Raw genomic sequence first — 55,522 nt, 5'->3', positions numbered from 1 at the left:
CCGCTTAGCGTCGGAGCCACACACACCTCGACAAGAGCCGTCACGGAACGCCCGCTATCCCCGAACCGCGTCGTCTCGAGCAAAGGAGCCGGGCACAATGGAACTCACGAAAGACAACCAGCCGCAGGCGGCGGCAGCACCGCCCACCGAAGCCCTCCGCCGCAACGCCCTCGGCACCGGAGGGATCGTCTTCATGGTGATCTCGGCCGCCGCCCCGCTCACCATCGTCGCCGGGGTCGCCCCGCTGGCGATCCTGATCGGCGGCGTGGGGGCGCCGCTGGTCTACACGTTCGCCGGCGTGATCCTCGGCATCTTCGCGATCGCCTTCATGGCGATGACGCGGCACGTCCGGGCGCTCGGCGGCTTCTACACCTACATCACGGAGGCGCTCGGCAAGCGGGTGGGCCTCGGCTCGTCGTTCGTCGCCCTGTTCTCGTACAACGCCCTCCAGATCGGGCTCTACGGGCTGATGGGTGCGCAAGGGCACGACCTGCTGAAGACCGAGTTCGGCATCGACGTGCCGTGGTGGGCGATCGCCCTCGTCGGCATCCTCGCCGTGTTCGCCGTCGCCTACCGCGGTGTCGACGTCGGCGCGAAGGTCCTCGGTGTCCTGCTGAGCCTGGAGGCCCTGATCCTCGTCGTCTTCGCCGTCGCGGTGCTCCTGCACGGCGGGGCGGAAGGCGTCACGTTCGGCACCTTCTCGCCGAACGCCTTCCTGGCGCCGGGCATGTTCGGCATCCTCGGCTTCGGGTTCGCGGCCTTCATGGGCTTCGAGTCGACGGCGCTCTATCGCGAGGAGGCCCGCGAGCCGCACCGCACCATCCCGCGCGCGACCTACATCTCTGTGGCGTTCATGGCGGTGTTCTACGGGTTCGTGGTCTGGGCGATCGTCATCGCGGTCGGCGAGAGCCACGTGCAGGCGGCCGCGGGCAAGGACACCGCCGGGCTCGTCTTCCAGCAGGCCGGCCGCTACCTCGGCCCGTGGGCCGAGCTGACGATGTACATCCTCATCCTCAGCAGCGTGTACGCCTCGCAGCTGGCGTTCCACAACGCGATCAACCGCTACACGTTCGCGCTCGCCCGCGACGGGGCCCTCCCGCACGCGTTGCACCGCACCAACCGCTTCGGCTCGCCGGCGGCTGCGGGCGCCTTCCAGACCGTGCTGGCGCTGGTGGTCGTGATCTTCTTCGCGATCGTGAACGGCGACCCCTATCTGCAGCTGCTCCTCTGGGTGAACAGCCCCGGAGTGATCGGGATCATCGTCCTCCAGGCGCTGACCTGCGCCGCGGTCATCGTCTACTTCGTCCGGCACCGCGAGGTCGCACGCAAGTGGTATGTCATGCCGTCCGCGATCGTCGCTCTCGTCGCGATGACCGTCGTGCTGTACCTGCTGTGCGCCGACCTCGACCTGCTGACCGCGGGCGGCCCGGTCGTCGACGGGATCGTGCTCGCCACCATCCCGATCGTGTTCCTCGTCGGAGTCGTGCTCGCCACGGTGTGGAAGCGCACGCGACCGGACGTCTTCGCCCGGATCGGAGGAGCGGAGGTCGTTCCTGCGAGCCTGGACACAGCGGGCGACGCCGTCTCGGGCGACGGGGTCGCCGAAGGAGGGCAGCGATGACCGACACGATCGACTTGCTCCTGATCGCCGACACGGTGCTCACGCCCGAGGTCATCGCCTCCGCATCGGGGAGGTCCCCGGAGCGCACCGCGATCGCCGTCCGCGACGGGATCATCGTCGGCATCGCCTCCGAGGCCGGTGCGCATGCCGCGGGCTGGCCCGCCGCCGCTGCCGAGGTCCTCGACGTCGGCGACGCCACGGTGAGCGCCGGCTTCGTCGACGCCCACATCCACCCGATCATGGGGCTGCAGCTCACGCGCGGCCTCGACCTCTCGGGGATCACCGAGCGGGAGGCCGTGCGAAGCACCATCGCCGCCTACGTCCCCGAGCGCCCGGCTGACGAGGACTGGATCCTCGCCTGGGGTCTCGACCCAGCGGCGTTCGGCGGCCGCGAGTTCGGCAACGATCTGCTGACCGGCATCGACGGAGGCCGCAAGCTGTTCATCACCCTGTTCGACGGCCACTCGGCGCTCGCCTCGGCCGCCGCGATCGAGGCGGCCGGCGTGCGGGGCGACGAGGTCTTCTCCGACGCGTCCGCGCTCGGGCTCGACGCAGACGGCCGGCCGAACGGGATGCTCTACGAGTTCTCGGCGCAGGACCTGGTGCTCTCGCACGTCCCCGAGCTGACCTTCGACGACCGGGTGCAGCAGCTCGCCGACCTGCTCGGCGGGATGGCCGCGACCGGCATCGTCGCCGGCCAGATGCTCGACCTCATGGCAGCGGACTCGTTCGATCTGCTGGAGGAGCTGGAGCGTCGGCAGGACCTCCCGATCCGCCTGCGCATCTCGCCGTCGGTGTTCCCGGGCTTCACGCGCGAGGACCTCGAGCGCCACCTGCGGTTCCAGGAGCTGGCCGGCCGCCGCTGGTACGTGCGCGGCGTCAAGCTGATGATCGACGGCACCATCGACAACGGCACCGCGTGGCTCTTCGAGCCGGACACCAAGGGCGAGTCCACCCAGTCCATCTGGCTCGACCCGGCCGAGTACCGGGAGGCCGTGCGCTTCTTCCACGAGCACGGCATCCCGACCACGACGCACGCGATCGGCGACAAGGGCATCGCGTTCGTGGCCGAGACGCTGTCGGCGCTGCCTGCGAGCGACGTGCAGCACCGCATCGAGCACATCGAGACGCTGCCCGACGAGGTGCTCGACGAGATCATCGCGTCGGGCGCCGCGGCCAGCATGCAGCCCACCCACTGCACGCTGTACACGCGCGCCGACCACACCGACAACTGGTCGCAGCGGCTCGGCGACGAACGCGCCGACCGGGCGTGGCGCACCCGCGACCTCCGCGACCGCGGCGCCATCCTCACCCTGGGCTCCGACTGGCCGATCGCGCCGTACGACCCACGCGGCGTCGTCGCGGCCGCCCAGCTGCGCCGCCCCGCCGGACGCGAGGAGGTCGAGCCCGTCCGCCCCGACCAGTCGCTGAGCGCGCGGGCGGCCGTCGAGGGCTATACGAGCGAGTACTGGCGCAGCGTCGGCGAACCGGGAGGTCGGATCGAGCCGGGGCTGCCCGCGGACCTGACCGTGTGGGCGCTCAACCCGCTCACCACCGATCCAGACGCTTTCGCGGAGTCCCCTGTGATCCTGACCGTGGTCGGCGGCCGGCCGTCCGTCAGCCCCGCGTCGACCGTCGACGCCGGCTGATCGGGGTGTCGCGGGTTCGAGTCCCGCCCTCGCTACATAGCGTGAAAACACGGGGAACGGCGGCTGATGATCAGCCGCCGTTCTTTCGTGTGATCCGTCAGATGCTGGAGCGGTGGTCCGTCGTCACGCCGGTGAGTGTCCCCTCGATCCCCGCGAGGATCGCCTCGATGCCGCGCTCGTACATGCCGACCGAGCGCAGGTCTCCGAGCGGGGTGGAGGCGCCGGCCACAGCGCCAGGGCGGGTCGTCGTGCGTGCCCGGACGACCAGGAAGCCTGTCGCGAAAGCGTCGGAGATGCCCAGGACCCGCCGGGCGTCGTCGGGCGACAGTCCCGCGCGTTCGAGGCTGGCGAGCACCGACTCGAGGTGGGAGGCGACCGGCTCGGCGTCGTAGGGGGCCAGGGCGAGGAGCTCGAACGCGTGGGGGTGGCGTTCGGCGAGTTCGCGGTAGGCGCCGAAGAGGCGGACCAGGACGTCGCGCCAGCCGTCATCGGCATGGGACGTGTGGGCGACGACGTCCAGCTCCTCGATCAGCCGCTCGAGGATGGCGACGATCAGGTCGTCGCGGTTGCGTACGTGGCTGTAGAGGGTCATCGTGCCGCAGTCGAGCTCCGAGGCGAGGGCACGCATGGTGAGGCTGTCGATCCCGTGCTCCTCGATCACGTCGATGGCGGTCGCTGCGACGGTGCGACGGTCCAGCGACCCACGCGGGCGCGGGTCTCGAGCACGGGGCGCTTGACGTGGGGCCATGGAAGTAGGGTAATAGATCGTACTTAGTACGGTACTTAGTACCAAGGTTCGCAAAGGAGCGATATCTCTTGACGCAGGAATCCACCCGTGAGCGGCGATCCATGAGCCTCCACCATCTGACTGCGACCGACGCCGTGGCGCTGTTCCGAAGCGGCGAGCTCTCGCCCGTGGAACTGCTGGACGCCGTCGTCGCACGCACCCGCGCCGTCGAGCCGGTCGTCGGGGCCGTCACCGAGGAACTCCTCGACGACGCGTACGAGGCGGCGCGCGAATCCGAGGCGCGCTACCGCAACGGCACCGCTCGCGAGCTGGAGGGCATCCCGCTCATGCTCAAAGAGGAGCAGCCGATCGCCGGTCGGCTCTCCGAGGAGGGGTCCCTCCTGGAGCAGGGGCGGATCGCCGACGAGACCCACCCGATCATCTCCCGCATCCTGGCGAGCGGCGCCGTGGTCCACGGCCGCACCACGACCCCCGAGTTCTGCTGCGCACCGGTCACGCACACCGCCCTGTGGGGCATCACCCGCAACCCGCACAACATCGCGATGACCCCCGGTGGATCGTCCGGTGGGTCGGGTGCGGTGCTGGCGGCGGGGGAGACGGTCCTCGCCACCGGCTCCGACATCGGCGGCTCGATCCGCATTCCGTCGTCGTACTGCGGCGTCGTCGGCTTCAAAGCGCCCTTCGGCCGCATTCCCGGCCTCTCGCCGTTCAACCAGGACACCTACTGCGCCGACGGCCCGATGGCTCGCAGCGTGGCCGACACCGCCCTGCTGCAGAATGTCATCGCGGGGCCGTGGTCCGGCGACCAGGCCTCCCTGCGCCCCACCGTGCGGGTCAGCGGCGAGGTGACCGACCTGACCGGGATGCGGATCGCCCTGTCGTACACGCTCGGCGGTTACGCGCCGACCGCCGAGGTCGTCGCGAACACCACCGCATTCGCCGATGCCTTGCGGGCTGCCGGTGCAGTGGTCGAGGAGGTCGACCTCCCGTGGACGCCGGAGAAGGTGCTCGAGATCGCCTGGGCGCACTTCGGCGGCATCATGGGTCCGTTCATCGAGAGCGTCGGCGAGGAGGATCCTGCGCGCGTCGCCCAGCTCATGCCCTACACGCGCGCCTTCATCGAGGCCGCTTCGAGCGCGGGGAGCTTCGCCGAGGGGTTGGCGGCCGAGACCGGGTTCTACCGCCCGCTCGGCGCGGTGCTCGACCGGTACGACGCACTGGTCTGCCCGACCATCGCGAACACCGGGATGCCCGCGGACGCGGCTTGCACCGACAGCGCCGAGGTGTTCTCCCAGCTGATGACGCTCCCATTCAACGTCGTCGGCCGCGTGCCCGTACTCGCCGTCCCGTCGGGACGCGCCGCCAACGGCGTCCCCACCGGCGTGCAGGTCGTCGGTCGCACCTACGACGACCCCACGGTCTTCCGGATCGGCGCCGCCGCCGAGGCCGAGCTCGCGCTCACCTCGAACCCGGACTGGTGGCCGGCCCTGTGAGCGGCGAGACGACGGCGCCGGGCGCCGAGGTGCGGCAGGCGCCAGCGGCGGCGCAGACCGGCGCCGCCACGACCGGCGCCCTCAAGGGCGGGTCCCTCGGCGTCACCGACATCGTGTTCTTCGTGGTCGCGGCGGCGGCGCCGCTCGCGGTCATGGCCGGCGCCGCACCGCTCGCCTTCAACCTCGGCGGGATCGGGGCGCCGGGGGCGTACGTGTTCTCCGGAGTGGTGTACCTGCTCTGCGCCGCCGGGCTGACCGCGTTCTCGCAGCACGTCCGCAGCGCCGGAGCGTTCTACGCGTTCATCGGGAAGGGCCTCGGCCGCCCGGCAGGCGCGGGGAGCGCGATCGTCGCGCTCGTCTCGTACGCACTGATCTGCTTCGGTTTCTTCGGCTTCCTCGGCTTCTACGCGAACAGCTCGATCAAGGATCTGACGGGGGCCGACATCCACTGGTCGGTGTTCGCGCTGGCCGGCGCCGCAGCCGTCGGCGTCCTCGGCTATCGGCAGATCACGGTCGGCGCCCGATTGCTCGGCGTGCTGATGGGGCTGGAGGTGCTGATCCTCGTCGTCCTCGCGGTCGCGGTGCTCGCGACCGACGGCGCGAAGAACTTCAGCGCGGAGCCGTTCGCACCCGCCAACGTCTTCAACCCGGCCTCCGGCGGAATGTTCGTGCTGGCGCTGGGAGCCTTCCTCGGCTTCGAGAGCACCGCGATCTACTCGGAGGAGGCGAAACGGCCGGCCCGGACGGTGCCGCGCGCGACGTACCTCGCGGTCGCGTTCCTCCCGCTCTTCTACGGGTTCATCACCTGGGTCGCGACGGCTGCGCTCGGCGTGGACGGGCTGGAGAAGTACGCGCGGTCGGCCGACTTCCAGAACCTGTACTTCATGCTCGCAGGCTCGTACCTCGGCCCGTGGGCGAAGGTCACGATGGACATTCTGATGCTGACCAGCATCTTCGCGGCGACGCTCGCGTTCCACAACGCGACCTCGCGCTACATGTTCGCCCTCGGCCGTGACGGGATGCTGCCGCGGTCGGTCGCACGGACCCACCCGCGCTTCGCGTCGCCGTACCTGGCGAGCCTCGTGGTCAGCGGGGGATCGGTGCTGCTCATCCTGATCACGCTCGTGCTGGGCGGCGACCCGTACCTCCAGCTGCTGCTCTGGACCAACGGTGTCGGGATCGTGGGCATCGTCTTCCTGCAGGCGCTCTGCATGCTGGCGGTCATCCGGTTCTTCTGGAGGGACCGTCGAGGCCACTCGCCCTTCCGGGTGTTCATCGCGCCGGCGCTCGGCGGCCTGGGGCTGGCCGTCGGCCTCTGGCTCATGCTGACCAACTTCGACCTCCTCACCGCGATGACCGGCTGGATCAACCTCGCACTGGTCGGCCCGCTGTTCGTCCTGGGCGCGGTCGGAGTGTGGTGGGCGCTGCGGCTGCGGAGGAGACAGCCGGAGGCGTACGCGCGGCTGGGGAGGTCGGAAGGGCTGCCCGACGCGCACGGCACATGAGCGGGCGGGCGCGGAGCCGGTAGAGGCGCGTCCGGAACCACGACGGGCAGCTGTGCGTTCGGATTCGCGGGGCGCAGTCGGGGCTGGATACGGCGCAGAACGTCGGCCGTCAGGAAACGACGATACGCAGGAAGCGGGCGCCCTCCTCGCCCTCCGGCTCGTACGTGTAGGGCTGGGCGCTCGAGAAGACCGCGTGGTCGCCGTGGCGGAGGAGGAGGTCCCCGCCAGCGTCCAGGCGCAGCCGTACCGCACCCGAAAGGACGACGGCGATCTCGTGCCATCCGGCCGGGTCCGGGTCGGCGTCGTAGCGCTCGCCCGGCGCGAGCTGCCAACTGAGCACCTGTGCTTCCGAGCGAGCGGCGACGGCTCCCACGAGCCGGCCGATGCTCGTGGTGGCGGTGCCGCGCCACACCGCGACGTCGAGTTCCGCCGGGTCGAGGTGCTCCTCAGAGGCGACGTGGGCGACGACGAGGTCGGTGAAGGTCGCACCGAGCGCGCCGGCGAGGCGGTCGAGGGCGACCAGGCTGACGTTCGTCTCGCCGGCCTCCAGGTTGATGATGGTGCGGCGGCTGATCCCCGAGGCCTGGGCGAGCGCCTCCTGGCTCAGCGAGCGGTCGCGGCGCAGACGGCGCAGGTTCTCCCCGAGGTGGGCCAGGACGCTGGTGTCGCCGGGTTGCATGTGCACTATTCTGCACCATAGGATGTGCATTATGTTGCACATCGCCAAGCGTGTCCGGTTCTCCGTGAGCCGGTACGAGCTTGCGTTGATCGCGATCACGGCGTTGTGGGGGACCACGTTCCTGATCGTCCATCTGGCGATGGCGCACACCGGCCCCTGGTTCTTCGTCGGGCTGCGGTTCGCTGTGGCCGGGCTGGTGAGCGTGGCGGTGTTCCACCGCTCGCTGATGCGCATCCGGTGGCGCGAGCTCGGCGCGGGCGCGGCGATCGGGGCGGCGATCGCTCTCGGCTACGGGCTCCAGACCGCCGGGCTGGCGACCATCCCGAGCAGCACGTCCGCGTTCATCACCGCGTTCTACGTTCCTCTGGTTCCGCTGCTGCAGTGGCTGGTGCTCCGTCGTCCGCCGCGCCGGATGACGCTCGTGGGCGTCGGCTTCGCGTTCGCCGGGCTGCTGTTCATCGCCGGTCCCGCGGCGTTCACCGTCGGGCTCGGCCCCGGCGAGATCGCGACGCTGGTGAGCACCGTGCCGATCGCGGCGGAGATCATCCTGATCAGCGCGTTCGCCTCCCGCGTCGACGCCCGTGGCGTGACGATCGTGCAGCTGCTCGCCGCCGGCGCGTTCGGTTTCGTCGCGATGCCGCTGACCGGGGAGGCGGCGCCCGCGCCGTCGTGGGACTGGCTGGTCCCCGCGATCGGGCTCGGCATCGCGAGCTGCCTCATCCAGCTGACCATGAACTGGGCGCAGCGGCACGTCTCGCCCACCCGCGCCACGATCATCTACGCGGGCGAGCCGGTCTGGGGCGGCATCGTCGGACGGCTCGCGGGCGACCGCATGCCGCTCACCACAGTCGTCGGTGCGCTCCTCGTGGTGGTCGGCGTGCTGGTCAGCGAACTGCGCGGTCGCGGAGCGCGGCCGGCGGAGGAGAAGCGCGTCCTGGTGGGCACGGAGTAGGCGGTGCGCGCGGCATGGCCCGTTCGGGCCACTCCTTCCCTTCGAACAAGATGGCCGATCCGGCCGAAGCGGCACACGCCCGGCGACCGCGATCGTGAACGTAGTGCTCCCGATGGGCGGGAGCGATTCCAGGAGGAGGCGGACTGATGCCGCTCATCAATGTCAAGGTCATCGAGAACGTGTTCACCGCGCAGCAGAAGCAGGAGATCATCCGGGTCCTCACCGACGCCATGGTCACGATCGAGGGCGAGAACATGCGCCCGGTCACGTGGTGCGTGGTCGAGGAGGTGCGCAGCGGGGACTGGGGCATCGCGGGCAACCCGTTGACCACGAGCGACGTGAAGTCGCTCGCGGCGGGGGTCGCCGTCTGACACCGTTGCCGTGAGGCGCTTCGCGGGCGAAGCTGGCCTCGTGATGGAGTCGCCGGCGCTTGCCTCGGCCCAGGACGCCCTCCGACGCGGGGCGTGGGCCGAGGCCGTCCGCGGGTTCTTGGCGGCCCTGGAGGGCGATGAGGCGCCCGAGGCCCGGGAGGGTCTGGCGCAGGCGTACTGGTGGCTCGACGACGGGGACGAATCCTTGGCCTCGCGCGAGGCCGCCTACCGCGGGTATCGCAAGCGCGGCGACGACCTGGGCGCCGCGCGCGCCGCGACGTCGCTGGCGTGGGACGCCGTCCTCTTCGGGCGGGGAGCCGCCGTCGCGCGGGGATGGTACGCGCGCGCCGCCGATCTCCTGCAGGGCCTCCCGGTTCACGCGGAGCACGGCTGGCATGCGGTCCGCGGCGCGGAGCTCGCGCTCACCCTCGATGACGACACGGACGCCGCGCTCGCGTCCGCCCGCGTCGCCGGCGCGATCGGCAGGGAGCTGGCCGACGACGATCTGGCGTTCGCCGGCCAGGCGTACTCGGGGCTCGCGCTGGTCATGGCGGGCGATGTGGACTCAGGGATGCACCTGCTCGACGGAGCGGTCGCCGCGGCGACCGCGGGCGACGTCGCCGACCCGATGTGGATGGGCAAGATCTGCTGCTGGCTCATCGTCGCCTGCCGCCAGTCGCAGGACATCGAGCGGGCGGCCGAGTGGTGCGCGCGGGTGGAGGCGATGAGCGCGGCCCGCGAGCTCGCCCCGCTGACCACGGTGTGCCGCATCCAGTACGCCGCGATCCTCGTCTCGCGCGGCTCGTGGACGGTGGCGGACGCCCAGCTGCGTCGCACGCTGGACACGCTCTCCGGGTCCCGACGGGAGTCCCGGGTCGAAGCGGTCGCCGAGCTGGGCGAGCTGCGCCGCCGGCAGGGGCGGCTCGCGGAGGCGGAGGCCCTCCTGCGGCAGGCGGAGTTCTTCGGTCCGGCGGTCGTCAGCCGGGCGCGCCTCCGGATCGACCAGGGGGAGCCGGCGGCGGCGTGGCTGGACCTGTCCGGCCTCCTCGACGCGATCCCGTCGGCGAACCTGCTCGCCCGCGCGGCCGTGCTGCCGACGGCCGTGGCCGCGGCGGTGGCGATCGACGACCTGGACGACGCGCGACGACTCGCTGGCGAGCTCGACGCCATCGCCCGTCGGGTGGCGACGGAGCCGCTGCGCGGATTCGCGGCGGCCGCTACCGGGTCGGTGTCGTCGGGGGCTCCCGAGCTGACCTGGTGGCGCGAGGCGGTGCGGTGGTTCGCTGCGTCCGGGCTGCGCTACGAGGAGGCGCACAGCCGGCGCTCCCTCGCTGACGCCCTAGCGGCACTCGGCGACGTTGCCGGAGCGGCCGAGCAGCGCGCCGCCGCCGCCGCGATCCTCGACGAGCTCGGCGTGCGTTCCCCGACGGAGCCGACCGGCCTCACGGCGCGCCAGCGCGAGGTCCTCCGCCTCATCGCCCGCGGGATGACGAACGCCGACATCGCCCGCGAACTGACGGTCAGCGAGCACACGGTCCACCGGCATGTCGCCAACATCCTGCTGAAGCTCGGCCTCGGTTCACGCACGGCTGCCGCCGCGTACGCTGCGCGGGAGCACCTGATCTAGGTGTCGCTCCCTTCCGGTCGAGGATCATGGTTGACATTGCATGCAATGCGCACATAGCATTCAATCATCGGTCGGGACGCGACGTCACCGGCCACCGCGAAGCTCCAAGAATCAACGGCGACAACAGGAGAATCAACCGATGGATACCGAGAACATCCCGATCGAAGGGCCGATCACGCAAAGCACGTCCGTCATCGAATGGACGGGCCTGGCGCCGATCCCCGCAGCCGAACGCCACGGCAAGCCCTGGCATGTCGGAGGGCTGTGGTTCGCAGCCCAGCTCGTGCCGAGCGCGCTGTTCCTCGGCGTGATCGGCGGTCCAGGCGGTCTGAACCTCAACTACTGGGCCGCGACGGCGGCCATCGTCCTCGGGAACGTCCTCGGAGTGATCGGGCCGGCGGCCTTGGGCCTCACCGGACCCACGACCGGTCTGCCATGCCTCGCCCAATCGCGCGTCCCGTTCGGTCGGCTCACCGGCGTCGCGGGTGTCCTCGCCGCGCTGACCAGCATCGCGTTCATCGCGCTGGGCGCCATCTTCGGCGCTCAGGCGCTGGAGGTGGCGTTCGGCCTGAACCCGACCGTCGCGATCCTCCTCGTGTTCCTCCTGGAGGGGCTGGTCAGCGTCGCGGGCTACCGGATCCTGCATCTGTTCGAACGTGTCATGGCCTTCGTCGTCGCGGCCGGATTCATCCTCATCACCGTCGTCGTCCTGGCCGACGTCGGGGGCGTCCAGACGGCTGCCGCCAAAGCCACGACAGGCGGAGTCGGCTCGTTCTTCCTCCTGGCCGCGATCAGTTTCGGGTTCGCTTTCGGCTGGGCGCACAATGCGCCCGACTACTGCCGGTACCTCCCGCAATCCACTTCGAAGCCCCGGCTGTTCTGGGCGACGTTCACCGGGATCGCGGTGGCGTGCACCTGGGTCGAGGTCCTGGGCCTCACCGCGAGCTCCCTCCTCACCGGGAGCTCACCGATGGCCTCGATCAACGGGTTGGTCGGAGGGGGCGCCATCGGCGTGCTGGTGATGGTCGCGATGTACCTGGGCGTCGTGGCCAATGCGGCCGTGGCCCAGTACTCCGCGGGACTGCAGATCCTCGGAGCGGGTATCCGCCTGCCCAGGCCGCTGGTGACCGCGATCGTCGCTGCTGTCGCCCTGGCTCTGACGCTCTATCTGGAGGGCGGCAACCTCAGCGACAAGTTCACGAACGTCCTCCTTCTGGCCACGTACTGGATCGGCCCCTTCGTCGGGATCTGGATCGTGGTCTGGGCGCGCAAGCCCGACCTCGCCCTCTTCATGAAGACCGCGACGACGCGGAACTCGGCGCTCCGCCCGGGCTGGGCGGCACTGGCGGCGATCATCATCGGCTACCTCGGCGCACTTCCGTTCTCCAGCACGGCGGTGGGATCGGACCTCGCCCAGAGCCACAACGCCGCTGCCGTGCTGGTGGGTTCGGTGTCGCGGCAGGCTCTCGACGGAGCGGACCTCGCGTACCCCGTCGGCATCCTGCTCGGCGCCCTGGTGTTCGCCGTCCTGACCCGCGGACCATTCACGAAACGAGGAGATCAGTATGTATGAGTACATCGACGCCGGGCTGGAGGCGCATTGGTCCGCCTCCCTGGCAGAAGCGACCGGTCTGGCACGGCCCCCGTTCGCCCCGGTCGTCAAGACTTCCGGAACCACGGTCTACCTGTCCGGCCAGACGTACCCGATCATCGGCGTCAGCGGGCAGAAGCCGGCGGCCGAGGCTTCTCTCGAGGAGCAGACCGAGGCCTGCTTGGCCAACATCCACAATCTGGTGCGTGCGGTCGGCGGGACGAAGGACGACATCGTCAAGGTCGTCATCTACAACACCCGGATGAGCGACCAGGCGGCGGTCAATGCCGCGTACCTGCGGTTCTTCGACAGTCACCGCCCCGTTCGCACCCATGTCGAGGTCTCGCGCCTCGCCGATCCCGATCTGCTGATCGAGATCGAGGCGACCGCCGTCATCGACGGCTGAACCCGACCTCGCTCGAAAGGAGGGTGGAGATGGCACCGTACTCGTGGCTGCTGCTCGCCGTAGCCGGGCTCGGCGCCGGCGCCGTGAACGCGGTCGGCGGGGGCGGATCCATGATCTCGTTCCCGGCCCTTCTCGCGACGGGACTGCCGCCGATCCCCGCCAACGTGACGAACGCCGTCGCGGCGGCGCCCGGCTACCTCGGCGGGAGTCTGGGCTACCTGCCCGAACTGGCGGGCCAACGCAGACGCATCGTGCTCCTCTCGCTGGTGAGCATGGTCGGCGCCCTCGCCGGTTCGCTCCTCCTCCTCCAGGTCCCGTCCGACGTCTTCCGGAGCCTCGTGCCCTGGTTGATCGCCGGCTCGGCTGTTCTGCTCGCGATCCAGCCGGCGCTGAAGTCGCGCCTCCGAACGCGGTCGCCCCGCACGGCGGCCCTCGTCACGTCCCAGATCGTCATCTCGATCTACGGCGGCTTCTTCGGCGCCGGGCTGGGAATCATGATGCTCGCAGCGCTCGGCATGTTCATCGACGATTCCCTGCACCGGATCAACGCGCTGAAGGGACTGCTCTCCCTCGTGGTCGGGTGCGTCTCCGCACTCTTCTTCACCCTTCTCGCCCCCGTCGCCTGGCCGGAGGCGCTGGCTCTCGCAGTCACCGGCTTCCTCGGCGGCCGACTGGGGGTCCTCGTCGCTCGGCGGATCCCGGCCCGCTTCATCCGCTGGGGAGTCGTCTGCTACGGCCTGATCTTGGCCATCGTGTTAGGAGTTCACTGGTGAAAACCGCTCAGCCCCAGAGTGTTCTCGTGAGGGACGTCACCGTCCTGAGCATGGACCCGGAGATCGGCGATCTGCCGCGCGCCGACATCGCCATCGTCGACGGGACGATCGTCGACGTGACCGCCTCCGCCGGGGAGGGCTCGTACGACCTCGTCATCGACGGGGACGGGATGATCGCACTGCCCGGCTTCGTCGACACGCACTGGCATCTCTGGAACAGCCTGCTGCGCGGGGTCGTCTCCGACGCGCCGGGGCGCGACTACTTCGCCGTCAAGCGCGCGCTCGCCCCGGTCTACACGAGCCAGGACTTCTACTGGGCCGCACGATTCGGCCTCGCGGAGGCCATCGCCGCCGGCATCACGTCCGTCCACAACTGGGACCACAACGTGCAGTCGCCGGAGGATGCCGACCTCAACATCCGGGCTCAGCTCGACGCCGGCATCCGGGGGCGGTTCTCCTACGGTCCCCGCGACTCCACCGCGTCGGACCACCCGATGGACCTCGAGGACCTTCCGCGCCTGCTCGAACGCTGGCCGGAAAGCCGCACCCGCGGCCTGATCCACTTCGGCGTCGCCCTGCGCGGCCTGTACCGAACGCCCCGGGTCGTCTGGCAGGCCGAGTGGGACACCGCGCGCTCGCTGAATCTGCCGATCACGATGCACTGCGACCGCTGCCTCCGCGAAGACAACTGCCGCAACTGCGGTCTCGGTCTGCTCGCCGAGAACGGCCTGCTCGGCAGCGACGTCCAGATCGTCCACGCCGTGCACGCGTCGCCGGCGGACATCCAGGCGGTCGCACGCACGGGAACGCGGATCTCGCTCAGCCCGATCACCGAGCTGCGGACGATGGGATTCCCTCTCCTCACCGAATTCCTCGAGGCCGGCGTCTCGGTCTCCCTCTCCACCGACACGCTGGCCATGCCGACCTCCCCGGACGTGCTCGGCACGTTGCGCGCGCTCGAGGCCGTCGAGCTGGCGCGAACGGGCAGGTCGGTCGTCACGCCGCGGGGACTGCTCGCCATGGCGACGATCGAGGGGGCTCGCGACCTCGGGCTCTCGCACGAGACGGGATCGATCACGCCGGGAAAGCGCGCCGACCTCGTCCTCATCCGCCGCGACAGCAATCTTCAGCCGCCGGGGGATCCGTACGAAGACCTCGTGCGCCAGGGGCGCGGCGAGAACATCGACACCGTCATCGCCGATGGCCGCCTTCTCAAGCGAGAAGGGAAGCTGACCCGGCCCTCCGATCGGCAAGCGGTCGACGATGCCGCCCGCTACACGGCGGACCTGCTCGAACGGGCGCGCTCGCACGGCCACTGGCCGCCTCCCGGCGCGCTCGCCACTCCGGAACCAACCGAAAGGAAGCCATGACCCAGCTCTGGACGATCCCGCAGACATCGGCGCCCATCGCCGGTTCACCGGATCGCATCCCCGTGAGGCGCATCTACTGCGTCGGCAGGAACTACCTCGACCACATCAGGGAGATGAAGGAGGGCGACGAGCGAGACGACCCCTTCTTCTTCCAGAAGCCGACGGACGCCGTCGTCGAAGACGGCGCGACGGTTCCCTACCCGTCGCGCACCGCCGACTTCCAATTCGAGGGCGAACTGGTCGTGGCCATCGGAGCCCGCGCGCTCGACATCCCGGTCGAGCACGCGAATGAGGTGGTCTGGGGTTACGCCGCCGGCCTGGATCTCACGCGCCGCGACCGCCAGCGCGACTGCCGGGCGATGGGCCTCTCCTGGGAGGCCGGCAAGGCCTTCGATCATTCCGCGCCCGTCGGCCCGTTCGTTCCCGCGGCGGCCGTCGGCGACCTCGAGAGCGCCGCGCTGACCGTGACGGTCAACGGCTCGATCGCGCAGCAGACGCAGCTGAGCCTGATGATCTGGAACGTTCCCGAGATCGTGTCCCACCTGTCCGCCGACTACGAGCTCCGGCCCGGGGACCTCATCTTCACCGGGACGCCCGCGGGAGTGTCGTCCCTGGTCCCCGGCGATGAGGTCGCGGTCGATATCGACGGAATCCCCCGTCTCACCGTCACCATTGGAAAAGGAGTGGAAGATGCTTCCCACTGAGCGAATCGAATACAGCCCGATCCACAGCCGGGCCGACCGGGTGTCCCTTCCCGGCGACGCCAACGTGGCCGTGTGGCTGATCGTCAATGTGGAGGAGTGGGACCCGCTTCAGCCGATGCCCCGAACCGTCCTGACGACTCCTCCCGCCGGCGGGGTTCCCACTCCCGACATCCCCAACTGGGCGTGGCACGAGTACGGCAACCGCGTCGGCTTCTGGCGACTGCTCTCCATCATCGACAAGCACAGCATTCCCGCGGTGCTGGCGATCAACGGCGCCGCGATCGACTCGTATCCGCCGATCGTGGAGGCCGCGATCGCACGCGAGTGGGAGTTCATCGGACACGGGCTCACGCAGCGCAACATGCAGAAGGTCGACGACGAGCGACTGGACATCCGGCTCACGACCGAGGCGATCGAACGTGCCTCCGGAGTCAGGCCCCGGGGCTGGCTCGGACCCGGTCTCACCGAGACGTGGGAGACGCCCGACATCCTCGTCGAAGAAGGCTACGACTACGTCTGCGATTGGGTGCTCGACGATCTGCCCACCTCGCTGACCACCCGCTCGGGTCGGATCACGAGCATCCCCTACACCCAGGAATGCAACGACGTGGCGATGATGCTCATCCAGCACCACCCGGCGGCCGAGTACCGGAACCGGGCGATCGATCAGTTCACCCAGCTCAGGGAGGACGCGATCGCCACGGGGATTCCCCGCGTGATGGCCCTCGTGGTGCACCCGTACATCATGGGAGCGCCCCACCGTGCGCGATACGTCGATGAGGCGCTCGCGTACATCCTCGGTCACGAGGACGCGGTGTTCTGCACCGGGCAGGACATCCTCGAGAGCTACCTCGGCGCGTCGGCGCACGCGCGGGCGGGCGCGTCCACTATGCCGGAACGCACACAATGAATACACTGCAGGCAATGAGAGCAGAACCGGATGCTTCAGCGGGCAGCGCCGACATGGTCTACGAGGCCCTGAGAAGGAAGTTCTCGAACGGAGAGCTGGCTCCGGCGGAGAGGCTGACCGAAGCCGCCCTCGCGGAAGAGCTGGGAGTCAGCCGGACTCCGATCCGCGAGGCCATCGGGCGGCTGCGCGCCGACGGCCTCGTGGTGGGCGCGGCGAAAGGCGTCGCCGTCGCCACGCTGAGCGGCGACGAGGTCCGTCAGCTCTACGTGCTGCGCGCGCGCCTGGAAGGCCTGGCCGCCGAGCTGGCGGCCCAGCGCCAGTCCCGCGGAGAGCTGGCGCCGAAGGAGGTCCGGCTCATCCGCGAAGCAGCGGAGTCGGTGGCTGCTGCCCCGACGCCGCGCGCGGCCGCCATGGCCAACCTCGCGCTCCACCGCGCGATCGGTCGCAGCGCGGGAAATCCGATGCTCTTGGACGCCTTGGGGAGGGTGTGGGACCGCATCGCGGTCTCGACAGTGTCGAACCTGAGCGATTCGGCGTGGATGCAGGTCGTGGAGCAACAGCACGACGAGGTCATCTCCGCGATCGAGGACGGCCGGCCGGAGGTCGCCCGGGCAGCAGCCGAGCAGCACATCGACGCTGCGCTCGAGCAGTATCTCCGCACGCACTGACGGGGCGCGGCCGGCCCGCTCGCCGGGTTGACGGCAGGTCGCTCACGGATCCGCGTGTGGTGAAGGCGAGCGCGCGGCGATGCGTCAGCGGCCGTCCTCCGGCACGATCACTTCCACCTTGCTGCGGCGCAGCGCCGTCAGGAGGTCCTTGGGCGGGCGCTTCTCGCTGATGAAGTAGTCGGCGGAGGAGAGCGCACCCACCTGCGCGAACAGCCGGCGGTCGAACTTCGCCGAGTCCGCCAGGACGGCGACGCGCGTCGCGCGCTCCATCATCGCCTCCATCATCGCCGCGTCGCTGAGGTTGCTCGTGGAGTAGCCGCCTTCGGCGGACACGGCGCCCACGCCGATGAAGGCGAGATCGGCTTGCAGCTCGATGTCGTTGGTCCCCGGCATCAGCCGCAGCGACACCGGACCGGTGGTCGTCTGGCTGAGCGTGCGCACGGCCCCGCCGAACATGTACATGTCGCGCAGCACGGCGGGCGAGATCTCTGCGGGGATGCGGAGGTTGTTCGTGGCGATCGTGAGGTTCCGATGCTTGCGGAGGTGCCTGGCGACGGCGAGTGTCGTGGTGCCTCCGTTGAGCATGATCACCGATCCGTCCTCGACCAAGGAGGCCGCGAGCATCCCGATGGTCTCCTTCGCGTCGGCCTGCACGTGCAGCCGCACCTCGAGCTCGGTGTCCGGACGGTTGCCCGCGGCCAGGCTCACGGCGCCGCCGTGGGTCCGGATCACCAGGCCTTCGGCGTCGAGCTGGTCGAGGTCGCGCCGGATGGTGTCGAGGGAGACGCGGAAGTGCGATGCGAGCCGGGCCACGGTGACCTCCCCGACCTCTGACACGTAGGCGGCGAGCTCGACCTTCCGCCCGGCAGGCAACCGCTTCGCGGTGGCGGGGTCGGCGTCCGTCTCTTCCGCGTCCCGCGGTTCGCTCACTGGCTCCCCCATGTGCATGCTCCTTCGCCAACTCCAGTAGAAAACAGCATAGAACAGCACCGCTATGCGTGCATAGCTCATCACGAGTTGGTAACTGTCTGCATCTTCTCGCTTGACCATGCGATTTCGAGAGGAATAACATGCAAATAGCTGCAAAAAGCAGAATAGAACAGCAAGTCTTCCAGTGAGGGGAGAATCATGAGCAACGAAGCTCGGTTGCCGCGTCGCCGCGTCCGTTGGGCGCTCAGCGCGACCGCGGTCGCTGCCGCGGCGGCCCTGGCGTTGAGCGGCTGCACAGGTGGTGGTGGGGGCAGCGGCTCCGACCAGAAGGTGACGTTGACGTTTTCGCAATGGTGGGCGCCCGAGATGCCCAACGGAGCACTCCAGGGCATCGTGGACTCCTTCCAGAAGACGCACCCGAACATCACCGTCAAGCTGATCAGCGCACCGTTCGCGTCGCTTCAGACGCAGACCATCTCGCAAGCGGCCTCCGGCACGCTCCCCGACATCGTCGGGCTCGACGGAGCATGGGTGAACCCGCTGTACAAGCAGGGCGCCCTCTACAACCTGAGCGATGCGATGAAGGCGGCGAAGTACGACCCGAGCGAGCTGGCCAGCCAGGTCCAATTCAAGGGCAGCACGTACATGATCCCGACGGTCAACTTCGTCTACCCTCTCTTCACCAACGACGCGATCCTGAGCAAGGCCGGCATCACCACGCCGCCGTCCACCTGGAGCGAGTTCACGGAGGACGCCAAGAAGATCAGCCAGTCCGAGAACGGCGTCAAGGGCTGGGTGGTCCCGCTGGGCACGACGAACCCCAACGGCGCCCAGAACGACATCCTGTCGTGGGCCTGGGCTTCGGGAGGGAGCATGCTCAAGAACGGCGAGCCGAACCTGACCAATAACCCCGATGTCACGGGTGCGGTGAACCTGGTCAAGGACCTCGTCAACGCGAACGCGGTGCTGCCCGGGGCGAACGGCCTGCAGGAGACCGACAAGGTCACCAACTTCATCAATGGCCGCGTCGGGATGATGATCGACTCCCTCGCCCACGCGACGACGATCGTCAAGGGCGCGCCCGACCTGAAGTTCACGGTCTCGGCGCAGCCGGCCAAGGACGGCTACAGCGGCACCCGCGGGATGATGTACGCGTCGTGGGGCATCGGCATGTCGGCCAAGACGCAGCACGCGACCGAGGCGTGGGAGTTCATCCAGTACCTGATGGGCAAGGAGGCCAACTCCAAGCTCTCCACCCTGGCCAACGGGTTCCCCGGCAACAAGACCGCCACGCCCGACTTCACCGGCGCCGACCCGCACTTCAAGGACGCTTTCGCGATCTACCAGAAGAGCAAGCCGGTCAACGAGTTCGTCGGGCTGCCCGCGGCCGACCAGCTGATGACGTCGTTCCTGACCGAGTTCCAGAAGAACGTCGCAGGCCAGCAGAGCACGTCCACCATGCTGCAGAACGTCCAGGACCAGTGGAAGAAGCAGTTCTGACCTGCTTCTGACCGAGCGGCCGGTCGCATCCGGGGAACGGATGCGGCCGGCCATCCGGGAAGGGACCCTCATGACCGTCTCCTCGCCTGACACGGCGACGACCACCACCTCCCAGCCACGCAAGCAGCCGGCGCCGCAGGCGCACGGCCGACGCGGGCGGCTGGAGCCCTATCTCCTGATCGCGCCGACCGTGCTGCTCGTGCTCGGGCTCATGGTCGTACCGGTCGTCATCGTCGTCGGCTACTCGCTGTTCGACAATGTCGTCACCAACCAGAACCCCCAGTTCGTCGGCGTCGCGAACTACGTCACGGTGCTGACCGACCCGAACTTCTGGAACTCCGTCGGCAACACGCTGATCTTCACCGTGGCCAGCGTCGTCATCCACATGACCATCGGCGTGCTGTTCGCCCTGATGCTGAACTCGAAGCTCGTCCACACGCTGCCGAAAGTCATCTTCCGGGCGATCTACATCCTCCCGTGGATCTTCACCGCGACCGTCGTGGCGGTGCTCTGGCGGTTGCTGCTCGACCCGTCGGGCGTCATCAACTACGTCCTGACCACGCTCGGGATCCTGCACGAGGCGGTGCCGTGGCTGGCGACGCCGGCGACGGCGCTCATCGCGGTGACGGTCATCAACATCTGGTCCGGGTACCCGTTCTTCATGATCAGCCTGCTCGCGGGACTGCAGGGCGTTCCCACCGAGCTGTACGAGGCCGCGCGCGTCGACGGCGCGGGACTCATCCGCCAGTTCGTCAGCGTGACGCTGCCCGCCCTCCGGCCGATCCTCTACAGCATGGCGCTGCTCGACCTGCTCTGGACGACGCAGCAGTTCACGCTCATCTGGGCCACCACCGGCGGCGGCCCGATCAACCACACCGAGGTGCTCAGCACCTACACGTACAAGCTGGCGTTCAACAGCTATCAGTTCTCGATGGCCTCCACCAGCGCCGTGCTGATCCTGATCGCTTCCCTCTTCGTCGCGATCTTCTACGTGCGCCAGCAGAGGAAGGCGAGCCAGCTGTGACCATCGTCATGAAGACCAGGACCCGACGCACCGTGGGACGGGTGCTCCTGTACATCGGGCTGCTGGCAGGAGCCGTGTTCGCGGCGTTCCCGGTCGTGTGGATGCTGTCGAGCTCGTTCAAGTCGAACGCCGACATCTTCGCCTACCCGCCGCGGCTCGTCGACAGCTCGTTCTCGTTCCAGTCGTATGTCTCGGTCCTGACCGATCCCGTGAAGGTCGGTTACTTCGTCAACAGCTACATCGTGGCCATCGCCGTGGTCATCATCACACTGGTGATCTCGCTGCTGGCGGCCTACGTCTTCAGCCGCTACGAGTTCGCGGGCAAGTCGATCATCCGCGTCGTGATCATCGGCGTGCAGGCGGTGCCGCCGATCACGCTGCTGATCCCGTTCTTCGGCATCATGGTCGGGCTGCAGCTCTACAACACCTACCAGGGGCTCATCATCACCTACGTGGTGTTCACGCTGCCCTACGCGATCATCATGATGACCGCGTACCTGGACAGTCTCCCGCGCGAGCTCGATGAGGCCGCCCGCATGGACGGGGCGGGGGCGATGGCGATCCTGTGGCGGATCTTCGTGCCCATCTCCGTTCCCGGCATGGTCGCCGTCGGCCTCTACACCTTCATGATCTCGTGGAACGAGTACCTGTTCGCGCTCACCCTCACGCAAACCGACGACCGCCGCACCGTGCCCGTCGGCATCCAACTCCTCATGGGTCAGAACAACTACCTGTGGAACGAGGTGATGGCCATGAGCATCCTCGGTTCGATCCCCGTGCTCGTGCTGTTCCTCGTGTTCCAGAGGTACTTCGTCGGCGGTCTCGCGGCCGGCGCCGTGAAGTCCTGAACCTGACGAGCGTCCGATCGAACGTCAAACAGAAAGAGAGAACCGTGCTATACACAGGGAAGTCCATCCTGGACGTCGCCAATGCGAACAACTTCGCCATCCCCGCCTTCAACATCAGCGACTGGGCGATGTTCAATGGCGTGATGGACATCAGCGAGGAGCTCGAGGCTCCGGTGATCATCGCGATCCACCCGGACGAGGTCGCCCACGTCACCACCGACCTCATCCCGGCGATGCACTCGCGCGCGCACCGCTCGAGCGTGCCGGTCGCGATCCACTGGGACCACGGCGGAACGTACGAGCAGATCATCACGGCCATCCGGGCCGGGTTCACCTCGGTGATGATCGACGCGTCGCTGCTGCCGTTCGCCGAGAACGTGGCGCTGACCCGCAAGGTCGTGGACGCCGCCCACGCGGTGGGCATCCAGGTGGAGGGCGAGCTCGGCACGATCGGGGCCAACGACAGCTACGGCGAGGCGGGCGCCGCGGAGATCATCTACACCAACCCGGCCGACGCGGTCCGTTTCATCGAGGAGACCGGCGTCGACAGCCTCGCCATCGCGATCGGCACCTCGCACGGCCTCTACCCGTCCGACAAGAACCCGGAACTGCGCCACGACCTGCTCCAGGAGATCAAGGCCGCGACCGGGATCCCGCTGGTGCTCCACGGCGGATCGAGCAACCCCGACTCCGAACTGCGCAGGGCGGTGGAGCTCGGTATCAACAAGATCAACATCTCCAGCGACATCAAGGTCTCGTACCACAACCGGATGCGGGAGGTCCTGGGAACGGACGAGCGCCTGCGCGAGCCGAACGCCATCCAGCCCGAGCCGATCGCGGCCCTGAAAGTCACCGCGGCGGAGAAGATCGCACTGTTCGATGCAGCCGGCAAAGCGAATCTCTACTGACGCGCACGCTCCCTCGGGGCCAGGGCGATTCGTCCTGGGCTTCGGGGGCACGATCGACCACGAGATCGTGTGGGACGGCGAGCTCCTGACTGCGCTCGCCGCGGCGTACGGGCTCGGGGTCGCGAACTGCGACCCCGAGCTGCCCATCGTCGACGAGCGGTCGCTCGTCGCCGTCATCCTCGGGCACGCGCGCGCTCGGCGCGGCGGCGAACGGTTCGTCGCCGTCCCCGACGTCATCGGGACGTTCTCCGCACGGCATGAGCGGGTCGTCACCATCGGCGGCACCTGCGTGCGCGCCGGTCTGATCATGCGGGAGCTCGGCGTGCGGTCGACGACCGTCCTGGTCGCGATCGATGAGACGTTCCTGAGCCTGTACCCGGCCGACTGCGACTACCTCCTCAGCGACCGCGAGGCCCGGCTGACCCCGCACCTGATCGTCCAGCTCCCTGCCGCGGGCCGGGTGCCGGTGGCCGACGGCGAGATCGTCATCGACCGGCCGAACCGGCTGATCTTCGTCAACGACCCGCCGCAGACCCTGATGGAGCTGAGCCCGGACCTCGGCCAGGCGCTGGAGGCCGCGGAGGTGCTGCTCATCTCCGGGTTCAACGCCATGACCGAGGCGGGCCTGCTCCGGGCGCGCCTCGACTCGCTCGAGCGTGCGGCGCGGTCCCTGCCGGCCGGTGCGCTCATCTTCTACGAGGATGCGGGCTACCACTCGGACGAGATACGCGCTGTCGCGCTCGCGGGGCTGACCCCGCTGATCGACGTCCACAGCATGAACGAAGACGAGTTGCAGGTCCACCTCGCGCGTGACGTGGATCTCCTCGACCCGGAGGACGTCCTTCGTGCGGTCGCCGACCTGCACCTGCTGTTCCCCGGGCCCACCCTCGTCATCCACACGCGGCACTGGGCCCTGGCATCCGGTCCGCTGGCGCCGCGGCTGGAGACCGCCCTGGCGGGCGGTATCCGGGCGGCGTCCGCGCGGTACCTCCACGGCGACGGGGTGACCGCCGACGACGTGGCGCGCCTCGAGAGCGAAGCCGTGCCGCAGGCGCATCGGACGGTGGCGGAGGCGATCGCCGCGTCCGACCCCGCGAGCATCCGGTGCGTTCCCGCGTACATCCTGCACGCGGAGAATCCGACGACGATCGGGCTCGGCGACTGCTTCGTCGGAGGTCTTCTCGCCGGACTTCCCGTCGGCGAACGCGAGGGGGCCCGGTGACGGGGTCGACCCGCCCGATCCGGTTGCAGGCGAACCGGCCGACGCCCCGGCCGTATCGAGGCGGGGCCGGCATCGAGCGCTTCCGAGCGGTGATCGGGGCGGCCGATCCGTGGGCACCCGAGGACTTCCTCGGCTCCACGGTCACCACCTTCGGCTCGAACGACGATGGGCTCACGAGGATCGACGGTGTCCCGCTGAGGGACCTCATCGCCGCCGACCCGCTCGGCTTCCTGGGCGCCGAGCACGTCGAGCGTTTCGGAGCCGACACCCGGCTGCTGTGCAAGCTGCTGCACACGGGGGAGCGGCTGTTCGTGCACGCGCACCCGGATTCGGACTTCGCGCGGCGCGAGCTCGGAGCCGACACCGGCAAGACCGAGGCCTGGATCGTGCTCGCCGTCGACGAACCCGAGGGCGGCCGCGCCTGGCTCGGGTTCGCCGATGACGTGGACGCCGATCGCCTCGAGAGCTGGTTCGAGAAGCAGGAACCGGATGAGCTGGTGGCCGCGCTCAACGAGATCGAGTTGCACCCCGGCGACACCCTCTTCGTCCCGGCCGGGGTGCCGCATGCGATCGGCTCGGGCATCCTGCTCCTCGAACTGCAGCAACCGGCCGACCTGTCGGTGATCCTCGAGTACGCCCCCTTCGAGCGGTTGACGCGTGAAGCTGCGCTCCTCGGACTGGATGCCCGCACGGCCTTGAGCAGCGTCGCCCGCACGCGCTTCACCCCGGCGGACATCGCCGAAGCCCTCGGCCGGCTCCCAGCCGGTCCGTACGCCGCGCTGTTCCCGGACGCCGCACGCGCGTTCTTCCGGGCGGAAGCCATCGCGGTGACTCCCGAGAGCCCGATCGAGCTCCCGGCGCAGTACGCGGTGCTGGTCGCGACCGACGGACAGGGGACGCTCCGCACCCGCGGAGAGACGATCACGCTGACAGCCGGCGATGTCGTCCTCATTCCCCACGGCGCGGGGCCGGTCGGCCTGGCCGGGGAGCTGCGTGCGATCCGGTGCCTTCCGCCTGATCCCCGTGGGTGAGCCGGCGCGTCTGCCTGACGGCGTCGCCCGCGGCGGCCTAGCCTTCCGAGGTCTCGTGCGCAGCCATAGCCGGGGTCACAAGGACGGGCGCGGCGTCCCGCAGGTGTGCGTGCGGCAGTACGAGTCCGCGGCTCCCTCTCGGCCTGACCGCGTTCAGCCGGGCGAGAAGACTCAGGACCCTCTGGTCGTGAAAGGAGATCGCGAAGACGGCTTGGATCTTGTGAAGTTCCCAGCGGCCTTCGCCGGTGCTCATCAGCAGCTCCCCGAGGTGTGCGTAGACGCCTCCCGACTGCCTCCTCCACTCGCGGACAGCTGCACCTGCCCTCATCCGTGAGCGGCGAGGCGGCGCTGCCCACGCCGCACGCTCGACGCAGTTGAGCACTGTGCTGTACTGCCGTTCGAAATCGACGAGGTCGCTCGCGAACAACACGCCTGTCCGCGCGCCGAGTTGCGCATCTTCGCTGTACCCGCTCGGTCGCGGGTACCACCAATTCCGCCCGTCGTACGCCTCGCCGGTCGTGCGGATCACCGGCCCGGATCCCTCGAGCTTGCGGCGCGCGTCCATCACGTCGTCGCTTCCGAGAAGGGTGAGCAGCCCTTCGACCCGACGATGGATCTCGAAGCCGATCTCGCCCCGTGCTTTCGTCCGCGCCTGCGCGAGAGCAACGATCGAAACGGCCAAGGAGCCGACTGCGATCAGCACGGCTGTCCACGACGCGAGCGGTCCGACCTCGAGTCCCAAGAAGTGCACGCGATACCTTTCCTCACCGACCGCTATCGGCGCTGGAGGGGATCGCGTAAGTGCGGTCCGCCGCGACGCCTGACACCACCCCGACTGTTCCGCTGCAGTCAACCGCCGTGCACCCCCGAGCAAGCGCGTCGGGCCCGCGCGCGATTGGATCGTCTTCAATCGCGCATCCCCTGAGCGCGTCCCATCGAGGGAGAACCCCAGTGACCTCCACCTCTGACACCTCTGACACCGCTGTCAGCGTCACCCCGCATCCTGCCGCCCACCGCCGTCTCGGTGTGCCCGCCGTCACCTTCATGATCGTCGCCGCCTCGGCGCCGCTGACCGTCCTCGCCGGAGGCGTGACGACGACGTTCGCCGTCACCGGCGTGCTCGGGGTGCCGTTGTCGTTCCTGCTGCTCGGCGCCGTGCTCGCGATCTTCGCGGTCGGCTACGCCGCCATGAGCCGCTACGTGACCAACGCCGGCGCCTTCTACTCGTACGTCTCGCAGGGCATCGGGCGGCCGCTCGGCGTCGGCGTCTCGATCGTCGCGCTGGTGTCGTACAACGCCATGCAGATCGGCGTGTACGGCCTCTTCGGCTATCAGGTCGCCTCGCTGCTGAACACCAAGTTCGGCTGGGACCTGCCCTGGTGGCTGCCGATCCTCGTCTGCATCGCGATCGTCGGCGTCCTCGGCGTGAACCGTGTCGACCTCTCCGCCAAGGTGCTCGGCGTGCTCGTGGCGCTCGAGTTCCTGGTCGTCATCGTCTACGACGTGGCCGCGTTCGTCGTCGCCCCGGAGGGGGTCAGCGCGCAGGCGCTCAGCCCCGCGGCGCTCTTCGTGCCCGGCATCGGGGCGGTCTTCGCGTTCGGCATCGCCGCCTTCATGGGCTTCGAGGGAGCCGCGATCTACGGCGAGGAGGCGAAGGACCCCAAGCGGACCGTCGCGCGCGCGACCTACACCGCGGTCGGCGTCATCGCCCTCTTCTACGCGCTGTCGTCGTGGGCCATGACCATCGCCTCCGGCCCCGCCAAGGTCATCAAGGACTCGACGGAGCAGGGCCCGAACCTGATCTTCTCGTTCCTGGAGACCAACGTCGGCGTGCTGATCAGCGACATCGCCCAGGTGCTGTTCATCACCAGCCTGTTCGCGTCGCTGGTCAGCTTCCACAACGCCGTCGCCCGCTACTTCTTCTCCCTCGGCCGCGAGGGCGTGCTGCCGTCGTGGCTGGCGCGGGTCCGCGCGCACAGCCGGGCGCCGTGGGCGGGCTCGCTCACCCAGACGGTCCTCGCGCTCGTCGTGATCGCCGTGTTCGCGCTCGCCAGCGTCGGCTGGGTGCCGCCGAAGGGCGCCCCGGCCATCCTGTTCCCGGTGCTGACGCTGTTCTCGTGGCTGACCAACACCGGCGCCCTCGGCCTGGTGCTGCTGATGGCGATCGTGTCGTTCGCGGTCGTCGGCTTCTTCCGGCGCTCCGGCCACGGTCTCGGCGTCTGGCAGCGGGTGGTCGCCCCGGTGGTCTCCGGGATCGGGCTGACCGTGGTCTTCATCCTCATCGTCGTGTACTTCAACACGCTGCTGACCAGCGACCCCACGGCCCCGCCGTCGGCGACCACGTTCCTGCTCCCGGCGATCGTGATCCTCTCCGGCGTCGCCGGCATCGTCTGGGGCTACGTGCTCAAGCGCCGCAACCCGCGGGTGTACGCGCAGATCGGGCATGGCACGGAGAAGCAGAACACGGAGGAGCACAACACAGCGGAGCAGAACGCGCCGGAGCTCTGAGGCGAGTCGAACGACGATGCCCGGGCCGTCTGAGGACGGCCCGGGCATCCTCGTTTCCGATGGTCAGCGCCCGCCGACCTCCGCCAGCGCGTCGGCGAGCGTCGCGAGCAGCAGGTCGACCTCCGCTGCCTCGATCGCGAGCGGCGGCCGCATCTTGAGGACGCTGTCGTGGCGGCCGATCCTGCTGACCAGCACCCGGCGGTGGCGCATCGCCTCCACCACCGCCTTGGTGCGGGCGGGGTCGGGCCGGGCGCCGGCGTCGGCGGCGGGCCGGTCGTAGACCTCCACGCCGAAGAACAGTCCGTCGCCCTTCGGCACGCCGATCCACGGGTGCTCCGCGCCGAGCTGCGCCAGGGCGGCCCGGATGGCGCGGCCGTTCTCCTGCGCCCGCTCGACCAGGCGCTCGTCCGCCAGCACGTCGAGCACGGCCAGGCCGGCCGCGGCGGAGACGGGGTTGCCGCCGAAGGTGTTGAAGTACATGTTGCGGGGGCCGAACTCGTCCAACAAGGCGGCGGGGAGGGCCACGCCGCCGAGCGGGTGGCCGTTGCCCATCGGCTTGCCCATCGTCACCAGGTCCGGGACGATGCCGTGGTTCCGGTGGCCCCAGAAGCTGCGGCCGGTGCGGCCGAAGCCGGACTGGACCTCGTCGGCGATGACCAGGCCGCCGGCGCGGCGGACGCGCTCGGCCAGCCCGCGGACGTAGCCCTCCGGCACCCGGTTGAGCCCCTCGGTCGAGAACAGGGAGTCGAACAGCACCGCGGCGACGCCGAACCCGGCCGCCTGCAGGGACGCGATCGCCTCGTCCACCTCGCGCAGAGCGGCGTCCAGCACCGCGTCCTCCGGCTGCGCGCCGGCGGGACCGTCCACGTCGGCGCCGTCGAGGTCGGGGATCCGCAGCGTGCGGACGTGCGGGCCGAGCCCCTCGTGCGCGCGCAGGCCGGTCGTGACCCGCGCGAGCGCCTGGGTGTGGCCGTGGTAGCTGAAGTCCGAGATCAGGATTCCGGACGCGCCGGAGTGCTGCGTGGCGATCCGGAACGCGAGGTCGTTCGACTCCGACCCGCTGTTCGTGAAGACGATCCGGTCGAGGGCGTCGTCGAAGGTCGCGAGCAGCCGTTCGGCGTAGTCGACCACGCGATCGTTCAGGTAGCGGGTGTGGATGTTGAGCGTCGCGGCCTGCTCCGCGATCGCGGCGACGACCCGCGGATGCGCGTGGCCCACGTGCGGGACGTTGTTGTAGCCGTCGAGGTACCGGTCGCCGTGCGCGTCGGTCAGCCAGACGCCCTCGGCTCGCACGAACTCGAGGGGCCGGTCGTAGAACAGCGGGCTGTACGGGCCGAGCGTGTCGAACCGGCGGGTCAGGAGGTCGGTCATGGGGCTGCTTCCATCGGTGTCGGGGAGTCCATCGGGGTCGGGGAGTCCATCGGGGATCGGAGAGGGGGCGCCGGGCGCCCGTCAGCCCAGGACGAGCTCGGGCCAGCCGGTGCGGCCGGTCGCGAGATAGAGCGACGAGGCCCGGACGATGCGGGGGAGGAGGTGCTCGAGGTGGAACCGGGTGGCCTCCTCGTCGGGCCGCTCCACCGACCACGCCAGGTAGGAGAGCGAGCGGGCGAGCAGGAGCGGCTGCCAGGCGGCGGCGTCGGCCGCGGTCAGCGTCCGCCGCTCCCGGTAGCCGTCCAGCAGCGCCGCCAGCAGCGCGTCGGCCTCCGGATGCCCGGTGAGGAAGAAGGCGGAGGTCGCGAGATCGAACAGGTACCAGCCCTCCCCGCAGTCGTCGAAGTCGATGACGGCGATCCTGCCGGCGGAGAGCAGTACGTTCTCGAGCGTCAGGTCGGCGTGGATGGGGCCGTAGGTCGCCGCCGAGCGCTCGAGCGCGGCGAGCTCCGTGGCCAGCGTGTCCTGTGCCTGCGCCAGCGTCGCGCGCTGCCCGGGCGTCAGCGCGGGGAGCCCGGAGGCGCGACCCCAGAGCGCCGCGGGTCCGCAGAGGCCGGCGGCGTCCCAGGCGGGCCGGTCGTAGCCCTCCGGTGCGCCGGAGCGCTCGGCGCAGTCGTGCAGCGCCGCGATCGTGCGGCCGAGCTCGCGGAGGTGGGCGGCGGCGGGCCGGCTCCGGCCGGTGAAGGTGTCCGGCGACGAGCCGATCGGGGTCGCGGCCGGCAGCCACTCCTGCGCGGTGACCTGGGCGACGGCTCCCTGCGCGTCGGTCACGTGCGCGACGTGCGATCCGTCGCGCCGCCGCAGCGGACGCGCGACGTTCACGCCGGCGCGGGCGGCGGACTCCAGGAAGGCCGACTCCGACTCGATCTCCCGGTCGGTGCGATAGCCCGGGCGGTGGACCTTGAGCGCCCACTCCGCGGAGCCGGACGTGACGCGGAACACCACGTTCTCCCGGCGGTTCGCGAAACGGAGGGCGGCCTCCCGGTCGATCCCGAAGTCGCCCAGCGCGCGCCGCGCGAGCTCCTCGGCGGGATCGGTCGCGGTCGCGGGTTCGGCTCGCACAGCGGCCTCAGCCGTTGATGACGCGCGGGACCGCCACGGCCTTCAGGCCCTCGACGCCGAACTCGACACCGTAGCCGGAGCCCTTGACCCCGCCGAACGGGATCATCGGGTGGACGCCGCCGTGCGAGTTGATCCAGACCGTGCCGGACTCGATGCGGGCGGCGATCCGGCGCGCCTCGTCGCGGTCCGGTCCCCAGACGGAGCCGCCGAGGCCGACGTCGAGGCGGTTCGCGCTGGCGATGGCGTCCTCCACGTCGGTGTAGCGGATGATCGGGAGCGCCGGGCCGAACTGCTCCTCGTCGACGAGCGCGACGCCGTCGGCGATGTCGGCGACCAGGGTGATCGGGTAGAAGAGCTCGCCGAGTTCGGTGGCCGGGGAGCCGCCGGTGACGATGCGGGCGCCGTGCGTCTTGGCGTCCTCCACCAGGCGGTTCACGATGTCGAACTGCTGCCGGTTCTGCAGCGGGCCGAGCACGTTGTCCTCGTCCAGCCCGTTGCCCATCGGGGTGGCCTTCGCGACCTCGGCCAGGGCCTCCACGACCTCGTCGTAGACCGAGTCGTGCACGTAGAGCCGCTTGAGCGCGGCGCAGGTCTGGCCGGTGTTGATGAACGCGCCCCAGAACAAATCCTGCGCGATCGCCGTCGCGTCCGTGCCGGGCAGCACGATCCCGGCGTCGTTGCCGCCGAGCTCCAGCGTCAGCCGGGCCAGGTTGCCCGCCGAGCTCTCGATGATCCGACGGCCGGTCGCGGTGGACCCGGTGAACATCACCTTGTCGATGTCGGGGTGGGAGGCCAGCCGGGCGCCGACGTCGCGGCCGCCGGAGACGGCGATGAGCGCGTCCGCCGGGAGGGCTTCGTTCAGCACGTCGACCAGGGCGAGGACGCTGAGCGGGGTGTACTCGGACGGCTTGACGACGACGGTGTTGCCCATCCGCAGGGCCGGCGCGAGCTGCCAGACGGCGATCATGAGCGGCCAGTTCCACGGGCCGATCGCGCCGACCACGCCGACGGCGCGGTAGTGCAGCTCGGCGTGCGTCTCGCCGTCGTCGACGAGCACCTCGGGCTCCAGCCGGAGGGCGGCGTTGGTGCGCAGCCACGCGGAGCAGGCGCCCACCTCGAAGCGCGCGTTCGGGCCGTTCAGCGGCTTGCCCTGCTCGCGGGAGAGCAGCCGGGCGAGCTCCTCGGCGCGGGCGTCGACGGCGTCCGCCGCGGCGTTCAGCGCGGCCGAGCGCGCCTCGTGGCCGAGCGCCTCCCACGCGGGCTGCGCCGCCCGCGCTCGGGCGATCGCCGCGTCGAGCTCGGCGACGGTCGCCTCCGGAGCGTTGCCGATGACCTCGCCGGTGGCCGGATCGTGGATGGGCCGGCCGTCGCCGTCCGGTGCGCTGACGCGGTCGAGGAGGTCGCGGACATCGGTCATGGTGGTTCTCCTTGCGCGGGAAGTGGTCCGTTCAGTCTTGCTCGGGCCGGCCCGGGGAGGTTGTCCGTGCGCGCAGGGGGTATGACGAGGGGTGCACGGACGGTGCTAACATCCTCGTCACGGATCGTATACAAAGTAGTCCCCGGTCCAGAATGAGGTCGATCGTGCCACCCGAGCTTCTCCGGTCCTCCGAGTCAGCGCCCCTGCTCGATTTCAGCGGCTTCCGCACCGCGGTGTCGGAGTCCTTCGTGCCCCTGCAGGTGACCAGCGACCGGCCGGAGCCGTTCTTCGGGCGGATCCGCTCGGCGGAGGCCGACGAGATCCACGTGTCGGAGGTGAACGCCTCGCGGCACGTCGTGGAGCGCACGCCCGAACTGATCGCGCGCGCCGACCGCAACTACTTCAAGCTCAGCCTCATGCTCTCGGGCACCGGGCTGCTCATCCAGGAGGGGCGGGAGGCCGTGCTGCGGCCCGGCGACCTCGCCGTCTACGACACCCACCGGCCGTACACCCTGGTGTTCGACGACGACTTCCGCACCGTCGTCGTCATGTTCCCGAAGCACCTGATCGGGCTGCCGGCCGAGCTGGTCTCGCAGCTCACCGCCGTGCGGTTCGACGGCGGCGCCGGGGTCGGCAGCATCGTCGCGCCGTACCTCGGCCAGCTCGCCGGCAACCTCGACCGGCTCTCCGGCGCGACCGGCGCGCGGCTGGCGCACAGCGCCCTCGACCTGACCGCCACGCTCTTCGCGGACCACCTCGGCACCGCCGCCGAGCTCGCCCACCCGCACCACGCCCTGATGGGCCGCATCCGCGAGTACATCGAGGCCAACCTGTCGTCCGCGGACCTGGGACCTGCGCAGCTGGCGGCGGCGCACTTCATCTCGACCCGGCACCTGCAGGGGCTGTTCCAGGAGCAGGGCACCACCGTCTCGGCGTGGATCCGGTCGCGCCGTCTGGAGCGCTGCCGTCGCGAGCTGATGGATCCGCTGTCGGCCGGCCGCTCGGTGGCGTCGATCGCGACGCGCTGGGGCTTCGTCGACGCCGCGCACTTCAGCCGGGTGTTCAAGGCGGCGTACGGGGAGTCGCCGTCGGCGGCCCGGGCGGCCGCGCTGAGCTGACGGTCGCTGGCCTGACGGTCGCCGAGCCGACGGTCGCCGAGCTGACGGTCGCGGGGCGATCAGCCCCGCGCTTCCTGCACGTCGCGGGCCTTCAGGTTGCGGTACGTGGTGACCGGGTGGGTGCCGAGGACGACCTTGCCGCGCGAGTGCAGCTTCGCCAGGTCGTCGTAGGCGACCGCGATCTCGTCCAGCGGGTAGTAGCCGGAGATGAGCAGCGTGAACGCGCGCTCGTCGGCCAGCTGGGCGAGGCGGCCGAGCTGGGCGGTGGCGTGCGCGATCGAGGCGGGATCGTCCTGGAGCAGCCGCAGCTCGGTGTCGCGGCGGTCGGCGCTCGACCGGTACCGTGACGCCGGCACGCCGAGCTCCTCCGCGAGGCCACGGCCGTCCTGACCGAAGTTGTCGATCAGAGCCGTCACGCCGTCGGGCGCGAACTCGCGGATGCGGCGTTCGATGCCCTCGCCGTAGGTCACCGGCTTGATGCCGAGCTGCCGCAGATAGTCGAAGTTGCGTTCCCCGCAGGTGCCGATGACGAAGGCGCCCCGGTGCTTGGCCACCTGGGCTTCGATGCTGCCGACTCCGCCCGCGGCGGCGGAGATCACCACGGTGTCGCCCGGGCCGATGCGGAGGTCGTCGAGGATGTCGAGCGCGGTCACGCCGGCCAGGAAGAGCCCGCCCGCGACCTCCCACGGGACGTGCGCCGGCTTGGGGACCAGCGCCGCGACGGGGACGACGACATGGGTGGCGTGCGCACCCTGGCGCACGTGCCCGATGACCTCGTCGCCGCGCCGGAAGCGGCCGTCCGCGTCGCCGACCTCGACGATGCCGGCGAAATCGCTCCCGGAACCGCGCGGGAAGGGCTCGTCCGCCCAGGCCTCCTCGCGACCGCTGCGGATGAACCCGTCGATGTGGCTGATGCCGGCGGCGATCACCTCGACGAGCACGTCACCGGGCCCGGGAGCGGGGATCGCCCGCGACCGCGCGCTGAGGACGTCGGTGTCGCCGTTCGTGTCGTACTCGATCACCGTCATCGAAGTCTTCTTGGCCATGGTGAGGTCCTTCCCGGCGCTGGATCGCCCCAGTGCCGAGGATATCCCTAGACAAGTAAGATTCTCTACCGTCTACCGAAACTCCGGGTCCTCGCGCCGCGGCGGCGACCTACCGGAAGGACAGCACGGCATCGCCCCACCCAGCCCGGAGGCGGCCGTCGAGGTCGGGCACGACGCGGTCCTCCGCGCCGATGACGAGGGTGTCGCGGCCGTTCTCGTCGTAGGCGGGCCAGTCGTCGCCGGGGACCCCGGTCGTCGCGAACGCGGTCCAGCGGCCCAGCAGCCGGGCGGAGAGCGCCTCACCGGTGCGGCGGCCGCCGAGGAGGAAGGTCGGATCCTTCTTCTGGCTGTGCAGGTCGCCCCAGACGTACGGGAGCTCGGTCGCGTGGGCCGCCCGGATCCCCATCAGCCGCAGCATCGGCGTCGCGTAGTCGAAGCGGTACAGGCGGGTCGGGGCGACGCGGGAATGCCCCGAGGCGACCCAGACCGCGGGCATCCGGAAGCCGATGTCGGTCGCGATGTCGAGCCCGCGGACCTTCTCGCGCACGCCGGCGTAGACGGCGAGCACGTCGTCGCGCTCCGGCGGCACCAGGCCGGGGTTGTCCTCCATCATCAGGGCGAACATGCGCTCGATCGAGTCGCGGGTGATCGGGATGAGCGGCGACTTCATGAACTTGAACAGCGTCGCCTCGTCGCGGTTCGTGCCGATCACCAGAGGGACGGGGTGGCCCCGGCCCTCGCTGAGGACCGTGATCGGGTGCTCGGGGACGAGGTCGCCGTCGACGACAGGGGCGAACGCCAGCGTTCCCGGGATCGTGCTCGGGACGTCGTTGTAGACCTCCGCTCCCGCGGCGACGATCGTGTCGACCGGCAGGTCGCGCACGGCGTCGAGGTCGTCCGGGGCGACCTGCGCCGCCGCCAGGAACCGCTCGGCCACCGCGCGCGCCCGCTCCCGCCCGTAGATGGAGCTGGCCGGAGAGCTCTCGGCGATCGCGGCGTGGAAGAGACCGGCCGCCGCGGGCGTGGCGAGCAGCGTCGTGACGAGGCCGCCTCCCGCCGACTCCCCGAACACCGTGACCCGGCCGGCGTCGCCGCCGAACGCCGCGATGTTGTCGCGGACCCATTCGAGCGCGAGCAGCACGTCCCGCAGCGCCAGGTTGCTGTCGAAGACGTGCTCGGCGTCCGAGAACGAGGAGAGGTCGAGGAAGCCGAGCGGCCCGATCCGGTAGTTGAGCGTGACGACGACGACGTCGCCGGTCGCGGCCAGCTCGGTGCCGTCGAAGAGCGGCTGGCTCGCCGAGCCGTAGGTGTAGGCGCCGCCGTGGATCCAGACCATGACCGGCTTGCTCTCGGCGCCGCCCTCCGGCCGCCAGACATTGAGGAACAGGCAGTCCTCGTCCAGGACCGGGTCGGGGCCGAGGTCGATCGCCGGGACGCGCTTCTGCGGAGCCGCGGCGCCGAACGCCGTGGCGTCGACGCAGCCCTCCCACGGCTCGGCGGCCACTGGGGCCCGCCAGCGGCGCGCTCCGGTCGGCGGCTGGGCGTAGCGGATGCCCTTCCAGGACGACGCGCGCTCGCCGGCGACGCCGCGGACGGCGCCGGCGGCGGTGACGACGACGGGTCCGCCGGGGGAGGTGGTCTCTGCGGTGTCCATGGTGTCCTGCTCCCTCGTCTCGTCCGTGCTCGCCTGGGTCGTGCTGCTCTGGTCGGTACTCGTCTGGTCGGTGCTCATCGTCAGGCCGCCAGCGCTGTGATCAGGTTGACCGCTTCCATCACGGCGAGGAGCCCGAAGAGGACGGTCATGATGACGGCGTTGTGTTCGATCATCACATCTTTGAGGCGGGTCAGGCCTGCCGTGACGCCGGGCGCTCCCGTCGCCGCGAGCGCGGTCGGGGCGAGGACGCCCAGAGCGGCGACCAGGGCGAAGGCGAGGCAGAGCGCTGCGATCGCGAGCAGCGGCAGCCCGGCGCCGCCGAACGCGGCCCCGGCCTTCAGCTCCAGCGGGATGTTCTTGGAGTTGGTGGCCGCCATGAGCGCGCCGAGCCCGGCGGACCGCGCGGGGGTCAGCGTGTCGACCGCCGCGAGCCAGGCGGGAGTGCGCCGCGGCTTCCCCGCCCGCGGCCGGCCCAGCCAGCTCGCGACCGCCAGCGCGAGGAATCCGAGGCCGAGGACGGCGGCCGCGATGATCCCGAACGTCGACGACCCGGACTTCGCCCCCGTCGACCCGGCCGAGGTCAGCCCGGCCACCAGCGTCACCGCGAACCCGACCGCCGTGAACGACACCGCGTACGCGAGCGCGTTCCTCCGCCCGCCCGCTGAGAGCAGCAGGGCGACGGTGGCGACGATGGGGAGCGGGCTGAGCACGACGCCGAGGGCGAGTGCGAAGGTGGAGGCGATGCCGTCCATGGGTGCGGGCCTTTCGTTGCGGATCAGGAATGTCGAACCGCTTCGACGGTATCCAGTGCCCGCTCGCCGTCACAGGAAGCTGTACGGGTACTACGACAGGGGCATCAGAATCTGCACAGGGAACGTACAGGGAGGGTCGGGACGAGGCGCCGACGGCGCGTCACACCGCCGCCGCGCGCACCGAGTCGCGCTCCACGAGCGGCATCGGCAGCCGCGTCTCGCCGTCGCCCTCGCCCTCGTCTCCGAGGAGGAGCTCGACCGAGCGCCGGCCCATCGCCTCGTGCGGGAGCGCCACGGTCGTGAGCCCCGGTCGCAGGTAGGCGGCGAGCTCGTCGTTGTCGAAGGAGACGATGGAGATGTCGTCGGGGATCCGCAGGCCCGCCTCCGCGATCGCCTGGTACGCGCCGAACGCAAGCCGGTCGTTCATGGCGAGGATGGCCGAGGGGCGCGGACGCTGCCGCAGGATCTTCTTCGTCGCCTGGTAGCCGCCGTCCGGCTCCCACAGCCAGATCGACGACTCGCTGCTGAACTCCGCGCCGTGCTCGGCCATGGCCGCGCGGATGCCCGCGATCCGGTCCGCCACGGTCGCCGACCGGAAGAGCCCCTCCTCCTTCTTCTCGCTGTGCCCGAGCAGGGCGATGTCCTCGCGGATGCCGGCGGCGACGAGCACGCCGACCGCGCTGCGGCCGCCGCCGTGCTCGTCGGGGAGGACGGCACGCGGGAAGCGGGCGTTCGTCGCGTTCAGCATGACGGCGGGGGTATCGAACGCGATCTCGGGGAGGAAGAGCTCCCGCGCCCGCATGCTGGCGAACACGAACCCGTCGACCTGCCGGTCGAGCGCGGCGCCGATGGCCTCCGACTCGCGCTTGGGCTCCCCGCCCGTCTCGAGCACCATCATCACATGCCCGGCCGCCTCGGCCGCGGCGATCGCGCCGGTGATCAGGCCGGACGCGTAGCGGGTCGTCGCGACGAGGTCGGAGACGAAGGCGATGGTGTGGGTCTTGTCGGTCTTCAGGCCGCGAGCCGCGACGTTCGGCCGGTAGCCGAGCTCGGCGGCGGCGGCGTGGACGCGGTCGTGGGCGTCCTGGGAGAGCCGCGTGTCCGGCCGCCCATTGAGGATCATGGACGCGGCGGACATCGACAGCCCGGCCCGCCTGGCTACGTCGGCGAGCGTCACCCGCTTGCTCAGCATCGAGTTTCCTCCTCTAGCGGATGCTATCCGGTTCGGTCATCGCAATCCGGGGACATCATTTGACAAACCGGCGGACGTGACCCCAGTATAAGCGTGCTGAAAGCATTTAGCAGCGGGATCGAACCCGATCCGGTCCTGAAGACAAGGGAGTCCTGTATGTCATTCGCTTCCCCCCGGCGCCGCATCCGCGGCGTCCTCACGGCGGGCGTCGTCGCCTCGGCCGTCGCCCTCGTGCTCGCCGGGTGCGCGCCCGGGTCCGCCACCACCGGACCGGCCAAGGGCGCCACCGACGTGAGCACCCAGCTCACCTCCAAGAAGGTCACGCTCACGATCGCGGACGAGACGGGCTTCCCGCTCACCGACGATCTGACCAAGGAGTTCACCAAGCAGCACCCGAACGTGACCTTCAAGGTCACGCGCGACACGTTTCAGAACCTCACCGCCAACGCGCCGAAGCTGCTGGCGAGCTCCACGCCACCCGACCTGATCCGGCTCCCCACCCTCGGCGACACCGTCAAGGACGGTCTCGTCGCGAACCTCGACCCCTACTTCACCGCCTATGGCTGGGACAAGTGGCCGGCCGCCCAGCTCGCGCCGCTGCGGATGACCGCCGACGGGGTCCGCGGCAGCGGCTCGCTCTACCAGCTCGGCCTCGGCTACAGCGTCACCGGCGTCTTCGTGAACACGAAGCTCGCGGCGCAGGCGGGCATCACGGAGATCCCGAAGACGCTCGACGAGCTGGGCGCGGACTTCGCGAAGGCCAAGGCCGCCGGCGTCGCCCCGCTGGTCGAGGGCGACAAGGACGGCGTGGTCAACTTCACCGTCCAGGCCGCGATGAACCAGTACGTCGACAAGCAGCAGTTCCTCGACTGGATGTTCAACAAGCCCGGCGCGACCTACGACCAGCCGGGCAACGTCAAAGGCGCGGAGCTCATCCGCACCTGGGCGGACGCGGGCTACTTCCCGTCCGACATCAACGCGGTGGACTACTTCACCTTCGTCAGCAACTTCCAGGACGGCAAGGGCGTCTACACGTTCAACGGCAACTGGGAGGCGGCGAACTACGCCAAGAAGCTCGGCAAGGACGTCCAGTTCTTCCTCGTCCCGCCGGCGAAGGCGGGCGGCGACCACGTCGCGATGGGAGCGGCGAACTCGTTCTCCGCTGCCGCCAAGTCGAAGAACCTGGACACCGTCGCGTACTTCCTCAACTGGGTCCACACGAACGCCAAGGCGCGGCAGATCGTCGTCGACGTGACGGGCGCCGCCCCGGGCGGCGACCCGGCCGAGGCGCAGCCGAAGGTCGAGAAGGGCTCGATCACCGAGCAGGTCCTCCAGGCCGCGGCCCAGATCGGCAAGGAGAACGGCCAGGTCGACTTCATGGCGAACACCACGGCCGGCATCTACGCCGGCGCCATCATCCCCGAGTCCCAGCTGCTGGTGACCGGCAAGATCACCGGCGCGGAGTTCGTCCAGAAGGTCCAGGCGTTCTACGCGCAGGAAGTGAAGAAGTAACCATGTCCGCTGTGCAGTCCCGCACGGGCGCTCCCGCGGTCCGCCAGGATCCGTCGGCGCGGCAGACGGAACGCGGCCGCCCGCGCGGGGCTGCGCAGCGCCCGGCCGCCCGGAGACGGTCGGCCGGGCGAGGGCGGCGGATCGGCTGGCTCCTGGTCGCACCCGCCCTGATCGCGTACTCCGCGTTCGTGCTCTGGCCGCTCATCCAGGGCATCCAGTACTCGTTCTACGACTGGAACGGCATCGGCGCCTCGACCTGGGTCGGCTTCGCCAACTACCTGACGGTGTTCACCGACCCCGACCTGCTCGGCTCGATCGTCAACGCGTTCATCCTGATCGCGTTCTTCACGATCATCCCGGTCAGCTTCGGCCTCGTCCTCGCGACCCTCATCCGCTCGATGCGGGCCGGCACGTTCACCAGCTTCTCGCAGACGGTCCTGTTCCTGCCGCAGATCATCCCGCTCGCCGCCGCCGGCATCGCCTGGTCGTGGATGTACGCGCAGACCGGCGCGGTGAACCAGATCCTGAACGCGGTCGGGTTGGGCGGTCTGGCCCGCCCGTGGCTCGGCGACTACCAGACGGCGCTGCCCGCCGTCGGCCTGATCGGGTCGTGGACGCTGACCGGCCTGTGCACCGTGCTGCTGCTGACCGGCATCGGCAAGATCGACGTCTCGCTGTACGAGGCTGCCCGCCTCGACGGCGCCGGCTGGTGGCGGGAGTTCTTCACCATCACGCTGCCCGGGCTGCGCCAGGAGCTCGCCGTCCTGATCACGCTCACCGTCATCGCGGCGCTGAGCAGCTTCGACATCATCTACACCACCACGCTCGGCGGTCCGGGGCGGGCGACCCTGGTCCCCGGCATCTCGATCTACCGGATCGGGTTCACCCAGAGCCAGGTCGGCCTCGCCTCCGCGTTCGGCATCATCCTGATGCTGCTCGTCCTCGCCGTCGTCCTCCCGATCCAGCGCCTCTCGAAAGTCCGTGACTCATGATCGTCAACCCCGTGGAGAAGTGGACGGGCCGCGCGCTGCTCGCGGTCGTGCTCGTCCTCACCCTGATCCCGCTGGTCAACATGGCGTCCGCCGCGCTGCAGCCCGCCGACGTCAACCCGACCGGCCTCACCTGGCCCTCGAACCCGCAGTGGGGCAACTTCGCGGAGGCCTTCACGACCGGCCACGTGTGGGAGCTGATGGGATCGAGCGCGCTGATCGTCCTCGGCGTGGTCCCGATCAGCCTCCTCATCTCCAGCATGGCGGGGTACGCGCTCGGCAGCCTGAACATCCGCGGCGGCCGCGCGCTCCTGATCCTGTTCGTCCTCGGCCTGACGATCCCGTTCGAGGCGCTGATCATCCCGCTGTACTACGAGATGCAGTCGCTGAACGTGCTGAACACGCAGTGGGCGATCATCCTGCCGCTGATCGGCCTGTTCATGCCGTTCAGCGTGTTCTGGATGCGCGCGCACTTCGTCAACGTGCCGGCGGAGCTCTCCGAGGCGGCCCGCGTCGACGGCGCGACGATGTGGCAGGAGCTGCGCCACATCCACCTGCCGCTGGCCCGGCCCGCCCTCTCGGCGCTCGCGATCCTGCTCTTCCTCTGGACCTGGAACCAGTTCCTGCTCCCGGTCGTCCTGGTCGCGGACCCGCTCCAGCGCACCGTGGCCGGCGCCCTCACGTTCTTCCAGGGGCAGTACAGCCTCAGCATCCCGCTGCTCAACGCGGGCGCGCTGCTCATCATCATCCCGACGATCGTGGTCTTCGTGATCTTCCAGCGCCAGTTCATCCGGGCGCTGATCCAGGGCGCGGTCAAGGGCTGACGGATGGCGTTCAGCAAAGACGGTCACTGGGTCTGGGACTTCTGGCTCGCCGACGACGGTGAGCGGTACCACCTCTACTACCTGCACGCCCCGACCTCGCTCGGCGACCCGCAGCTGCGGCACCGGAACGCGCGGATCGGCCACGCGATCTCCGGCGACCTCGTCGAGTGGGAGGACCTCGGCGAAGTGCTGTCGGCCGGCGACGCCGGCGACATCGACAGCTCCGCGACCTGGACCGGCAGCGTCGTGCGGGGCGACGACGGCCTCTGGCGGATGTTCTACACCGGCTCGCGGTTCCTCTCGCCGAGCGAGATCACGAACGTCGAGACGATCGGCGTCGCGGTGTCCGACGACCTGCACACCTGGCGGAAGGACCCCCGGCTGCAGCTGCAGGCCGACCCCGCCTGGTACGAGATCCTCCCGGACGGCACCTGGCACGAGGAGGCCTGGCGCGACCCGTGGGTGTTCCGCGACAGCGCGGGGGAGGGCTGGCACATGCTCGTCACCGCGCGGGCCCGCGGCGCCCGCTCGCGCCGCGACACCGACCGGGGCGTCGTCGGGCACGCCCGCTCGGCCGACCTCCTGCACTGGACGGTGCAGCCCCCGCTCAGCTCGCCCGGCGGCGGCTTCGCGCACCTCGAGGTGCCGCAGACGGTCCGGCTCGGCGGCCGCGACCTGCTGCTGTTCTCGTGCGACGCGGCCCACCTCGCCGGCGACCGCGTCGGCGCGGCCGGAGGCGTCTGGCTCGCCGACGCGGAGTCCGCCACCGGGCCGTTCGACCTGACGGGTGCGTACCTGCTGACCCCGGAGTCGCTGTACGCCGGGCGGATCGTCGAGGACCGCAGCGGGACGCCGCGCCTCATCGCCTTCGAGAACGGCGGGACGGACGGCGGCTTCCTCGGCCGCATCACCGACCCGCTCGACATCGCCACCGATGGCGCGGAGCCCCGCGCCGTCCTGTACGTCCAGGAGAGGAACCCCGCCTGATGGCTGACATCCACGGAGACACCGAGCGCGGATACGAGCCGCTCGCCGACGCGTTCGCGGCGGCGTTCCGCGACCGGCCGACGATGGGCGCCGGGCTCTCGGTGCGGGTCGGCGGTCACCGCGTCGTCGACCTCTGGGGCGGCGTCGCCGACGAGCGCACGGGGCGGCCCTGGACAGCGGACACCCCGACGGTGATCTTCTCCTGCACCAAGGGCCTGATGTCGGTGCTGGTCGCGCGGCTCGTGCAGGAGGGCCGGCTCGACTACGCGGCACCGGTCGCGCGCTACTGGCCGGAGTTCGCGGCGGCCGGCAAGGCCGGCGTGACGGTGGCCGAGCTGCTGTCGCACCGCGCGGGCCTCTCGGCGCCGCGCGAGCCGTTCGGCATGGAGCAACTGCTCGACTGGGACGCCGCGACCGACGTGCTCGCTCGCCAGAGCCCGCTTTGGGAGCCGGGAACCGGGTACGCCTATCACGCCATCACCCACGGCTGGCTCGCGGGCGAGCTGGTCCGCCGGGTCACCGGGCGGTCGCCCGGCGACTATTTCGCCGAGCTCGTGTCCCCGATCACCGAGGACGCCTGGATCGGCCTCCCGGACGCCCAGGCCGCGCGCGTCGCCCACCTGCAGGCCTCGGCCAGTCAGCTGGAGGCAGGGGAGCAGCTCCTCGAGGCGCCTTCGGAGTGGACGGGCCTCGCGATGACGCTGGGCGGCGCTCTCCCCGCGGCGCTGGTCACGCCGGACGGCGGCTTCAACGACCCGCGAGTGCGCGCCGCCCAGATCCCTGGCGCGGGAGGGATCGCGACCGCGGACGCGCTCGCGGCCATCTGGTCCTCGACCGTGGTGGACACGGCGGGCACCCGACTGCTGGACGATGCGACGCTCGCGCGAGCGGTCGTGCCGACGTCCTGGGGCGAGCCGGTCTTCCCGACCCCCGGTCCGTGGCCGCGCTGGGGCCGCGGCCTGCAGCTCGACTCGGAGGCGCGCCGCTACCTCGGACCAGCCGCATTCGGGCACGACGGCGCGGGCGGCCAGGTCGCCTTCGCCGACCCGGAGGCGCAGGTCGGGTTCGCGTTCGTGACGAACTGGCTGGAGGCCGGCGCCGACGACCGGGCCACGACGATCGTGGACGCGCTCCGCGCGGTGCTCGCGGAGCGGGTGCCTGCGCTGTCGGACTGAGTGCGAAACGCTGGGCCGCTACGCGGTCGGCTGCGGCTCGACGTCGTCGCGCAGCGCTCGGACCATGCTCCGCAGCGCCGTGAACGCGGCTGCCTGCTCGTCCGGCGTCATCCCGCCCAGCATCCGCAGCTCCACCGAGCGCACCGCCGCGCTCGCCGTCGCCAGACTCCGCCGCCCGCGAGCCGTGAGCCGTGCCGGCAGCGCCTTCCCGACCGGGGGCGCCGCCGGGCGGGTCACGTACCCGTCGCGTTCGAGCGCCTGGAGCAGCACGTTCATGGTCTGGCGGGTCACGAACGCGCCGCGCGCCAGGTCGGAGTTCGACAGTCCGGGGCGCTGCGCCAGGAGTTCGAGGCAGGAGTAGTGGGTCACGGTCATCCCGAGCGGGCGGAGCACCTCCTCCATCGCCGTGCGGAGGGCGCTCGACGCCTCCTTCAGCGTGTAGCCCAGGGAGGTCGCGAGGTGGATTCCGTCGACAGGGGCGCTCATGTCAGTAGTCTGACATAGGCTTCGGGGTGTCAGAAAACTGACACACGAGAGGAGTTCCATCATGCCCGCCATCGGCCCCGATTTCATCTCGCTCCAGGCGCGAGACCTCGACGCGTCACAGGCCTTCTACGAGCGCTACCTCGGCCTCGTGCGCTCGCCCGCCGGACCTCCGCACGCCGTCGTCTTCGCGACGGAGCCGATCGCCTTCGCCCTCCGGGAGGTCGTGCCGGGAACGGACCTGGCGTCCGTCGCGCAGCCCGGCGTCGGCGTCGCGCTCTGGCTCCGCGCCACCGACGTCCAGGCGATCCACGACGCGCTCGCCGCCGACGGGCGCACCGTCGTCTCGGCGCCGGTCGACGGACCGTTCGGCCGCACCTTCACGTTCGCCGACCCGGACGGCTACCACGTCACCCTCCACGACCGGGGCTGAACTCACAGCCGACCGGCGCTTGACTTCAAGCGCTTGAGGTCTGTTCTGATGGGGTCATGACCGGTTTGAGCATCCAGGACGTGTCCCGGCAGAGCGGGCTCAGCGAGCCCACCCTGCGGTACTACGAGGAGGTCGGGCTCCTCGGCCCGATCGCCCGCGACGGCAGCAGCGGGCACCGGCGCTACAGCGAGGGCGACCTCGACGCGGCGCAGGTGCTCGCCTGCCTGCGCGCGATGGGCGTCGGCATCGAGGACATGCGCACGTACCAGGCGAACCGGCTCCTCGGGCACGCGGCGGCGGGAGAGCAGCGCGACATCCTGCTCCGTCACGCCGTGCGCGTCGAGGAGCAGCTCGCGACCCTGCGCACGCACCTCGACTACCTGCGCGCCAAGGCCGCGCTGTGGGACGCCCGCGCGCGCGGCGACGTCGCGGGCGAGGCCGAGGCGCACGTGGAGCTCGAAGCCATCCTTCCCCGACTCGAGGAGACCTTCCGATGAACAGCGCACCCACCATCCTGGTGACCGGAGGCACCGGCTACCTCGCCACCCGCCTCCTCGCCGACCTCCTCGGCTCCGGGGCCGAGGTCCGCACGACGGTGCGCGGACCCGACCGCGCGGACGAGGTGCGCGCGGCCGTCCGGCGCGCCGGGAGCGACGACTCCGGGCTGTCGTTCGCCGCGGCCTCGCTCACCGAGGACGACGGCTGGGACGCCGCGCTCGCCGGGATCGAGGACGTCTACCACGTCGCATCGCCGATGATCCAGACGGCGGACCCGGCCGAGGTGGTCGTCCCCGCGCGCGACGGGTCGCTCCGGGTGCTCCGCGCCGCCCGTTCCGCCGGGGCGAGACGGGTGGTGCTCACCTCGTCGTTCGCGGCCGTCGGCTACTCGCCGAAACCCGTCCGAGACTACGACGAGACCGACTGGACCGACCCGGAGACCCCCGGCCTCCCGGCCTACCCGCTGTCGAAGGCGGTCGCCGAGCGCGCCGCCTGGGACTTCATCGAACGGGACGGCGGCGACCTGGAGCTGGTCGTGGTCAACCCGACCTGGATCGCCGGACCGACGCTGACCGCCTCGGCACGGTCGTCGCTGCAGCTCTTCGCGGGGATGCTCGACGGCACGATGCCGGCCGTCCCGCGGCAGCGCTTCGGCATCGCGGACGTCCGGGACGTGGCAGCGGCGCACGTCGCGGCGATGACGACCCCCGCGGCGGCGGGCAGGCGCTACCTCGTCCTCGCCGACGGGCCGACGATGACGTTCCTCGACGTGGCGAACGTGCTGCGCGACCGGCTCGGCGACGTCGCGCGGCGGGTGCCGACGGCGGAGCTGCCGGGCGACGAGCCTGCGCCGCTCGTCATCCACAACGAGCGCGCGAAGGCCGAGCTCGGATTCCGGCCGCGCCCGGCGGTGGAGACGATCGTGCAGACGGCGGAGAGCCTGCGGGAGCGGGGGATGCTCGCGGACGTCGGGAAGCGGGCGGAGGTCGCGGACCCTACCAGGGAATGACCTCGTCGAGGTGGTTCCGGAACTGCAGGCCGCCGTCCCCGACGTGCCGGTCGAGCGTGTCCACCAGCCCGGTGACGCTCTCTTCGACGGTCAGCGGTGCGCCGTCGCCGCCGAGCTCCGTCTGCACCCATCCGGGATGGAGCAGCAGGAGCGTCCGCCGGTCGGTGCGTCGGGCGTCGTAGCTGCGGATGAGCTGGTTGAGTGCCGCCTTGCTGGCCCGGTATACCTCGTGACCGCCGCGCACGTTGAGGCTGATGCTGCCCTGCCGCGAGGTCATGACCCCGATGGTGCCGTCTTCCCGGACGAGCGGCGCGAGCGCTTCCACCGCTCGCACCGGCCCCAGTGCGTTCGTGACCATGACCCGTTCGAACACATCGGTCGCGACCGCGGACGCTGGGAGGTCGGGGTCGGTGATCCCGGCGTTGACGAACAGCAGGTCGAGGCTCCCCGGAGCGAACTCGCCGCGCAGCCGTTCGAGGTCGGCCGGCGCCGTGATGTCCGCTCGGGTGACCGAGACGCGTCCCGCCGACGCCGCCGCGAGCTGGTGGAGTCCGGTCGTGGTGTCGCCGCGCACCGTCCCGGTGACCACCCAGCCGCGGGCAGCGAGCTCGGTGGCCAGCCCGAGCCCGAGGCTGCGGGAGGCGCCGATGATGAGGGCGTGGCGGAGGTGTGCGGTGTCGTCCAGGGCTGTCTCCACTCGTCAGACCGTGCTCGACCGCACGATCAGTTCCGGCTCCAGCAGCTCGTGCCGTACGGCCGTCCCCTCGTCGACGAGGATCTCGACCAGGAGCTCCGCGATGCGGTCCTTCGGCTGGCGGATCGAGGTGATCCCGAAGCCGGACTCCCCGGCCACCGGCGAGTCGTCGAAGCCGGTGACGGCCACGCCCGAACCCACCGGGATGCCGAGTTCGCGGGCGACGAGGAACACGGCCAGCGCGTGCTGGTCCGTCGCGCTCACGATCGCGGTCGGCGGGTCGTCGGAGGTCAGCAGGGCGCGGGCCGCGGCCAGCAGGTCGATGAACTCCGGTCCGGTCTCCATCACCCGGCCCGGCGCGAGCGACGACTCCAGCCCGCGTGCGGTGCACGCGCCCAGGTAGCCGAGGCGCCGGTAGCGGGTCGTGATCAGGCCGTCGGGGTAGCCGAGATAGGCCAGCTCGCTGTGGCCCAGCGAGGTCAGGTGGTCGACGGCGAGGATGATGCCCTTCTCCGCGTCGGTGTCGACCCAGTTCCAGGTGGCGCTCTCGTCGTGCGGGTCGCCGCCGTAGGCGACGAACGGGATGCCGCGCTCGGTGAGCGCGGGCAAGCGGGGGTCGCCGAACCAGATGTCGGGCACGATGAAGCCGGCCGCCATCTGTCCGTAGTAGAGGTCCTCGCAGGCCTCGATCTCGTGCGACCCGGTGGAGATGAGGGTCAGGTTGCGGCCGTGCTGCTCGCAGGTCGCGGCCAGGTCGTGCAGGAACTGGTCCATGTACGCGTCGGCGGCGAAGCGGTGCGGGCCGATCAGGTAGCCGATCTGCCGGGGGAGGGCCAGCCGGAGGCTGCGGGCGACCAGGTTGTTGCGGTAGTCGAGGGCGTCCATCGACGCGCGGACCCGCTCCCTCGTCGACTCGCTGACGATGTCCGGGCGGTTGATGGCGTTGGAGACGGTCATGACGGAGACGCCGGCGTGCCGGGCGACGTCGGCCATGCTGGGCTTGCGTTTGCCCGCCTTCTTGGGAGCGGTCATGAGTCCTTCATCTTCGCACAGTGCTGGTTACTCACTTGTAAGCATAAAAAAAGTTCGTGACTTCCGTCGGATTTTATGCTTACAATTTCGCGCACACCGTCGTCAGCCCACAGTGCAATGCAAAGGAGCATCCACCCATGAAGACAGCACATCGTGTCGTCGTGGCCCTCGCGGCCGCGTCGATCATCCCGCTCGGACTCGCCGCGTGCAGCGGTGGGGGAGCGGCCTCCACCGCCAAGAGCATCACGCTCGAGGACTACTTCACCGACGGATCGCACGACGCCCAGTACGCCAAGTGCGAGGCCAGCACCGGCATCAAGGTCAACGCGGTCCACGTCGCGGGCGCCTCGCTCATCCAGAAGGTCCTGCAGCAGGTCTCGTCCAAGACCCTCCCGGACGTGCTCATGATCGACAACCCGGACGTGCAGCAGATCGCCGCGACCGGCGCCCTCGCGCCGCTCAAGAACTTCGGGATCACCGGCTCCGGCCTCACCCCCGCCGCCGTGAAGGCGGGCACCTACAAGGGCCAGCTGTACGGCGCCCAGCCGCTCGCCAACTCGATCGCGCTGTTCTACAACACCGATATCCTCCAGGCCGCCGGGGTCCAGCCGCCGAAGACCTGGGACGAGCTGCGCAGCGCCGCCCGCCAGCTCACCGACGCGAGCAAGGGCCGCTACGGCTTCGCGATGAGCAACATCAACACCTACGAGGGCACCTGGCAGTTCCTGCCCTTCTTCTGGACGAATGGCGGCGACGAGAAGAACATCGCGACGCCAGAGGCGGCCCAGGCCCTGCAGCTCGTCCTCGACCTGCAGAACGACGGGTCGCTGTCGAAGAGCTCCATCTCGTGGGCGCAGGCCGACGTGAACAACCAGTTCATCGCGGGCAAGGCGGCCATGATGATCAACGGTCCGTGGCAGATCCCGGCGCTGTCGAAGGCGAGCGGGCTGCACTGGGCCAGCGTCTCCATCCCGGTCCGCGACGCCTCGCAGACGTCGGTCGCGCCCCTCGGCGGCGAGCAGTACACGGTGCCGCAGACCGGCAAGAAGGACGCCCAGGCGGCCGGCGCGAAGTTCGTGCAGTGCCTGATGACCCCGGCCATGCAGTCGTTCGAGGCCAAGACGGCGCAGACCGTGCCGACCGATCTCGCGGAGGCGAAGAAGTTCGGCGCAGCGAACCCGGACGTCGCCTCCTTCGTCGGCGTCGTCGCCGACGCGCGGGCGCGCACCGCTGAGCTCGGCCCGGACTGGCCGAAGGCCGCGACCAAGATCTACACCGCCGTGCAGCTCGCGCTGACCGGCAAGGCGTCCCCGGCCGACGCCCTCAAGCAGGCCCAGTCGGAGAACCAGTAGCGAACTCGACGCCAGGCGGGGGCTGCGGCTCCCGCCTGGCGAAGGGAAAGGACGAGGTCGATGACGACTCTCAACGCGGAGACCCCCGCGATCGCACCACCCGTTCGGGACAGCGGCCCCGTGGCCGGCAGCCCGCGCCGCCGCCGGTTCCGCCTCGCCCGGTCGATCAGCAAGTGGCTGTTCGTCCTGCCTGCGGTCCTGTTCGTGCTGGTCTTCTTCGGCTACCCCATCGTCAAGAACCTGGCGATGTCGTTCCAGGACTACACGACCACCACCTTCTACACGGGCGAGGCCCCCTGGGTCGGCCTCCAGAACTACATCACCACCGTCACCAGCTCGCTGTTCAGCACGACCATGCTGAACACGGCGCTGTTCACGATCGGCTCGATCGTGCTCCAGTTCGCGATCGGGCTCGGGCTCGCGCTGTTCTTCAAGCGCAACTTCCCGCTCGGCGGCTTCCTGCGCTCCCTGCTCCTGCTGCCGTGGCTGCTCCCGCTGATCGCGTCGAGCGCGGTCTGGAAGTGGATCCTCGACCAGGACAGCGGAGCGCTCAACCAGTTCCTCGGCGTCTTCGGCGTCCACCCCGTCCCGTGGCTGGTCAGCCCGTCGCTCGCGCTGATCGCCGTGATCGGCGTGAACGTCTGGCTCGGCATCCCGTTCAACGCCACCATCCTCTACAGCGGCCTGCAGGGCGTGCCGGAGGAGCTCTACGAGGCGGCGGCGCTCGACGGCGCGGTCGGCTGGCGGGCGTTCCGGCACATCACCTGGCCGAGCATCCGCCCTGTCGTCAGCGTCGTCATCGTGCTCGGCGTCGTCTACACGCTCAAGGTCGTGGACGTCATCCTCGGCCTCACCGGCGGAGGGCCCGCCAACTCCACCCAGACGCTCGCGACCTGGGCGTACCAGAAGTCGTTCGTGCAGTTCGCGTTCGGGGAGGGCGCCGCGATCAGCAACATCCTGATCGTGATCTCGCTCGTCTTCGCCGTCGTCTATCTGTACATGTCGCGCAAGGAGGTCGACGAATGACCGAGACCCGAGCCATCGTGCTCCCGAAGGGAACGCGCCCGACGCGTCCGCACGTCAAGCGGCGCTGGCCGATGACCGTGCTCGGCGTCGTCTTCCTCGCGGTGATGATCTTCCCCGTCTACTGGATGGTCAACAGCAGCCTGCAGGCCAACGCAGGAGCCGCCACGACCGCGTGGTTCCCGCTCCAGCCGACGCTCGACGGCTACGTCACCGCAATCCAGCAGCAGGGCGGCAACCTGGTCACCAGCACGATCATCGCGCTGAGCACGGTGGTGCTGACCATCGCGATCGCGACCCCGGCGGCCTACGGGCTGGCCCGGTTCCGGATGCGCGGCATGACCGTCTTCGTGTTCGCGCTGCTGATCACCCAGATGATCCCGGTCATCGTGATCGCCAACGCGCTCTACGCGCTGTTCAACGACCTGGGCCTGCTGAACTCGTACCTCGGCCTGATCCTGGCGGACACCGCGGCGCAGATCCCGTTCGCGATCCTGCTGATCCGGGCGTTCATGGGGTCGCTCCCGCCCTCGCTGGTGGAGGCGGCGCTGGTCGACGGCGCGAACAACTTCCGCGCCTTCATCTCGATCGTGGTCCCGATCAGCAAGAACGCGATCGTGACGGCGGCGCTGTTCACCTTCCTCGGGGCGTGGGGCGACTTCCTGTTCGCGCTGACCCTGACCAGCACACCGCAGGTCCGGCCGATCACGCTCGGAATCTACAACTACATCAGCGCGAACGTGCAGCAGTGGGGGCCGGTGATGGCGACGGCGGTGCTGGCCTCCATCCCCGCCGCCGTGCTGCTGATCCTCGCGCAACGGTACATCGCCGCCGGAGCCCTCGGCGGCGCGATCAAGTGAACCCGGCCGGGGCGCCCGGCCCCGGGCGACAGCAACAAGGCCGACGACAGCAACAAGGAGAGTGACGAGAAGTGTCTCATCGAATCGGAACCGCAGAAGACCCGATCCGCGTGGTCGTGTGGGGGGAGAACCGCCACGAGCAGCTGGAGCCGGAGGTCGCGGCGATCTACCCGGAGGGCATGCACACCACCATCAAGGAGGGCATCGAGGAGTTCGCCGGCGACCGCGTGAGCGTGACCACCGTCACGCTCGACGACCCGGAGCACGGGCTGACCGAGGAGCTGCTGGAGCAGACCGACGTGCTGACCTGGTGGGGCCACGCCGCGCACGCGGAGGTGTCCGACGAGATCGTCGAGCGCGTTCACCGGCACGTGCTCTCCGGGATGGGGCTGCTCGTCCTGCACTCCGGGCACTGGTCCAAGATCTTCACGAAGCTCATGGGGACTACCTGCACCCTGCGCTGGCGCAGCGACAACGACCGCGAGCTGGTCTGGACGGTCGACCCGACCCACCCGATCGCCAAGGGCATCCCGCATCCCATCGAGATCCCGGCGCAGGAGATGTACGGAGAGCAGTTCGACGTCCCCGCACCCGACGAGCTGGTCTTCATCAGCACCTTCAGCGGCGGCGAGTGCTTCCGCAGCGGGATGACGTTCAAGCGCGGCAACGGCAAGATCTTCTTCTTCAGCCCCGGCGACCAGGACTACCCCGTGTACCACCACCCGGACGTCCGGCACGTCATCGCCAACGGCGTGGAGTGGGCCGTGTCCGACCGGCCGTCCCGCCAGGTGCCCGTGCTCCTGCGCTACGAGCGGGAGGACTTCTTCAACGGACACGGCTACGCCGGCGCGCTGCACAACCGCGACGAGGTCGTTCTGTGACCGGGGCTCTCAGCGAGTCGCCCGAGCCGCTGCCCGTCGTGCTCGTGGGGGCGGGCAATATGGGCCGCCACTGGATCCGCACCATCGAGTCCACCCCGGAGGTCCGCCTGGTCGGGATCGTCGACCTCGACCTGGACCTGGCCGCGCGCGTCGCCCAGGACGAGGCGCTGGACGTGGCCATCGGGTCGTCGGTGTCGGAGGTCGCCGCACGGAGCGGAGGAGCGGCCGTGGTCAACGTCACGGTCCCCGCCGCGCACCGCCCGGTCAACGAGGAGGCGCTCTTCGCCGGCCTCCCCGTGCTCTGCGAGAAGCCGATCGCCCCGACGCTGGTCGACGCCCTCCAGCAGGCGGCGCTCGCCGAGGTGGCCGGAGGGCTGCTGATGGTGAGCCAGTCGCGCCGGTACTTCACCGAGCTGGTGCGGCTGCGTGCCATCGCGGACCGGCTCGGCCGGGTCGGCGCGATCACGACCGAGTTCTACAAGGCGCCGCACTTCGGCGGGTTCCGGGACCGGATGGAGCAGCCGCTCCTGGTGGACATGGCCATCCACCAGTTCGACATGGCCCGCTACCTGCTGCGCGCCGACCCGGTCTCGGTGTCGTGCTCGTCGTGGAACCCGGCGTGGAGCTGGTACGACGGCGACGCGTCGGCCGCCGCGACGTTCGAGTTCGACGACGGCGCCCGCTACTCCTTCACCGGGAGCTGGTGCGCGCCCGGCCGGGAGACCTCCTGGAACGGCGCCTGGCGGATCAGCGCCGAGCACGGCACCGCGGTCTGGGACGGGGACGGCGTCCCGGAGGCGGACGGGATCGACAGCCTGCCCGAGGCCCCGGACGGCCCGGAGGAGATCGCCGGCTCGCTCGCCGAGTTCGTGCGGTCGCTGCGCAGCGGCGAGGTGCCGCAGAACGAGATCCACGAGAACATCCACAGTCTCGCGATGGTGGAGGCCGCCGTTCTGAGCGCGCGGACGGGCGAGCGGGTGGACATCGCGCAGCTCCTGGAACTGCGGTACGCCGAGGCGGTGCGGACCGAGCGGCGCACGGACGTGCGGGAGCGCCTGGAGCAGTGGGGGAGCGTCGCACGCCTGCGTCTGCGCGGGGCGGCGGAGGTGGCGTCGTGACGGCCGCGCCGGCGCTGCGCGTCGCGCTCGTCGGGCACGGCTTCATGGGGGCAGCGCACTCCCAGGCGTGGCGGGTCGCGCCGCGCTTCTTCGACCTCCCGCTGCGGCCGGAGCCGGCGCTGCTGGTGGGTCGCCACGGCGCCGCGGAGTCGGCGGACCGGCTCGGCTGGGCGGAGTCGTCCGACGACTGGCGGGAGGCCGTCGCCCGCGACGACATCGACGTGGTCGACATCGTGACGCCCGGCGACACGCACGCCGAGATCGCGATCGCGGCGCTGGAGGCCGGCAAGCACGTGCTGTGCGAGAAGCCGCTCGCGAACAGCATCGGCGAGGCCGAGCGCATGGCGTCGGCGGCCGCGGCCGCCCAGGAGCGCGGGGCGATCGCGATGTGCGGGTTCACCTACCGCCGGGTGCCCGCGATCCTGGAGGCGCGCCGGCTGGTGCGGGAGGGCGCGATCGGCGAGGTCCGCGAGGTGCGGGCGCAGTACCTCCAGGACTGGCTGAGCGACCCGGCCGGCCCGATGACCTGGCGCCTCGACCGCGCGAAGGCGGGCTCCGGCTCGCTCGGCGACATCGGCGCGCACATCATCGACGCCGCCGAGTTCGTCGCAGGCGACCTGATCGCCTCGGTCAGCGGCACGCTCGAGACGTACGTCCGGCAGCGCCCCGTCCTGGCCGAGCAGCGCGGCCTCGGCGGCGTGGCCTCCGACCGGTTCGGCGAGGTGACGGTGGACGACGCGGCCTGGTTCACCACCCGGTTCGCCTCCGGCGCGATGGGCTCCTTCACGGCGACCCGCTACGCCACCGGCCGCAAGAATGCGCTCCGGCTGGAGGTCTCCGGCACCCGCGGTGCGCTGGCGTTCGACCTGGAACGCCTGAACGAGCTCGAGTTCTACGACGCGACCGAGCCCGCCGACCGCCTCGGCTTCCGCCGCATCCTCGCGACCGAGCCCGAGCACGCCTTCGCGGCCAACTGGTGGCCGACCGGCCACGCCCTCGGCTACGAGCACGCCTTCTCGCACCAGGTCGTCGACTTCGTGACCGATATCGCGGAGCGGCGGGAGCCGGAGCCGTCGTTCGCGGACGCGCTGCACGTGCAGCGGGTGCTGGCGGCGGTCGAGGGGAGCGCGGAGGCGGGGAGCGCGTGGGCGGCGGTGTAGCCGGCCTCCCGCTCACCGCCCCGCCAGCGACCCCCCGATCCCGCCGACGCTGAAGTACCGGTTGAGCACCGCGAACACCACGATCGGCGGGATCATCATCACCACCGCGACGCTCATCACCGGCCCCCAGTCGGTCTGGTTCTGCTGGAAGAACGTCTGGAGCCCGATCGGCAGGGTGTAGTTCTGGTCGGAGCGGAGGAAGATCACGGCGACGAGGTAGTCGTTCCAGGCCAGCAGGAACGCGAAGATCGCCGTCGAGAGCACGCCGGGCAGCGAGTTGCGCAGCACCACCCGGGAGAAGCTGCCGAAGACCGAGCAGCCGTCCATCCACGCCGCCTCCTCGAGGCTGATCGGGATGGAGTCGAAGTAGGCGGCCATCATCCAGATGGCGACCGACATCGTCCCGCCGACGTAGAGGATCACGACGCCGCCGAGGGTGTCGACCAGCCCGATGTTCGCGAAGAGGATGAACAGCGGGATCACCGCGGTCACCACGGGGAGCGATTGGATCACGAACAGGGTCAGCGAGAACCCCGCCACCAGCCTCCCGCGGCCCCGGGAGAGCACGTAGCCGGCCGGCGCGGCGATGACGACGGAGACGACCACCGTCGCGAGCGTGACGACGAGGCTGTTGGTCACCCAGGCGCCGAGGTCGGTCGAGGTGATCACGCTCACGTAGTTGTCGAGCGTCACGCCGGTCGCGGAGCTGCCGAGCCCCGGCTGCAGGGAGAGCAGCACGACGGCCGCGAGCGGCACGAGCACGACGGCGGTCACGACGGCGAGGAGGCAGAACCGCCACCACCGGCCGCGGTCGCCCTCGGGCCGGGGACGCCGGATCCTCGCCGGCGCGGTCTGCGGGGAGGGCGCGGTCTGCTGGGCCAGTGCCGTCATTCGATGGCCGCCTTTCGGATCTGCCGGTAGAGCGTGACGCTGACGATGACGAGCACGATCGTCATCAGGAACGCGATCGCGACACCGGGACCGGTCTGGAAGTTCTGGAAGACCGTGGTGTACGCGAGCACGACCAGGGTCTGGGTGGAGTTCACCGGGCCTCCGCCGGTGAGCAGGAAGATCGTCGGGAAGTCGTTCACGCAGAAGATCGTCATCAGGATCCAGCTGATGTAGGTGGACCGCGAGATCATCGGGAGCGTGATGAACCGGAAGGTCTTCCATCGGGATGCGCCGTCGACCCGGGACGCCTCGTAGACGGTGGTGTCGACCGAGGCGAGGGCCGAGGACATCATCATCATCATGAACGGGAAGCTGACCCAGACCTTGAAGACGCAGACCGTGACCTGGGCGAGCAGCGGGTCGGCGAGGAAGAGCACGTCACCGAAGCCCAGCGCCTTCGCCAGCAGCGGGAGCGGGCTCTGCGGTGTGGCGACCAGCCAGTTCCACGACGTGGAGGAGACCACGATCGGCACCACCCACGGGAGCAGCAGCAGAACCTTCAGGATGCCGTTCGCTGGAACGCGGGTGCGCAGCAGCAGCGCCAGGCCGAGGCCGATGATCCAGCTCCCGAAGACGCCGACGACCGTGAAGACGACGGTGAACCACGCGGCGTGCCAGAACTCCGGGGAGGTCAGCACGGTCACGTAGTTCTGCAGGCCGACGAACGTGCCGGCGTCGACCAGGTCGCCGTTGCGCAAGGACTGCTGGCCGGCGTACAGCACCGGGTACAGGTTGAGCAGCAGGAGCAGTAGGACGGCCGGGGTCGCGAAGAGGACGAGCGTGAGGGCGCTCGAGCTCAGGCGCCCGGGCGGCCGCGCGCCGGGTCGCCCGCGGCCCGCGACCGCGACGCCGCGCCGCGCGCGCCGGACGGATTCCAGTGTGGTCGGAGTGGCCATGAGCTACTTCTGCTGCGAGGTCAGGGTCTTCTGCAGGGTCTGCAGGGACTCCTTGGGGGTGGCCTTCAGCGACAGGACGCTCTGCGCCCACGTGCTCATCGCCGGCGTGCTGTCGACCAGGGTCACGTCGGCGAACAGCGCGTCGCCTCCGGGCGCAGCCCAGGTCTTGCAGATGGGCTGCCACTTCTCGATCATGGTGACCGCGTTGCGGTCGGCCTGGAACTCCTTCGTCGCCGCGATGGACTTCAGCACGGGGAGGCCGATGCCGGTGTTCTGGGTCCAGAGCGGAGCCATGTTCTTGTAGTAGTAGGTCAGGAAGTCCTCGGAGCCCTTCTGGCTGGGCGTGTGCTTGTACATCATGATGTTGTTCGGGAAGTACAGGGCGCCCTTGCCGCCGCGCGCGCCGGTGAGCGGTTCGCCCACGGTCATGTCCTGGACCAGCGGGCCGCCGAGCACCTGCGCGAGGCCGGGGCTCTCGAAGCCCATCCCGAAGGTGCCGGCCTTCCACTGCGACTGCGCGTTCGTCGTGGAGTAGCTGACGCTCCCCGGGTCCATGTAGCCCTTGCGGACCATCTCGACCACGAACTCGAGCGCCTCGATGTTGGCCGGTGTCACGCAGTCCGGCTTCTGGTCGGCATTGAAGAGGCCCCCGCCGTTGTTGATCAGCAGTCCGGTCAGGACCTGGAAGCCGTTGCCCTGGGCTCCCGAGGCGATCCCGAAGCCGTAGACGCCGATCTTCTTGAGCGCCGCGCAGACATCCAGGTACGACTGCCAGTCGGTCGGCGCCTCGACGCCCGCCTTCTCCAGAAGCGACTTGCGGTACCAGAGGACGCGCATGTCGAGGTTGTACGGCACCGCGACGTAGCCCTTGCTCGTCTTCATCGTGTCGAGCACGCCCGGCAGGAAGTCGTCGAGCATGCCGTTGCTCTTCCAGG

General features: G+C 70.2%; 54 protein-coding genes (1 of these 54 cut by a window edge). 36 read left to right on the top strand and 18 right to left on the bottom strand.

All coding sequences use genetic code 11. From position 1 onward, the window contains the following. The first annotated feature begins 97 nt into the window (after window positions 1-97). Window positions 98-1,621 carry an APC family permease gene (locus tag HNR13_RS18930; protein WP_179608240.1) on the top strand — a complete coding sequence of 508 codons (1,524 nt, stop codon included), beginning with the start codon at window positions 98-100 and terminating at the stop codon, window positions 1,619-1,621. Next, window positions 1,618-3,270, top strand: coding sequence for an amidohydrolase (locus tag HNR13_RS18925; RefSeq protein WP_179608238.1), 1,653 nt, complete (start codon window positions 1,618-1,620; stop codon window positions 3,268-3,270). The genes HNR13_RS18930 and HNR13_RS18925 overlap by 4 nt, the downstream gene beginning before the upstream one ends. A 97-nt stretch (window positions 3,271-3,367) precedes the next feature. Here the strand turns inward: HNR13_RS18925 and HNR13_RS18920 are convergent, their stop codons facing one another. After that, window positions 3,368-4,018: a TetR/AcrR family transcriptional regulator gene (locus HNR13_RS18920; protein WP_179608236.1), complete on the bottom strand. Its 651-nt coding sequence runs from the start codon at window positions 4,016-4,018 to the stop codon at window positions 3,368-3,370. Window positions 4,019-4,119: 101 nt separating this feature from the next. Between HNR13_RS18920 and HNR13_RS18915 the strand changes: the two genes are divergently transcribed. Next, complete coding sequence (locus HNR13_RS18915; RefSeq protein WP_179608234.1) at window positions 4,120-5,511, top strand: amidase; 1,392 nt, start codon at window positions 4,120-4,122, stop codon at window positions 5,509-5,511. Continuing rightward, a complete protein-coding gene (locus tag HNR13_RS18910; protein WP_343063621.1) occupies window positions 5,508-7,016 on the top strand; it encodes an APC family permease in 1,509 nt (502 codons plus the stop codon). The genes HNR13_RS18915 and HNR13_RS18910 overlap by 4 nt, the downstream gene beginning before the upstream one ends. Window positions 7,017-7,125: 109 nt before the next feature. On the opposite strand, the gene HNR13_RS18905 is transcribed toward HNR13_RS18910, so the two are convergent. Then, complete coding sequence (locus HNR13_RS18905; protein ID WP_179608233.1) at window positions 7,126-7,695, bottom strand: XRE family transcriptional regulator; 570 nt, start codon at window positions 7,693-7,695, stop codon at window positions 7,126-7,128. A gap of 31 nt (window positions 7,696-7,726) precedes the next feature. Between HNR13_RS18905 and HNR13_RS18900 the strand changes: the two genes are divergently transcribed. The 10 genes from HNR13_RS18900 to HNR13_RS18855 all read left to right on the top strand — a co-directional run bounded on the left by HNR13_RS18900 (window position 7,727) and on the right by HNR13_RS18855 (window position 17,067). Beyond that, entirely contained in the window at window positions 7,727-8,647 is a 921-nt protein-coding gene (locus tag HNR13_RS18900; RefSeq protein ID WP_179608231.1) for a DMT family transporter, read from the top strand. A 146-nt stretch (window positions 8,648-8,793) separates the two neighbouring features. Then, a complete protein-coding gene (locus tag HNR13_RS18895; protein ID WP_179608229.1) occupies window positions 8,794-9,018 on the top strand; it encodes a tautomerase family protein in 225 nt (74 codons plus the stop codon). A gap of 43 nt (window positions 9,019-9,061) precedes the next feature. Then, on the top strand, window positions 9,062-10,645 hold the full coding sequence (locus HNR13_RS18890) for a LuxR family transcriptional regulator (protein ID WP_179609675.1): 1,584 nt from the start codon (window positions 9,062-9,064) through the stop codon (window positions 10,643-10,645). A gap of 139 nt (window positions 10,646-10,784) precedes the next feature. Then, window positions 10,785-12,218: a purine-cytosine permease family protein gene (locus tag HNR13_RS18885; protein WP_179608228.1), complete on the top strand. Its 1,434-nt coding sequence runs from the start codon at window positions 10,785-10,787 to the stop codon at window positions 12,216-12,218. After that, window positions 12,211-12,642, top strand: coding sequence for a RidA family protein (locus HNR13_RS18880; RefSeq protein WP_179608226.1), 432 nt, complete (start codon window positions 12,211-12,213; stop codon window positions 12,640-12,642). Before HNR13_RS18885 ends, HNR13_RS18880 begins: the two co-directional genes overlap by 8 nt. A gap of 29 nt (window positions 12,643-12,671) precedes the next feature. Then, window positions 12,672-13,415, top strand: a complete 744-nt coding sequence (locus tag HNR13_RS18875) for a sulfite exporter TauE/SafE family protein (RefSeq protein WP_179608225.1) — start codon at window positions 12,672-12,674, stop codon at window positions 13,413-13,415. Between the two features lie 26 nt (window positions 13,416-13,441). Beyond that, window positions 13,442-14,785 carry an amidohydrolase family protein gene (locus HNR13_RS18870; RefSeq protein ID WP_179608223.1) on the top strand — a complete coding sequence of 448 codons (1,344 nt, stop codon included), beginning with the start codon at window positions 13,442-13,444 and terminating at the stop codon, window positions 14,783-14,785. After that, window positions 14,782-15,489, top strand: a complete 708-nt coding sequence (locus tag HNR13_RS18865) for a fumarylacetoacetate hydrolase family protein (RefSeq protein WP_179608221.1) — start codon at window positions 14,782-14,784, stop codon at window positions 15,487-15,489. The genes HNR13_RS18870 and HNR13_RS18865 overlap by 4 nt, the downstream gene beginning before the upstream one ends. Continuing rightward, the gene (locus tag HNR13_RS18860) at window positions 15,476-16,399 is read left to right on the top strand and encodes a polysaccharide deacetylase family protein (protein ID WP_179608220.1); all 924 of its coding nucleotides are present in this window, start codon (window positions 15,476-15,478) and stop codon (window positions 16,397-16,399) included. The genes HNR13_RS18865 and HNR13_RS18860 overlap by 14 nt, the downstream gene beginning before the upstream one ends. A 14-nt stretch (window positions 16,400-16,413) precedes the next feature. Continuing rightward, a complete protein-coding gene (locus HNR13_RS18855) occupies window positions 16,414-17,067 on the top strand; it encodes a GntR family transcriptional regulator (protein ID WP_179608218.1) in 654 nt (217 codons plus the stop codon). An 84-nt stretch (window positions 17,068-17,151) separates the two neighbouring features. Here HNR13_RS18855 and HNR13_RS18850 read toward each other — a convergent pair whose 3' ends face one another. Continuing rightward, complete coding sequence (locus HNR13_RS18850; RefSeq protein WP_179608217.1) at window positions 17,152-18,009, bottom strand: DeoR/GlpR family DNA-binding transcription regulator; 858 nt, start codon at window positions 18,007-18,009, stop codon at window positions 17,152-17,154. Window positions 18,010-18,077: 68 nt separating this feature from the next. Further along, window positions 18,078-18,389, bottom strand: coding sequence for a hypothetical protein (locus HNR13_RS21720; protein ID WP_246312815.1), 312 nt, complete (start codon window positions 18,387-18,389; stop codon window positions 18,078-18,080). Between HNR13_RS21720 and HNR13_RS18845 the strand changes: the two genes are divergently transcribed. The 6 genes from HNR13_RS18845 to HNR13_RS18820 all read left to right on the top strand — a co-directional run bounded on the left by HNR13_RS18845 (window position 18,364) and on the right by HNR13_RS18820 (window position 24,530). Next, complete coding sequence (locus HNR13_RS18845; RefSeq protein ID WP_246312814.1) at window positions 18,364-19,497, top strand: ABC transporter substrate-binding protein; 1,134 nt, start codon at window positions 18,364-18,366, stop codon at window positions 19,495-19,497. The genes HNR13_RS21720 and HNR13_RS18845 overlap by 26 nt on opposite strands. 70 nt (window positions 19,498-19,567) lie before the next feature. After that, entirely contained in the window at window positions 19,568-20,521 is a 954-nt protein-coding gene (locus HNR13_RS18840) for a carbohydrate ABC transporter permease (protein ID WP_179608214.1), read from the top strand. Then, window positions 20,518-21,369 (top strand): carbohydrate ABC transporter permease, encoded by an 852-nt coding sequence (locus tag HNR13_RS18835; RefSeq protein ID WP_343063620.1) that lies wholly within the window; start codon window positions 20,518-20,520, stop codon window positions 21,367-21,369. Before HNR13_RS18840 ends, HNR13_RS18835 begins: the two co-directional genes overlap by 4 nt. 44 nt (window positions 21,370-21,413) lie before the next feature. Then, complete coding sequence (locus HNR13_RS18830; protein WP_179608212.1) at window positions 21,414-22,277, top strand: ketose-bisphosphate aldolase; 864 nt, start codon at window positions 21,414-21,416, stop codon at window positions 22,275-22,277. After that, window positions 22,249-23,499 carry an ADP-dependent glucokinase/phosphofructokinase gene (locus HNR13_RS18825; RefSeq protein ID WP_246312813.1) on the top strand — a complete coding sequence of 417 codons (1,251 nt, stop codon included), beginning with the start codon at window positions 22,249-22,251 and terminating at the stop codon, window positions 23,497-23,499. Before HNR13_RS18830 ends, HNR13_RS18825 begins: the two co-directional genes overlap by 29 nt. Continuing rightward, window positions 23,496-24,530, top strand: coding sequence for a hypothetical protein (locus HNR13_RS18820; RefSeq protein WP_179608209.1), 1,035 nt, complete (start codon window positions 23,496-23,498; stop codon window positions 24,528-24,530). The genes HNR13_RS18825 and HNR13_RS18820 overlap by 4 nt, the downstream gene beginning before the upstream one ends. A 37-nt stretch (window positions 24,531-24,567) precedes the next feature. On the opposite strand, the gene HNR13_RS18815 is transcribed toward HNR13_RS18820, so the two are convergent. Then, complete coding sequence (locus HNR13_RS18815) at window positions 24,568-25,281, bottom strand: hypothetical protein (RefSeq protein ID WP_179608208.1); 714 nt, start codon at window positions 25,279-25,281, stop codon at window positions 24,568-24,570. 200 nt (window positions 25,282-25,481) lie between these two features. On the opposite strand from HNR13_RS18815, the gene HNR13_RS18810 reads away from it, so the two are divergent. Further along, window positions 25,482-27,038 (top strand): APC family permease, encoded by a 1,557-nt coding sequence (locus HNR13_RS18810; protein ID WP_343063619.1) that lies wholly within the window; start codon window positions 25,482-25,484, stop codon window positions 27,036-27,038. A gap of 63 nt (window positions 27,039-27,101) precedes the next feature. On the opposite strand, the gene HNR13_RS18805 is transcribed toward HNR13_RS18810, so the two are convergent. The 3 genes from HNR13_RS18805 to HNR13_RS18795 all read right to left on the bottom strand — a co-directional run bounded on the left by HNR13_RS18805 (window position 27,102) and on the right by HNR13_RS18795 (window position 30,948). Further along, a complete protein-coding gene (locus tag HNR13_RS18805; protein ID WP_179608206.1) occupies window positions 27,102-28,409 on the bottom strand; it encodes an aspartate aminotransferase family protein in 1,308 nt (435 codons plus the stop codon). An 81-nt stretch (window positions 28,410-28,490) separates the two neighbouring features. Then, window positions 28,491-29,531, bottom strand: a complete 1,041-nt coding sequence (locus tag HNR13_RS18800; RefSeq protein ID WP_179608205.1) for a phosphotransferase — start codon at window positions 29,529-29,531, stop codon at window positions 28,491-28,493. A 7-nt stretch (window positions 29,532-29,538) separates the two neighbouring features. Continuing rightward, on the bottom strand, window positions 29,539-30,948 hold the full coding sequence (locus HNR13_RS18795) for an aldehyde dehydrogenase family protein (RefSeq protein WP_179608203.1): 1,410 nt from the start codon (window positions 30,946-30,948) through the stop codon (window positions 29,539-29,541). Window positions 30,949-31,100: 152 nt separating this feature from the next. Between HNR13_RS18795 and HNR13_RS18790 the strand changes: the two genes are divergently transcribed. After that, a complete protein-coding gene (locus HNR13_RS18790; protein ID WP_179608202.1) occupies window positions 31,101-32,066 on the top strand; it encodes an AraC-like ligand-binding domain-containing protein in 966 nt (321 codons plus the stop codon). Between the two features lie 59 nt (window positions 32,067-32,125). Here the strand turns inward: HNR13_RS18790 and HNR13_RS18785 are convergent, their stop codons facing one another. From HNR13_RS18785 to HNR13_RS18770, 4 genes are all read right to left on the bottom strand, one after another. Further along, entirely contained in the window at window positions 32,126-33,112 is a 987-nt protein-coding gene (locus HNR13_RS18785; RefSeq protein ID WP_179608200.1) for an NADP-dependent oxidoreductase, read from the bottom strand. Between the two features lie 109 nt (window positions 33,113-33,221). Then, complete coding sequence (locus HNR13_RS18780) at window positions 33,222-34,844, bottom strand: carboxylesterase/lipase family protein (RefSeq protein ID WP_246312812.1); 1,623 nt, start codon at window positions 34,842-34,844, stop codon at window positions 33,222-33,224. A 2-nt stretch (window positions 34,845-34,846) separates the two neighbouring features. Beyond that, window positions 34,847-35,518 (bottom strand): GAP family protein, encoded by a 672-nt coding sequence (locus tag HNR13_RS18775; protein ID WP_179608198.1) that lies wholly within the window; start codon window positions 35,516-35,518, stop codon window positions 34,847-34,849. 160 nt (window positions 35,519-35,678) lie between these two features. After that, window positions 35,679-36,710, bottom strand: a complete 1,032-nt coding sequence (locus HNR13_RS18770; protein WP_179608196.1) for a LacI family DNA-binding transcriptional regulator — start codon at window positions 36,708-36,710, stop codon at window positions 35,679-35,681. A gap of 156 nt (window positions 36,711-36,866) precedes the next feature. On the opposite strand from HNR13_RS18770, the gene HNR13_RS18765 reads away from it, so the two are divergent. The 5 genes from HNR13_RS18765 to HNR13_RS18745 are packed head-to-tail and all read left to right on the top strand — an operon-like array spanning window position 36,867 to window position 42,197. Beyond that, window positions 36,867-38,222: an ABC transporter substrate-binding protein gene (locus HNR13_RS18765; RefSeq protein WP_218881268.1), complete on the top strand. Its 1,356-nt coding sequence runs from the start codon at window positions 36,867-36,869 to the stop codon at window positions 38,220-38,222. Between the two features lie 2 nt (window positions 38,223-38,224). Next, complete coding sequence (locus tag HNR13_RS18760; protein ID WP_246312811.1) at window positions 38,225-39,214, top strand: carbohydrate ABC transporter permease; 990 nt, start codon at window positions 38,225-38,227, stop codon at window positions 39,212-39,214. After that, the gene (locus HNR13_RS18755; protein WP_179608195.1) at window positions 39,211-40,035 is read left to right on the top strand and encodes a carbohydrate ABC transporter permease; all 825 of its coding nucleotides are present in this window, start codon (window positions 39,211-39,213) and stop codon (window positions 40,033-40,035) included. The genes HNR13_RS18760 and HNR13_RS18755 overlap by 4 nt, the downstream gene beginning before the upstream one ends. Before the next feature lie 3 nt (window positions 40,036-40,038). Further along, a complete protein-coding gene (locus HNR13_RS18750; protein ID WP_179608193.1) occupies window positions 40,039-41,022 on the top strand; it encodes a glycoside hydrolase family 68 protein in 984 nt (327 codons plus the stop codon). Continuing rightward, window positions 41,022-42,197, top strand: coding sequence for a serine hydrolase domain-containing protein (locus HNR13_RS18745; RefSeq protein ID WP_179608192.1), 1,176 nt, complete (start codon window positions 41,022-41,024; stop codon window positions 42,195-42,197). Before HNR13_RS18750 ends, HNR13_RS18745 begins: the two co-directional genes overlap by 1 nt. Before the next feature lie 18 nt (window positions 42,198-42,215). On the opposite strand, the gene HNR13_RS18740 is transcribed toward HNR13_RS18745, so the two are convergent. Next, complete coding sequence (locus HNR13_RS18740) at window positions 42,216-42,683, bottom strand: MarR family winged helix-turn-helix transcriptional regulator (RefSeq protein WP_218881267.1); 468 nt, start codon at window positions 42,681-42,683, stop codon at window positions 42,216-42,218. A gap of 61 nt (window positions 42,684-42,744) precedes the next feature. Between HNR13_RS18740 and HNR13_RS18735 the strand changes: the two genes are divergently transcribed. Genes HNR13_RS18735 through HNR13_RS18725 form a run of 3 tightly spaced genes read left to right on the top strand, consistent with a single transcriptional unit; the run spans window position 42,745 to window position 44,620 of the window. Continuing rightward, entirely contained in the window at window positions 42,745-43,113 is a 369-nt protein-coding gene (locus HNR13_RS18735) for a VOC family protein (RefSeq protein ID WP_179608188.1), read from the top strand. A 56-nt stretch (window positions 43,114-43,169) separates the two neighbouring features. Then, entirely contained in the window at window positions 43,170-43,610 is a 441-nt protein-coding gene (locus HNR13_RS18730; protein WP_179608187.1) for a MerR family transcriptional regulator, read from the top strand. Continuing rightward, window positions 43,607-44,620, top strand: coding sequence for an NAD-dependent epimerase/dehydratase family protein (locus HNR13_RS18725; protein ID WP_179608185.1), 1,014 nt, complete (start codon window positions 43,607-43,609; stop codon window positions 44,618-44,620). The genes HNR13_RS18730 and HNR13_RS18725 overlap by 4 nt, the downstream gene beginning before the upstream one ends. Here HNR13_RS18725 and HNR13_RS18720 read toward each other — a convergent pair. Both HNR13_RS18720 and HNR13_RS18715 read right to left on the bottom strand, forming a co-directional pair. Then, window positions 44,607-45,317: an SDR family NAD(P)-dependent oxidoreductase gene (locus tag HNR13_RS18720; RefSeq protein WP_218881266.1), complete on the bottom strand. Its 711-nt coding sequence runs from the start codon at window positions 45,315-45,317 to the stop codon at window positions 44,607-44,609. The genes HNR13_RS18725 and HNR13_RS18720 overlap by 14 nt on opposite strands. A 3-nt stretch (window positions 45,318-45,320) precedes the next feature. Next, a complete protein-coding gene (locus tag HNR13_RS18715; protein ID WP_179608184.1) occupies window positions 45,321-46,346 on the bottom strand; it encodes a LacI family DNA-binding transcriptional regulator in 1,026 nt (341 codons plus the stop codon). Between the two features lie 137 nt (window positions 46,347-46,483). Here HNR13_RS18715 and HNR13_RS18710 point away from each other — a divergent pair, with 137 nt between their 5' ends. From HNR13_RS18710 to HNR13_RS18685, 6 genes are all read left to right on the top strand, one after another. Continuing rightward, a complete protein-coding gene (locus HNR13_RS18710; protein ID WP_179608182.1) occupies window positions 46,484-47,698 on the top strand; it encodes a sugar ABC transporter substrate-binding protein in 1,215 nt (404 codons plus the stop codon). A gap of 60 nt (window positions 47,699-47,758) precedes the next feature. Next, window positions 47,759-48,724 carry a carbohydrate ABC transporter permease gene (locus HNR13_RS18705; protein WP_179608180.1) on the top strand — a complete coding sequence of 322 codons (966 nt, stop codon included), beginning with the start codon at window positions 47,759-47,761 and terminating at the stop codon, window positions 48,722-48,724. Then, window positions 48,721-49,581: a carbohydrate ABC transporter permease gene (locus tag HNR13_RS18700; protein ID WP_179608178.1), complete on the top strand. Its 861-nt coding sequence runs from the start codon at window positions 48,721-48,723 to the stop codon at window positions 49,579-49,581. The genes HNR13_RS18705 and HNR13_RS18700 overlap by 4 nt, the downstream gene beginning before the upstream one ends. Before the next feature lie 71 nt (window positions 49,582-49,652). Further along, on the top strand, window positions 49,653-50,462 hold the full coding sequence (locus HNR13_RS18695) for a ThuA domain-containing protein (protein WP_343063617.1): 810 nt from the start codon (window positions 49,653-49,655) through the stop codon (window positions 50,460-50,462). Continuing rightward, window positions 50,459-51,580 (top strand): Gfo/Idh/MocA family protein, encoded by a 1,122-nt coding sequence (locus tag HNR13_RS18690; protein ID WP_343063616.1) that lies wholly within the window; start codon window positions 50,459-50,461, stop codon window positions 51,578-51,580. The genes HNR13_RS18695 and HNR13_RS18690 overlap by 4 nt, the downstream gene beginning before the upstream one ends. A gap of 44 nt (window positions 51,581-51,624) precedes the next feature. Further along, window positions 51,625-52,740, top strand: a complete 1,116-nt coding sequence (locus HNR13_RS18685; protein ID WP_218881803.1) for a Gfo/Idh/MocA family protein — start codon at window positions 51,625-51,627, stop codon at window positions 52,738-52,740. 12 nt (window positions 52,741-52,752) lie between these two features. On the opposite strand, the gene HNR13_RS18680 is transcribed toward HNR13_RS18685, so the two are convergent. The 3 genes in view from HNR13_RS18680 to HNR13_RS18670 are tightly spaced (at most 3 nt apart) and all read right to left on the bottom strand, a layout consistent with a single transcriptional unit that may run on beyond the window. Then, entirely contained in the window at window positions 52,753-53,631 is an 879-nt protein-coding gene (locus HNR13_RS18680; protein WP_179608175.1) for a carbohydrate ABC transporter permease, read from the bottom strand. Further along, window positions 53,628-54,587 carry a carbohydrate ABC transporter permease gene (locus HNR13_RS18675; RefSeq protein ID WP_179608173.1) on the bottom strand — a complete coding sequence of 320 codons (960 nt, stop codon included), beginning with the start codon at window positions 54,585-54,587 and terminating at the stop codon, window positions 53,628-53,630. Before HNR13_RS18675 ends, HNR13_RS18680 begins: the two co-directional genes overlap by 4 nt. Before the next feature lie 3 nt (window positions 54,588-54,590). Further along, window positions 54,591-55,522 carry the 3' portion of an ABC transporter substrate-binding protein gene (locus HNR13_RS18670; protein WP_179608171.1) on the bottom strand. The gene runs 376 nt beyond the window's last position, so only the last 932 of its 1,308 coding nucleotides appear in the window; its start codon lies off the right edge, out of view — the gene reads right to left on this strand; its stop codon occupies window positions 54,591-54,593.

The organism is Leifsonia shinshuensis, from assembly GCF_013410375.1.
Taxonomy (GTDB): Bacteria; Actinomycetota; Actinomycetes; order Actinomycetales; family Microbacteriaceae; genus Leifsonia; species Leifsonia shinshuensis.
Note: the sequence above shows the minus strand (reverse complement) of the source record. Positions and strands in the feature narration are given on the sequence as shown.

What these genes read in the sequence shown, in the direction of transcription:
- HNR13_RS18930 (WP_179608240.1), top strand. Translation starts at nt 98, where the DNA reads ATGGAACTCACGAAAGACAACCAGCCGCAGGCGGCGGCAGCACCGCCC.
- HNR13_RS18925 (WP_179608238.1), top strand. Translation starts at nt 1,618, where the DNA reads ATGACCGACACGATCGACTTGCTCCTGATCGCCGACACGGTGCTCACG.
- HNR13_RS18920 (WP_179608236.1), bottom strand. Translation starts at nt 4,018, where the DNA reads ATGGCCCCACGTCAAGCGCCCCGTGCTCGAGACCCGCGCCCGCGTGGG.
- HNR13_RS18915 (WP_179608234.1), top strand. Translation starts at nt 4,120, where the DNA reads ATGAGCCTCCACCATCTGACTGCGACCGACGCCGTGGCGCTGTTCCGA.
- HNR13_RS18905 (WP_179608233.1), bottom strand. Translation starts at nt 7,695, where the DNA reads ATGCAACCCGGCGACACCAGCGTCCTGGCCCACCTCGGGGAGAACCTG.
- HNR13_RS18900 (WP_179608231.1), top strand. Translation starts at nt 7,727, where the DNA reads ATGTTGCACATCGCCAAGCGTGTCCGGTTCTCCGTGAGCCGGTACGAG.
- HNR13_RS18895 (WP_179608229.1), top strand. Translation starts at nt 8,794, where the DNA reads ATGCCGCTCATCAATGTCAAGGTCATCGAGAACGTGTTCACCGCGCAG.
- HNR13_RS18890 (WP_179609675.1), top strand. Translation starts at nt 9,062, where the DNA reads ATGGAGTCGCCGGCGCTTGCCTCGGCCCAGGACGCCCTCCGACGCGGG.
- HNR13_RS18885 (WP_179608228.1), top strand. Translation starts at nt 10,785, where the DNA reads ATGGATACCGAGAACATCCCGATCGAAGGGCCGATCACGCAAAGCACG.
- HNR13_RS18880 (WP_179608226.1), top strand. Translation starts at nt 12,211, where the DNA reads ATGTATGAGTACATCGACGCCGGGCTGGAGGCGCATTGGTCCGCCTCC.
- HNR13_RS18875 (WP_179608225.1), top strand. Translation starts at nt 12,672, where the DNA reads ATGGCACCGTACTCGTGGCTGCTGCTCGCCGTAGCCGGGCTCGGCGCC.
- HNR13_RS18865 (WP_179608221.1), top strand. Translation starts at nt 14,782, where the DNA reads ATGACCCAGCTCTGGACGATCCCGCAGACATCGGCGCCCATCGCCGGT.
- HNR13_RS18860 (WP_179608220.1), top strand. Translation starts at nt 15,476, where the DNA reads ATGCTTCCCACTGAGCGAATCGAATACAGCCCGATCCACAGCCGGGCC.
- HNR13_RS18855 (WP_179608218.1), top strand. Translation starts at nt 16,414, where the DNA reads ATGAGAGCAGAACCGGATGCTTCAGCGGGCAGCGCCGACATGGTCTAC.
- HNR13_RS18850 (WP_179608217.1), bottom strand. Translation starts at nt 18,009, where the DNA reads ATGGGGGAGCCAGTGAGCGAACCGCGGGACGCGGAAGAGACGGACGCC.
- HNR13_RS18845 (WP_246312814.1), top strand. Translation starts at nt 18,364, where the DNA reads ATGCCCAACGGAGCACTCCAGGGCATCGTGGACTCCTTCCAGAAGACG.
- HNR13_RS21720 (WP_246312815.1), bottom strand. Translation starts at nt 18,389, where the DNA reads ATGCCCTGGAGTGCTCCGTTGGGCATCTCGGGCGCCCACCATTGCGAA.
- HNR13_RS18840 (WP_179608214.1), top strand. Translation starts at nt 19,568, where the DNA reads ATGACCGTCTCCTCGCCTGACACGGCGACGACCACCACCTCCCAGCCA.
- HNR13_RS18825 (WP_246312813.1), top strand. Translation starts at nt 22,249, where the DNA reads ATGCAGCCGGCAAAGCGAATCTCTACTGACGCGCACGCTCCCTCGGGG.
- HNR13_RS18805 (WP_179608206.1), bottom strand. Translation starts at nt 28,409, where the DNA reads ATGACCGACCTCCTGACCCGCCGGTTCGACACGCTCGGCCCGTACAGC.
- HNR13_RS18795 (WP_179608203.1), bottom strand. Translation starts at nt 30,948, where the DNA reads ATGACCGATGTCCGCGACCTCCTCGACCGCGTCAGCGCACCGGACGGC.
- HNR13_RS18790 (WP_179608202.1), top strand. Translation starts at nt 31,101, where the DNA reads ATGAGGTCGATCGTGCCACCCGAGCTTCTCCGGTCCTCCGAGTCAGCG.
- HNR13_RS18785 (WP_179608200.1), bottom strand. Translation starts at nt 33,112, where the DNA reads ATGGCCAAGAAGACTTCGATGACGGTGATCGAGTACGACACGAACGGC.
- HNR13_RS18780 (WP_246312812.1), bottom strand. Translation starts at nt 34,844, where the DNA reads ATGAGCACCGACCAGACGAGTACCGACCAGAGCAGCACGACCCAGGCG.
- HNR13_RS18775 (WP_179608198.1), bottom strand. Translation starts at nt 35,518, where the DNA reads ATGGACGGCATCGCCTCCACCTTCGCACTCGCCCTCGGCGTCGTGCTC.
- HNR13_RS18770 (WP_179608196.1), bottom strand. Translation starts at nt 36,710, where the DNA reads ATGCTGAGCAAGCGGGTGACGCTCGCCGACGTAGCCAGGCGGGCCGGG.
- HNR13_RS18765 (WP_218881268.1), top strand. Translation starts at nt 36,867, where the DNA reads ATGTCATTCGCTTCCCCCCGGCGCCGCATCCGCGGCGTCCTCACGGCG.
- HNR13_RS18760 (WP_246312811.1), top strand. Translation starts at nt 38,225, where the DNA reads ATGTCCGCTGTGCAGTCCCGCACGGGCGCTCCCGCGGTCCGCCAGGAT.
- HNR13_RS18755 (WP_179608195.1), top strand. Translation starts at nt 39,211, where the DNA reads ATGATCGTCAACCCCGTGGAGAAGTGGACGGGCCGCGCGCTGCTCGCG.
- HNR13_RS18750 (WP_179608193.1), top strand. Translation starts at nt 40,039, where the DNA reads ATGGCGTTCAGCAAAGACGGTCACTGGGTCTGGGACTTCTGGCTCGCC.
- HNR13_RS18745 (WP_179608192.1), top strand. Translation starts at nt 41,022, where the DNA reads ATGGCTGACATCCACGGAGACACCGAGCGCGGATACGAGCCGCTCGCC.
- HNR13_RS18740 (WP_218881267.1), bottom strand. Translation starts at nt 42,683, where the DNA reads ATGAGCGCCCCTGTCGACGGAATCCACCTCGCGACCTCCCTGGGCTAC.
- HNR13_RS18735 (WP_179608188.1), top strand. Translation starts at nt 42,745, where the DNA reads ATGCCCGCCATCGGCCCCGATTTCATCTCGCTCCAGGCGCGAGACCTC.
- HNR13_RS18730 (WP_179608187.1), top strand. Translation starts at nt 43,170, where the DNA reads ATGACCGGTTTGAGCATCCAGGACGTGTCCCGGCAGAGCGGGCTCAGC.
- HNR13_RS18725 (WP_179608185.1), top strand. Translation starts at nt 43,607, where the DNA reads ATGAACAGCGCACCCACCATCCTGGTGACCGGAGGCACCGGCTACCTC.
- HNR13_RS18715 (WP_179608184.1), bottom strand. Translation starts at nt 46,346, where the DNA reads ATGACCGCTCCCAAGAAGGCGGGCAAACGCAAGCCCAGCATGGCCGAC.
- HNR13_RS18710 (WP_179608182.1), top strand. Translation starts at nt 46,484, where the DNA reads ATGAAGACAGCACATCGTGTCGTCGTGGCCCTCGCGGCCGCGTCGATC.
- HNR13_RS18705 (WP_179608180.1), top strand. Translation starts at nt 47,759, where the DNA reads ATGACGACTCTCAACGCGGAGACCCCCGCGATCGCACCACCCGTTCGG.
- HNR13_RS18700 (WP_179608178.1), top strand. Translation starts at nt 48,721, where the DNA reads ATGACCGAGACCCGAGCCATCGTGCTCCCGAAGGGAACGCGCCCGACG.
- HNR13_RS18685 (WP_218881803.1), top strand. Translation starts at nt 51,625, where the DNA reads ATGGGGGCAGCGCACTCCCAGGCGTGGCGGGTCGCGCCGCGCTTCTTC.
- HNR13_RS18680 (WP_179608175.1), bottom strand. Translation starts at nt 53,631, where the DNA reads ATGACGGCACTGGCCCAGCAGACCGCGCCCTCCCCGCAGACCGCGCCG.
- HNR13_RS18675 (WP_179608173.1), bottom strand. Translation starts at nt 54,587, where the DNA reads ATGGCCACTCCGACCACACTGGAATCCGTCCGGCGCGCGCGGCGCGGC.